Raw genomic sequence first — 54314 nt, 5'->3', positions numbered from 1 at the left:
AACTGGACCACCCGTCTCGTCCTTCGGCAAAAGATCGACCGCCTGCTCTTCGTCGGCAACCGCGCGCCGGTCGCCTATTACAGCACCAGCCCGATCGGCAACGAAGCCGCCTCCACCATCTGGTCGGTCGATCTCGACACCGGCAAGCGCCGCCGTATCGCCGACCTGCCGGGTGGCCGCATCGCGTCGATCAACGCCGACGACACGCTGCTCGCCGGCCATCGCGAACTCGCCCCGCCGCCCGCCGCCATCGCCGCGCAGGGCAATCGCGATCCCAAAACCGGCTCCCCCACCTATGCCGCCAACGGCCCCGACGGAAAGCCCCTGCCCTTCGCGCAAGCCAAGGAACAATGGATGGCAAAGCGCTTGGCCGCCGGCGTGCCGATGGAAATCTTCACCATCGACATCCGCACCGGCGAGCGAAAGACCGTGACCCGGTCCAGCGACTGGCTCAACCATGTCCTTTTCTCGCCGTCCGACCCGACGCTGCTGATGTATTGCCATGAAGGGCCGTGGCAGAAGGTCGATCGCATCTGGACCATCCGCACCGACGGCAGCCAGAAGACGAAAGTCCATCGGCGCAGCTTCCAGGGTGAAATTGCCGGCCATGAATATTGGGCGCCCGACGGCCGCACCATCTGGTACGACCTGATCCAGCCGATGGGCGTGCGCTGGCTCGCCAGCCTCGACGTGGTGAGCGGCAAGCGCCTCTGGTACCGGCTGGGCGCAGGGCAAGGCAGCTATCATTTCAGCTCCTCGCCGGACAACCGCCTCTTCTCTGGCGACGGCAATGACGATGGCAAATATATCAGCCTGTTCCGCCCCCGCCCCGACACCAACCCGCGCGTGCCCGACACGCTGGACGGCGACCGGCTGATCGCGGCCGGCGATCTGGAAACCCGGCGCCTCGCCGACCTGTCGAAACAGGATTACACGCTCGAACCCAACCAGCATTTCACGCCCGACGGCAAATGGCTGGTCTATCGCGCCAATGTGGAGGGGAAACCTGCCATCTACGCCGTGGAAGTGGCGAAGGCGCAGTAAGACATCGCAATGGCGAAAAATGGCGCGTTAAGCACTGGCCGCCGATATCTCGCTCAATGCCTTGAACTGCTCCATCATCTGGTCCCAGCCCGGATGGAATCCCATTGCCTCGTGCCGCGCCTTGGCCTCCGCGTCCCAATGGCGCGCGGTCGCGGTAAAGCGCGTGCCCTCGCCCTCATCCTCGAACCGCCACACAGCCGTGACGAACGCTGCCTGGGGTATCCATCCCGACGCATAGGCGTCCGTCGTCACCGCCAGTTCGTTGGGTACCACCTCCAGGAACACGCCCTCCATCGGTCCCGTCTCTTCGCCGTTCGGCCCGAACATCTGCACGGCACTGCGCCCGCCGGGGCGAAGATCCTGTTCGATCACTTCGGCGCGCCAGGGCTTGGGGCAGAACCATTCTTCCTTCAGGTCCACCCACACCTTCCAGCAGATCGCGCGCGGCGCGGCGATATGGCAGGTGACGGACAGTTCATGCTCGGCGCTGCTCACATCGTTTCTCCTTCGAAGGCCGCCTGCATCGCGGCGGTATCCAGCTTCCGCATCGTCATCATCACCCCCATCATGCGGGCGATGCCGGCTTTGTCGTCCGTCTTGTAATTGTCCATGATCTGCCGCGTCACCAACTGCCAGGACAGGCCATATTTGTCCGTGACCCACCCGCACGGTCCATCCTTGCCGCCGTCGGCGGTCAGCGCGTCGAAATGCCGGTCCAGTTCCGCCTGATCCTCGCACGCCACCGCCAGCGATATCGCCTCGTCAAAGGTGAATTGCGGCCCGCCGTTCAGCGCCTGATAACTTTGCCCGAACAGGGTGAATTCGACCAGCAGCACGCTCCCGCCCGCCAGCGGCGAAGGCGAGGGATTTTCCTGCGGATAATAGCTGATATGGTCGATCGACCCGCCGAACACCGACACGTAGAAACGCGCAGCCTCCTCGGCCTGACCATCGAACCACAGGCATGGGGATATCTTGCTCATGACGCGGCCTCCTTGCCGCCCACCAGCGCGAACATCGCACCCTGCGGGTCGCTCGCCTGGATGATCCAGCCGCCGCCGGGCACCTCCATCGGTCCGTTCAGCACCGTGCCGCCGCCCGCCGTCACCCGCTCGACCGCCTCGTCGATATTGCCGACGACGAAATAGAAGAGCCAGGCCGGTCGCGGCATTTCCCTGGGGCATGGCATGATGCCGCCGGTCATATCCTGAAAATCGCGCCCGCCGGTCTGCGACACCAACTGATAACTGCCCATCTCGCCCATATCCATGGCGTCGCCGGTCGTCCAACCGAATTGCCCGGTGTAGAAGGCCAGATCCTTGTCGAAGTCCCCTGCATACAGCTCGTGCCAGCCGACATGGCCGGGCGCCATGGGCGCCGCCGCCTCCATCTCCCCGTCGCTCGCCCCCTTGAGCAGCATGAACAGCGCGCCGCCCGGATCGGCCATCACCGCAAAGCGCCCGACGCCCGGAATATCCTCGGCCGGCCGCATCAGCTTGCCGCCCGCAGCGCTCAGCCGCCGCGCATCGGCATCGACATCGGCCGATCCCATATAGCCGCCCCACCATGGGGTCATGCCGCAATCCTTGGCTTCGGCCGGGATCGCCATGACTCCGCCGACCGCACCCGCGCTGCCGGATACGACATGATAGGGATCGTCGGTCCGCTCGCCCCCGAAAGGCTGCGCGGTCCACCCCAGCACATCGCCATAAAAAGCCAGCGCCGCCTGCGGCTCGCTGGTCATCAATTCATACCAGAAGAATTTGCCGGTAAAGTCCGTCATCGTCTTTCTCCTGCAACAGAATCAGGATTCACGGGCTCCTGCGCAGGCAGCAGCCCAGGGTCGAACGCGCTGCCCCGCATCCTGGCCCCCGGCGTTCGCACGCGCACGGCGCCCTATTTTCGCGCGTCCAGCAGCACCTCGAACCCGCCATAGATCAGCCGCGCACCGGCAAACGGCATGTCCTCGCCCGCCTTGGGCTGCATGCGTTCATCCTTCATGACTTTCTCCGCGCCTGCGTCGCGGGTCGCCTTGTCGGGCCATTCGATCCAGGAAAAGACGACCTCCTCATCCTCCTCGGCAATCACGGCGGTGCGGAAATCGTTGGTCTTGCCGATCTTGATGTCGCTGCCCCAACATTCGACGATGCGCAGCGCGCCATGCTCGATGAAGATCGGCGCGGCATAGGCCGCGACCTCGCGATAGCGTTCCTTGTTGCCCTTGGGCACCGGGATCACGAAACCGTCCATATAGGCCATTTTCTCTCTCCTCTTCGTCGCGCGCGTCGTGCAACCCGAAGAATAGCCGACGCGCACGTCCTTATCTGCACGGCTTATATCAGATGACGCGAAAAGAAGAACGGCCCGTCCGAGAGCGGCTACGCCTGCGCCGACAGCTTCATCAGTACCAGCCCGGACAGGATCAACCCCGCCGCGATCAGCCGCGCGACGCTGATCCCCTCGCCCAGAAAGGCGACGCCCACGGCAAAGGCGCCCAGCGCCCCGATCCCGGTCCAGATCATATAGGCCGTGCCCAGCGGCAAGCTGCGCATCGCCAGTGACAGCAGCCCGAAACTCGCGACCATTGCGCCCAAAGTGATGAGGCTGGGCACCAGCCGGCTGAACCCGTGCGACTGTTTCATCGCAAAGGCCCAGACGATTTCCAGCACGCCGGCAATAAAGAGATAGATCCAGGCCATCACGGCTCTCCCTCCCAAAAGAGAGCCGGGCCGTCCCGGACTTCAAGCCCGCAGGGCGGGGGAGGACGTGGCCTCGCTTGTCGAGGATGGACATAGGCGAGCGGCGCGACAAGGGCAAGCCGCCCGACCCCTGCTCCTGCTTCCGCGGAAGCACCAAGGCTCAATGCGCCCCGTTCAGCATCCCGAACACCTGCGCAAACTCGCCGCGCTTCGTCGCCTCGCTCAGGAACTTCACGCGCTCGACATGGATTTCCGCAGGCGTCGGCTGCTGCCGCAACAGGCCCATCGTCTCGGCGATGAAGTCGGCCAGCGGCATCATCTGCTCATTCTCGGCATGACCAGGCATCAGGTCGGTCTGCACGCCGGGCGGCACGATCTCCACCACCTCCACGCTCGTCGCCTCCAACTGTTCGCGCATCGCCAGCGACCAGCCATGGATCGCCGCCTTGGTCGCGCTATAGGTCGGGGTCGCTGCCAGCGGCACGAACGCCAGCCCCGACGACACGGTCAGGATCGTCGACGCCGCCTGCGCCTCCAGGTGCGGCAGCAGCGCATGGGCCAGGCGGATGGGACCAAGCAGGTTGGTCGCCACCGTGGCTTCCGCGATGGCCAGGTCGATCTTCTCCTCCGCCACCATGATCCCGGCATTGAGCAGCACGGCATTGAGCGCCGGGAAATCCGCAACCAGCTTTTCCGCAAAAGCCTTGATCGCCGCCGGATCTTCCATGTCCAGCGTCATCGCCGCCATGCCCGGATGATCGGCCACGACCGCGTCCAGCGCGGCTTGCCGCCGCCCGGCGATGATGACCTGATTGCCGGCCATATGAAATTCATGCGCCAGCGCCGCGCCGATGCCCGATCCGCCGCCGGTGATGAGGATGCTATTGCCTGTGGATTGCATGGTGGGTTCCTTTCGATTGGCTTGAACGGCAATTTAGGCTTATGCTCTCTTTTGGAAAGTAGGCACCGCAAAGTGCTGTAGTTACCCAAAGGTGAGAAATGGCAAATCCGCTCCAGACCCGCTTCACCGCCGCCGATATTGCCCAGGCCGAACAATATCTGGCGCATGAACCGCCCACCGACATCGACCCGCGAATCGAGCGACTCGTCAACGACCTGATCGGCCGCATCGCCGACAAATGGACGCTGCTGGTGTTGGAATTGCTGGAGGAAAAGGGCACGCTGCGCTTCACCGAAATAAGCCGGCAGGTGGAGGGGATCAGCCAGAAGATGCTGACCCAGACGCTGCGCCAGATGGAGCGCGACGGGTTGCTTACCCGCACGGTCCATGCCGTGGTGCCGCCGCGCGTGGATTACGCGCTGACCCCGCTCGGCAACAGCCTCAGCGCCGCCTTTTGCGGCGTCTGGATCTGGGCCGAGCGCAATCTGGAAACGGTCGAGGCCGCCCGCGCCACCTTCGACGCGCGGGATTAGCACAAGGCGATCTTATGCCCCCGCGTTCCCCGGCGCAGGCCGGGGAACGCTTCATATGCGCGCCTTGCTCTTACTCGCCCGTCGTCGGCACCGGCTGCACGATCAGCTTGGGCGCGCTATTGTCGGGCAGCGTGCGCGCCGGTGCCGGCGGCCCCGACGGCGTCACCCCTGAAGGCGCAGAGGGCGCCACCGGCGACGACGCAGGCGCAGCCCCTGCCGACGACGGCATCGCCCCTGTCGAAGGCGCCGTACCCGCCGCAGGGGCAGGCGACGTCGCCTCGATCGAACTTTTATATGTCGGCGTCCACCCCTTGGGCGGCGCTTCGCCCGGCGGCACCGGCGGCGGCGGCAGAGGGGTGGGCGACACGACGACCGTCACCGTCGCGCCAAACCGCGACTGCCATTCGGCCAGCCGCCGCAGATAGTCCGCATAGGCGGCGTAAAATTCCTGGAACGGCTTTTCCAGCTCGGCCAGCAATGCCGGCGCCTCGACCAGCAGTTGCGAGGAGGGCATGGCGATGATCTTCTGCCCCACCGTCACGGCGACCGGGCAGAAATTCTTGATGACCGGGGGCAGCGCGAAGAAATTATAGACGACCGTGTTCAACCGTTCGCGCGACGCCATGCCCGAACTGCCATAGGCCACGCTGTAATTGCGATCGACCGCCGCATTGGCGCTGTTCAGCGTGTCCTTATGCAGCGCCAATATCTGGTTATATTGCAGCCGCGCAGTCGATCCATATTTGTCGCAATTGAGCGCCGCGACATTCAGCGCCATGCGGATATGCCACAGCGCGGTATTGGACGTGACGCCGCGGTTGGCCGTCAGATATTTGCCGTCCGCATCCTTTTCCGGGATGCTCATCCCTTCGGCCGCGTTCGATGGCGGCACCGGGCGAATGGTCGGCACGACGGGCGGCGGCGGCGCGGGCGGCGGCGGTGGCGGCGGGGTCGAACAGGCCGCCAGCACCGCCAGCGAGACAAGGGAAAGACGGCCGATAAGGCGCGAAGACAACATCAAATTCTCCGGCAGGACGATAGGCACCGGTCATGCCGGTCGTAAGTTAGGGGGGAATATGCCTAACCCGCGACTCACCGCAACCCTTTAAGCGACTCGCCGTTCCAGCGCCTCGGCAGCCTGCGCCATCAACTGTGCGATGATGTCGGCGACCGGCTCTTCCTTCGTCACCATGCCGACCGACTGTCCCGCCATCAACGATCCGCCCTCGACATCGCCGTCGATCACCGCCTTGCGCAGCGCGCCGGCCCAATAATGTTCGATCTGGAGCTGCGCTTCCATCATGTCCACCGCGCCGCTGTCCAGCAGGTTGGCGACTTCGCGCTGCTTGGCGGTGAAGGCTTCGGTCCCCGCATTCTTGAGCGCGCGCACCGGGATCACCGGCAGGCGCGGGTCGATCTGCACGCTGGCGATCGCGTCGCGCGCCGACGCGCGGAAGAACGCCTTCTTGAAATTGGGGTGCGCGATGCTCTCGCTCGCGCAGGCAAAGCGGGTGCCCAGCTGTACGCCCGCCGCGCCCATTTCCAGATAGGCGGCGATCGCCTCGCCCCGGCCGATGCCGCCCGCGACGAAGACGGGCACCTGTTCAGCCATTTCCGGCAAGATTTCCTGCGCCAGCACGCTGGTCGCCACGGGGCCGATATGGCCGCCCGCTTCCATGCCTTCCACCACCAGCGCATCGACGCCCGACCGCACCAGCTTCTTGGCCAGCGCCAATGCCGGAGCGAAGCAGATCAGCTTGGCGCCCTTCTGCTTGATCGCCTCGATGCTGCCCTTGGGCGGCAGGCCGCCCGCCAGCACGATATGCGACACATCATGTTTCGCGCACACGTCGATCAGGTCGAACAGCAGCGGGTGCATGGTGATCAGGTTCACGCCGAACGGCTTGTCCGTCAGCGCCTTGGTCGCGACGATCTCCGCGTCCAGCAGTTCGGGCGTCATCGCCCCGCACGCAATCACGCCGAACCCGCCGGCGTTGGACATCGCCGCCACCAGATTGCGTTCACTGACCCAGCTCATCGCCCCGCACAGGATCGCGCTCTGGCTGCCGAAAAATTCGGTGCCGCGAGCCATGAGGGAAATGAGCTTGGCGTGGGTCATATATAATCCGTTCAAAACCAAAAAAGCCCCTCCCTTTCAAGGGAGGGGTTGGGGTGGGTGCGCCGCACAGCGGCGCCCCAGGCTATCGACCAAAGGGCAGGCTCGCTTCGCTCGCACCTACCCCTAGCCCCTCCCTGGAAGGGAGGGGAATAGAAAATTTATGCGATCGGCGCGTCCAGACCATAGGCCGTATGCAGCACGCGCACCGCCAGTTCCGTCTCATCCTCGTCGATCAGCACCGAAACCTTGATTTCGCTCGTCGAAATCGCCTCGATATTGATGCCGCGCTCGGCCAGCGTCTTGAACATCGTGGCGGCGACCCCGGCATGGCTGCGCATGCCCACGCCCACGACGCTGATCTTGGCGACTTCGGTGTCGGTGATGATCCGGCGAAAGCCGATCTCGTCCTTGCGCGCTTCCAATATGTCGACGCTGCGGGCCAGGTCGGCGCGCGGCACGGTGAAGGTGACGTCCGTCTCTTCCGTGTCCTTGCTGTCATTCTGGATGATCATGTCGACATTGATCGCGGCATCGGCCAGCGGGCCAAAGATGCTGGCGACCGCACCCGGCTTGTCGGGCACGCGCGTCACGATGATCTTCGCCTCGTTCTTGTCATGGGCGATGCCGGTGATGAGCTGACGTTCCATCTTGTCTTCCTTGAGCTTGGCTTCCAGTTCCGCGTCGCTGACGATCAGCGTGCCGGGCAGATCGGTCTGGGTGGGATCATCGAAGGAGGAAAGCACCTGCACGACCACGCCTTCCTTCATGGCGAGGCCGACCGAGCGCGTCTGGAGCACCTTGGCCCCGACCGAGGCCAGCTCCAGCATTTCCTCATAGGTGACGAGGTTCAGCTTGCGCGCGCGCGCCACGATGCGCGGGTCGGTGGTATAGACGCCATCGACGTCGGTGTAGATGTCGCAGCGATCGGCCTTGATCGCGGCGGCAACCGCGACCGCCGACGTGTCGGACCCGCCCCGGCCCAGCGTCGACACGCGGCCATCGGCCATCATGCCTTGAAAACCGGGGATCACCGCCACGGTGCCCGACCGCATCGACGCCAGCAGGTCCAGCGTATCGATGTCGCTCACCCGCGCCTTGGCATGCGCCTCGACCGTGCGGATCGGCAACTGCCAGCCCAGCCAGCTGCGCGCATCGACGCCCAGCGCCTTCAGCGTCATCGCCAGCAATCCGCTGGTGACCTGCTCGCCGGCCGCGACCACGACATCATATTCCGCCGGATCGTAGAGGGCGGACGCTTCCTTGCAGAAACCCACAAGCCGGTCCGTCTCGCCCGCCATGGCGGATACGACGACGGCGACTTCATGCCCCTGTTCGACGACATGTTTGACGCGCGCCGCCACGTTGCGAATTCGCTCCATCCCCGCCATGGAGGTGCCGCCGAATTTCATCACGATGCGCGCCATTTGCTTGTCGAACCTATTCGCTATTATGAAAGAAAATATCCCAAAAGGGCTAAACGGCGCTCCTATTAGCAGCGCGGGCGCATATGGCAAGCAATCCTGCCATATGGGTCGAGACATCCCGCGCCACTCTTTTGCCTTCAACGGGATAGCCCATTTGCCTCCCGCCCACGGCCTGCTAAAAGCAGTCTCAGGACAATCCAAACACCCCCGGTTCGCCCTGAGCCTGTCGGCCCAAGGCTGGCGAAGCCAACGGCCGTTCTTCCTTTCGGGGGCCGCAGACCCAAGGCGCATCATGACCCAGACCACCGCCACCATCGACCCGAAGGAAGCCGCCCATTTCGGCACCATGGCCGCCGACTGGTGGGATCCAGCCGGTTCCAGCGCGATGCTGCACAAGCTGAACCCCGTGCGCCTGCGCTATATCCGCGCCGCGATCGACCGCCATTGGCCCGGCGACGCGCAGGCCTTCCGTCCCCTGACCGGCAAACGCGCGCTCGACGTCGGCTGCGGCGCGGGCCTGCTCACCGAACCGCTCGCCCGGCTCGGCGCTACCGTCACCGGCCTTGACGCTGCGCCTGAAAATATCGCCGCCGCGCAGGGCCATGCCGCAGGACAGGCGCTGGCCATCGACTATCGCGCCACCCCGGTGGAGGAAATGGCCGATGCCGGCTTCGACCTCGTCACCTCGATGGAAGTCATCGAGCATGTCGCCGACCCCGCCGCCTTCGTACGCGCGCTGGCGGGGAAGCTTGCCCCCGACGGCCTGATGATCCTTTCCACCCCCAACCGCACGCCGCTCTCCCGCCTCGCCATAATCACCATCGGCGAAAGCGTCGGCGGCATCCCGAAGGGCACGCACGACTGGCACAAATTCATCACGCCCGAAGAATTGACCGCGCTGCTGGACCAGGCGGGCCTCGACGTCACCGACAGCATCGGCCTTGGCTTCGACCCCGCCCGCGGCTTCACTTTGTCCGCCAACACCGCGATCAACTATCTGCTCACGGCGAAACACAGATGCTGACCCTTCTCCCCTGATGGGGGGAGAAGCATATGAAGCCTCGGGCCAAAGGGCTTAGGCGAAGCTGGATGGGGGGGGAGGACGCAAGATGACCGACGAAGCCAAAGTCGACGCCTATATCGCCGCCCAGGCCGACTTCGCCCGCCCCATCCTCGCCCATGTCCGCGCGCTCGTCCATGCCGCCTACCCGAACGTCGTCGAAGCCATCAAATGGGGCTTCCCCCATTTCCTCTACCGGGACAAAAATCTCGCCTCGATGGCCGCCTTCAAGGGGCATGCCGCGGTCAACCTCTGGTATAGCGACGCCGAAAAGCCCCGCGACGGCATGGGCCATCTGGGCAAGCTCACCAGCCTGGCCGACCTCCCCTCCGACGAGGATCTGCGCGCCCTGCTCGCCAAAGCCGTCGCCCTGATCGACGCCGGCGCAAAGCCGCCCCGCATGACCGCCCGCCAGCCGCGCGAATCGCTCCCCGTGCCGCCGGCCCTCGCCGCCGGAATCGCCGCCAACCCGTCCGCCGCGGCGACCTGGCCCAGCTTCCCGCCCGGCAAGATCCGCGACTATTGCGAATGGATCATCGACGCGAAGACCGACCCCACCCGCGACCAGCGCATCGCCCAGGCCATCGAATGGATCGCGCAAGGCAAAGGCCGCAACTGGAAATATGAAAAACGCTAGGCCATAAGACAGACTTGGGGCCAGCCGGGTGGCCGCGACCGGTCCCTATCGGCGCTCCCATCGCTTCGCTTTGCAGAAGGCCCGGCACCTCGTAAAGGCCGATCGTCTGAATTTCGAGTCACCATGAATTATCGCCATTCCTTCCATGCCGGCAACAGCGCCGATGTCGTGAAACACAGCCTCCTGATCGCCCTGGTGCGGGCCTTGCAGCACAAGCCGGGCGCGCTGACCATGATCGACACCCATGCCGGCTGCGGGCTGTACGACCTTGGCGGGGACCAGGCGCAACGCACTGGCGAAGCGACGCAGGGCGTCATGCGGGCCTTTGCCGATCCCAACCCCTTGCTGGACGATTACCGTGCCGCCGTGCAAGCGGTGAATGAAGGGGACGAACCGCAGCTTTACCCCGGCTCGCCACGGTTCCTGGCGCAGCTTGCACGCCCGCAGGATCTCCTGATCCTCAATGAAAAGCATCCGCAAGACGCCTACACTCTGCGCGGCGCGATGCGAGGCACCGGCGCGGCCGTGCATGAACGCGACGCCTATGAGCTGTGGCTGGCTATGGTGCCGCCCCGCACGCCACGCGGCGTGGTGGTGGTCGACCCACCATATGAGCAGACGGACGAACGCGCGCGCATCACCGCGACCCTCGCCGCCGCGCACCGCAAATGGGCGCATGGCGTGACGGTGATCTGGTATCCGCTCAAAGACCATGCCACGCACTGGAAGTGGAAGCAGCAGCTGCGCAGGCTTGGCATCCCGAAACTGCTGGTGGTGGAACATTGGCTCTATGATCGCGAACAACCCGGCATCTATAACGGCGCGGGCCTCTTCATCGTGAACCCGCCCTACGCCTTCACCCAGGCACTGCCGCCGCTATTGGAAGCCTTGCGCGCGGCGCTGGCGCCCGACGGGCATCGGGGCGAGATACTGGCGGGTTGGCTGGACGATTGAGGGCGTCCGGCACATCCCGCGACAGGATGGATGAAGTTTCGCGGCTGCCATGCTAATGGCATGACATGTTTCAAGCACCCGGCCGCAGCGGCACTGTCGAGATCGACGGATTCAAATATGATTGGGCTCTCCTGAGCGAGCCGCAATTATCCTCCTTCGATGGCTGGAAGGGCATGACCGTGTCCCTGCGCCAAAGGGACATGCCGCGCGAAGCCGTGCTGGAATTCCCGACGCCCAAGCGCCTGATGAAAGGATTGCCCAAGGGGCGTTTGCACATCAACGATGCGATTGCCTCGCGCGGGGTGCGCGCGGCGTTGTCGGCAGGATGGGACCCTGCGTCGCGCGGCAAGCCCACTGTGTTCATGGTGGATGCCAATGGTGACTAGGGGGACGTAGATCGCGCGCCCTGCCATCGTCGCCCATCCGTTGACCGTCGGCATGGCGTGTCCGACCGCCGCTCGCTCATGCCCCCACCGCCTCCGCGCGCGCGATCAGCGCCTGCGCTTCCTCGACGTGCATCGCCTCGATCATGCGGCCCTCGAACCGTTCCGCCCCGCCGCTCGCCGCCTCGACCAGCCGCCGCGCGTCCGCCAGCGCCTGCGCATCGGGGCCGAACACCTGATTGGCCACCGTCACCTGGCTCGGATGGATCAGCGTCTTGCCGTCAAAGCCCAGCGCATAGCCCTCGGCACATTCCGCCTCCAGCCCGACCTCATCCTCCAGCCGGTTGAACACGCCATCGAACACGGCGATGCCCGCCGCCCGCGCCGCCAGCACCACCGCCTGCATCGCATGGGCCAGGCCCGCCCGCCCGGCCGACGGCGGAATACCCAGATCCTTGCGCAGGTCGTTATTGCCCATGAACAGCGCGGCGCAGCCCTCGCCCCGCGCAATCTCCGCCGCTGCCAGCACGCCCCGCGCGCTTTCGATCATCGCGATCACCGGCTTCTGGCACACGCTGAACACATCCTTGACCTGCTTGGGATGCTCCACCTTGGGCAGCACGATATAGTCCAGCGCCGCCGTCTTGGCCGCGACCATCTCCACCCCGTGCCATGGCGTGCCTTCGACATTGATCCGCACCGCCGCGATCCGGCCGCCAAACCCCTCCGCCAGCGCCGCCACCGCGCCGTCGCGCGCTGCGTCCTTGGCATCGGCCGGCACCGCATCCTCCAGGTCCAATATCACCATGTCGCATGGCAAGGTCCGCGCCTTGGCGATCGCGCGGGCATTGGATGCGGGCAGGAACAGCAGCGAACGGGCATGACGCAGCAACATGATACTCTCCTGGAACGGTTTGCCTTTCCCCGTTAACGAATGGGGCGCATAATCCAAGCGATAACGGGGAGATTTCGATGCTGACGACCTTCGGTCCCCTCGTCCGACCCGCTGCTCAACGACCGCAGCGCCCGGCTGATCGGCCAGAACGTCACGGTGGTCGAAGCCATCACCGCCGGCGAAGGCCGCGTCAAGGTCGGCGACAGCGTCTGGAGCGCCACCGGCCCGGACACCCCGGCCGGCACCCGCATGCGGGTGACGGGCGTGGACGGCACGGTGCTGCGGGTGGAGGGGATTTAAGCGGACTTGCCTCCCTGTCTTCTACTTGATTCCCAAAGCGGTGGTCCCGATGGCGGACGCGCAGGTGAGCGTTGCATGGACATCCGGCGATGACAGAGCGCGTCGATTGGTGATGCTTTTGATAGACCGGGATTTTTCCGGATCGACCGGGAAAATGATATCAGGCAGATTTTATAGGGCGCGACGCGGGGAATGCCTGCTTGGCATGCCTATTGCGGCGCAGGATCAGCGCTGTTTTCCCGGCGAAACGGAGACTTCATGTCTGAAGCTAACTTACCGATCGTTTTTGATACTGAGCAACTGTGCGCGTTCCAAGATATGCACCCTGTTCCTGCGGCCTTCGCCCAAGGCGAGGAAAGCGAAGGATTTGCCCCTCTGGCCTGGTATGATGCCGGGACCGACAAACGACCAGCTGTCAACCGAGTCTTGCTTTCTGGAACTTTCAACCGTTCCCGTCTAATCGCCATGCAGACCGATCCGGCTATCGGTACGCTCGAATTGTGCATCGCTGTCCTCGCCTGGGGTGGCATGCATCGCAATAACCGCGATCATCTCTTCAAGAAGCCGGTAGAAGCGTGGCTTCCCATTGCCCACGCTATCCGGGCCGGACAATTCCTGCGCAGCGATGCCTTTGATGCGTGTGCGACCCTGTGCCATCAAGGCGCGATCACCGGCATGAAACCGGCCTATTTCACCAAACTTATCTATTTCCTTATGCCGCGTAATGGGGCGCCGGTTGGTTACATCATGGATCAATGGCTAGGCTGCTCGATCAATCTGCTATGTGGGCAAGAATTGGTGAAAATGGATCACATGCTGACTTGGCATCAGGAAAAGAAGGGAACGGTTCCCGAACGTCGCCTGACGTCCCATGTCAGTGCCTGGAATGACGGTCGCGACTATGAGCGCTTCTGCAAGGCTATAGAAATGCTCGCAACCACGATGGGCCCCCAATGGAACCCGGAGACAACCGAACTTACCCTCATGTCGGCTGGCGGAAAAAGACCTGGCGCCTGGCGCGCGCATGTGAAGGAACGGCGGCTCGCTACGCTTGCGGGCTAATATTGGGCCGGCATGAGCGATGATGTTCGTCGGCGATGACACACCCCCCTATTCCCTGTCCTACACCCCCACCATCGTGCCACCCTCCCCGGCATGACCCAGCCAGATCTCCTCCATTTCGCTCCCGTCATCCTCGCCCGCCGCGCGCGGGGGTGGACGCACGATGCCCAGATCGCCTTCATCGCCGCGCTGTCCCGCTGCGGCGTGGTGGCGCAGGCGGCGCGCAGCGTTGGCTGTACGCCGCGATCGGCCTATTATCTGCGGGCGCGGCCCGGCGCGGAAAGCTTCGCCGCCGCCTGGGACTGGGCGCTGGAAATGGGGCTGGACGAAAGCCGCGCCCGCGCCGTCGCCCTTGGGCAGGAACGGCTGGAGCGGCCGATCGTCCGGCGCGGGCAGGTCGTCGGCATGCGCAGCGAACCCAATCACCGCCTGCTCTTCGCCGCGCTGCGATCCCATGGCGAACGCCACGCCACCATGCTCCATCGCGAACGGATCGCGCATCGCCGCCTGCTTGCCGACCTGGCCGAACGCGGCCCCTTTTCGCCCGAACAATGGACTCGGCTGCATCCGGTCCTTGTGCAGGCCAGCGGCGGCGGCGGCACCTTAAACAGCGCCGCGCCCTTGTCATAATCTGTCGCCAATAGGAAATAAGATGTCGAAATCTGCGGGAAATATGCGAAGTTAGAGCGTTGCCCAAGCCGGTGGAATCGCCTGTTGGCTCGGAAAACGTGGCAAACCAGAAACTTGGAGCAGCCGGGCCGATGGAAATCGGATCGGAAACTGCTCCAAGGGCAAGAAACCCACCGGAGACTTCCCCCATGCTGACCACCCGCCGCGCGCTGCTCGCAGCCGGCGCTTCCGCCGTCACCTTGTCGGCCCTTCCCGCACGCGCCGCCACCGGCGCGGATGCCGCCGCGCAGGCCCTGTTGGCGGACATGGCCGAAGCGATGCTGGCCGACGCCCCCGAAACCGCGAGCGGCCTTGGCCTCGACACCGGTGCCCGGCTCCCGCTCAAAAGCCGCCTCGGCAACAAGACGCCGGCCGGCCAGGCGCAGATCGCCGCCCATGTGCAGGACCGCCTCGCCCGGCTGCGCGCCATCGACCTCGCCCCGCTTTCGCCCGCGACCCGCACCGACGTCGAAGTCGCGCTGACGGCGCATGAAACCGCGGCGGAAGGCTTCACCTTCCCCTTCGGCGACATGGCGATCATGAACAGCAACTGGTCCTATCGCAACAGCCCCTATGCCGTGGCGCAAAATACCGGCAGCTTCGTGGAAACCCCCGATTTCCTCGACAGCAATCATGGCATCAAAAGCAGCGCTGACGCCGACGCCTATCTGGCCCGCCTGCAACTCTATGCCGCGAACCTGAACGGCGAGACGGAGCGCCTGAAGCATGATGCCGGCCTCGGCGTGATCGCCCCCGCCTTCCTGCTCGACAAGACGCTCAAGCAAATGGCCATGGTCCAGGCCCAGCCGATCGACAACCAGGTCCCCGTCGCCTCCATCGCCCGCCGCACGAAGGACATGCCCGGCGACTATGCCGCAAAGGCCGCGCAGATCGTCCGCGACGCCGTCACCCCCGCGCTTGCCGCCCAGGTCGCCGAACTGCAACGCCAGCGCGCCAGGGCAACGATGGACGCGGGCGTCTGGAAATTCCGCGACGGCGACGCTTATTATGCCTGGGCGCTGAAAGCCGGCACCACCACCACCCTGTCGCCCGACGACGTCCACAAGCTCGGCCTCGCCCAGCTTGCTGCGCTGCAATCGGAAATGGACGGCTTGCTCAGGAAACTGGGCATGACCAAGGGCACGGTCGGCGAACGCATGACCGCCATGGGCAAGGACCCGCGCTATCTCTTCCCCAATGACGACACCGGCCGCCAGCAGATCCTCAGCTTCATCGACGGCCGCCTCGCCGACATCCGCACCCGCCTGCCCCGCGCCTTCGCCACCCTCGTCCCCGCCAAGCTGATCGTGAAGCGCGTGCCGGTGGAGATCGAGGCGGGCGCGCCCGGCGCCTATGCCGGCGCCGGCTCCATCGACGGCAGCGTGCCGGGCAACTATTATATCAACCTGCGCGACACCAGCATCTGGCCGCGCTACTCGCTACCGACCCTTTGCTATCATGAGGGGATTCCGGGCCATATCTGGCAGGGCGAATATACCTACAAGCTGCCGCTGATCCGCTCCCTCCTCGCCTTCAACGCCTATAGCGAGGGCTGGGCGCTCTATGCCGAACAGCTGGGCGACGAGCTGGGCGCCTATGACGGCGACATAGCCGGGCGGCTGGGCTATCTGCAATCCATCGCCTATCGCTGCTGCCGTCTGGTGGTCGACACCGGCCTCCATGCCAAGCGCTGGACCCGCGATCATGCCATCCACTGGTTCGCCACCACCAACGGCTCCAGCGTGGAAGATGTGCAGGGCGAAGTGGACCGCTACTGCGCCTGGCCGGGGCAAGCCTGCGGCTACAAGGTCGGCCATGGCGAAATCGTCCGCCTGCGCGGCATGGCGCAAAAGGCGCTGGGCGAAAAATTCGACTTCCGCCTGTTCAACGACGCCGTGGTCAAGGGCGGCGGCGTGCCGATGACCGTGCTGGGAAAGAACATCGACGCCTGGGTGGCGGACCGCAAGGGGGCGTAATATCCTGCGCCGGGGAACAAGTCGTTCCAAACAAAAAAGGCCGGAGGATCGCTCCCCCGGCCTTTCCTATTCTCATGACCGTCAGCCCTCAGCCAACGAAAGCCCGCTCGATCACGAACTGCCCCGGCGCCGCGTTCGATCCTTCGGTAAAGCCCTGCTCCTCGAAATAGGCGCCGAACTGCTTGATCATCTCCATGCTGCCGCACATCATGATCCGGTCGGTTTCGGGGTCGAACTTGGCCGCGCCCGGAATCCCCTCGAACAGCGCGCCGCTCTCGACCAGCTTGTCGATCCGCGCGGTGTGGCCGTCGAACGGCTCGCGGGTCACGGTCGGCACATAATGGAACTGATTGGGCGCCTGTTCCGACACCAGCGGGTCGTCTCCCCACTTGCCTTCCATCTCGTCGCGGAAGGCCAGGTCGCTCACCCGGCGCACCGAATGGACCACCACGACCTGCTCGTAAAACTCGTACACGTCCGGGTCGCGCGGCAGGCTCAGGAACGGCGCGAGGCCGGTACCGGTCGACAGCATGAACAGCCGCTTGCCCGGCAACAGCGCGTCGGTCACCAGCGTACCCGTAGGCTTGCGGCCGAGGTAGATCTGGTCGCCCGGCTCGATCTTCTGGAGCTTGCTGGTCAGCGGACCGTCCTGCACCTTGATCGACAGAAACTCGATTTCCTCGTCCCAGGCGGGGCTCGCGATCGAGTAGGCGCGCAGCAGCGGCTTGCCATTGTCACCCTTCAGGCCGATCATGATGAACTCGCCCGACCGGAAGCGGAAGCTGGCCGGCCGCGTGATGCGGAAGCTGAACAGATGCTCGTTCCAATGCTTCACCGACAGCACGGTTTCCACGGAAAGCGCGCCGGTGGGTTCCAGAACCGGCTTTTCGATCGTCTCGTCGGTCAACAGTCCATCCTTGCAGTCTATGAAGCATCGCACCGGCGATGCCCTTTTGCGGATCGTTCGCAATAAAGTCGAAGTCCGCGAATGGCCCGTCCGCATGGCGAAGGCAAGGCCAAAAAAACTTGTGGTCCCGATAGAGCGCCCTTTGCTCTGACCTAAAGGGTTCCATTAGGGCCGGTCGACATTCAGATGATGACGCGGCGAAAATGGTGATGCTTGGCGACCCGGAGCGCAGCGTACTAAAAGTACGTGAGCACAGGAAGCGTCAAGGATCGCCATTCGCAGCCCGTCAGGGCTGAATGTCGATCGGTCCTACCCGAACAGCCCCTTGGCGATCCCGCCCAGTTCATTGAGCGGATTGCCGTCGCCATCCTTGTCGAAAAAGCCGCCCAGCTGGCCCAATATCGCTTCCGGTCCGCCGAACGTGCCCAGCAATGCCTGCAACTTGTCGGCCGACACGCCATGTTCCGCCGCCGTTTCGGCCAGCGCGGTCACGCTCGTCTCGCCCGACCCGATCTTGGCGCTGATCTCGCTGAACAGGCCCTGCATCTGATCCGGGGTCAGGCCGATCTGCCCTGCGATCGCTTCCAGCCCGCCGAATTTACCGATCAGATCGTCGAACATGCCCATAACTCCCGCGTAAAAGGTTGGCCTGCATGATAGCAGCTTGCGTCCTCGATCCAAAGCAAAAGGGCCGGGGGATCACGCCCCCGGCCCTTGCCTAAGCTTGGCCCGATGGATCAGGCGGCGACCAGTGCAGCCCCGCGCACGCCGTCGTCGACATGGTCCACGAACTGCGCGAAATTGTCCACGAACGCCTTCACCAGCGTGGCGGCGGTCGCGTCATAGGCCTGCTTGTCCGCCCACATGGCGCGCGGGTCCAGGATGGTCGGCTCCACGCCATTGACCGCCACCGGCACGTCGAAGCCGAAGTTCGGATCGGTACGGAACTCCGCCTCGTTCAGGCTGCCGTCCAGCGCGGCGTTGAGCAGCGCGCGCGTCACCTTGATCGGCATGCGCTTGATCCCCGGCATCGTCGCCTTGCCGCCCGCCCATCCGGTATTGACCAGCCAGCAGGTGACGCCGCCCTTGTTGATCCGCTCCTTGAGCAAATTGCCATAGACGCTGGGATGGCGCGGCATGAACGGCGCGCCGAAGCAGGTGGAGAAGGTCGCGGTCGGCTCGGTCACGCCGATCTCCGTGCCCGCGACGCGCGCGGTGTAACCGGACAGGAAGTGATACATCGCCTGTTCCGGCGTCAACCGCGCGATCGGCGGCAGCACGCCATAAGCGTCGGCGGTCAGGAAGATGATATTCTTCGGGACCGGACCCAGATTCTTCTCCGACGTGTTCGGAATGAAATCGATCGGGTAGGAACCCCGGCTGTTTTCGGCCAGTGCGTTGTCGTCCAGATCGATCTCGCGAGTCTCCTCGTCGATCACGACATTTTCCAGCACCGTGCCGAACCGCTTGGTCGTGGCGAAGATTTCCGGCTCGGCCTCGGCCGACAGATTGATCATCTTGGCATAGCAGCCGCCCTCGAAATTGAAGACGGCGGTATCCGACCAGCCATGTTCGTCGTCGCCGATCAGCGTGCGGCTGGCGTCCGCCGACAGCGTCGTCTTGCCGGTGCCCGACAGGCCGAAGAAGACCGCCGTGTCGCCATTCGCGCCGATATTGGCCGAACAGTGCATCGGCATCACACCCTTTACCGGCAACAGATAGTTGAGGATGCCGAACACCGACTTCTTCATTTCGCCGGCATAGCTGGTGCCGCCGATCAGGATCAGCTTCTCGGTGAAGTTGACCGCGATCACCGTTTCGCTGCGGCAACCATGGCGGGCCGGGTCGGCCTTGAAGGTGGGCAGGTCGATAATGGTATATTCGGGCGCGAAGTCCGTCAGTTCCTCCGCGCTCGGCCGCACCAGCAGCGTGCGGATGAACAGATTGTGCCAGGCGCGCTCGTTGATGACGCGCACCTTGACGCGATGTTCGGGCTGCGATCCGCCGAACAGGTCGGCGATATAGAGCGTGCTTTTCTCGCCCAGCGCGTGCAAGAAATCTTCCTTCAGCGCGGCGAAATGGTCGGGCGTCATGGGCACGTTGGTCTTGCCCCACCAGACGGTGTCCTGCGTCTCGGCATCCTGCACGATGAACTTGTCGCTCGCCGACCGGCCGGTATGCTTGCCGGTCTTCACGACCAGCGGACCGTCCTTGGAAAGAATGCCTTCGCCGTTGCGCACCGCCGCTTCGACCAGCGGCGCCGTGCCCAGGTTCCAGAACTCGGTGGCATGGGTGGTGATGCCCTGGTCGGCCAGGGTGATTGAGGATTTGGCCTGCACGCCTTTGCTCCTGATATGGTTTCCCTACCGCTTCGCTGCTTGCAAATGCGGTCGATCCGCCCCTTGAGCGCCGCTTGTGTGAACACGGCGTCTCTTGCTGCTGACAGGCATTGGCATAGGGCTTTGCGCACACAGCGTCAAATCCCGGAAATACCCATATGTCCCGAATTTCGACGCTTGCGCCGCAGCATCGACCGGCCATGTTCGCCCAGCCCCTTCCTTGCGACATGGCGCACCTTCGTCTAACGCTGGCGCCATATCCCCCTTTCTCACGATCACGGGACACTGCATGACTGCAACCATCGCCCTGGTGGATGACGACAAGAATATCCTGACATCGGTGTCGATCGCGCTTCAGACCGAAGGCTTTCTGACGCGCATCTATTCCGATCCCGAAGGCGCGCTGAAGGCATTGCTGGACAATCCCGCCGACCTTGCCGTCTTCGATATCAAGATGCCCCGCATGGACGGGATCGAACTGCTGCGCCGCCTGCGCGAAAAGAGCCAGATGCCGGTCATCTTCCTGACGTCCAAGGCAGACGAGCTGGACGAGGCGCTGGGCCTGGCCATGGGCGCGGACGACTATATCGCAAAGCCCTTCTCGCAACGGCTGCTCCTCGCCCGCATCCGCGCCATCCTGCGCCGCGCCGAAGTCAGCAAGACACCCGACGCCCCGGACCAGCCTGTGGCCGACCCGATCATCCGTGGCCGGCTGGAAATGGACCCGGCGCGGCATCGGGTGAAATGGAACGGACAGGACGTGACCCTGACCGTCACCGAATTTCTGATCCTGGAAACGCTTGCGCAGCGCCCCGGCGTGGTCAAGAACCGCAACCAGTTGATGGACGCCGCCTATCAGGACGACGTCTATGTCGACGACCGCACGATCGACAGCCATATCAAGCGGCTGCGGCGCAAATTCCGCGAGGTGGATTCCGACTTCAATGCAATCGACACCCTCTATGGCGCCGGCTACCGATTCTCCGAAGAATGACTGCGTACCGCTGTCGGTGCGCTGGTCGGGGCGACTGAGCCTCACGCCGCGCATATTGGCGGTCAACGTCTTCGCCCTCGCCTTGCTGGCGGGCGGCTTCTTCTATCTCGACAGCTATCGCACCCGCATCATCGACGATCGGCTGGAACAGTCCGCGCGCGAATTGAAGCTGCTCGCCATCGGCCTGGAAAATGCCCCGGCCGACCGGCACAATGCGCTGATCGCCGCCTATTCGCGCCAGACCGGCGACCGGGTGCGCCGCTATGCGCCGGGCGGCGGCCTGATCGCCGACAGCTTCACCATGGATGCGCCGCGCTATCGCCTTCGCTCCCCCGCCGAAGAGGAATGGCAGCGCCATGTCGCGCGTTTCCTCGACAAGGTCGTGGACAAGATCGTGTCCGCCGACCGACCGCCCGATTTCGAAGAGCCCACGGTCGATCGCGCCGATGCCTGGCCGGAAGTCGCCGTCGCGCGCAAGTCAGGCCGGCCGCAGGCGCTCAACCGCTATGCCCCCGACCGCACCTTCATGATCTCCGCCGCCGTCCCGGTGCGCGACGGCACCAGCCTGCTCGCGACTGAAAACGCCCGCGACATCACCCGTACCGTGCGCGCCGAACGATTGCGTTTGGGCATGGTGCTCGCCGTTGCGGTGCTCGCCTCGGTCCTGCTCTCGCTCTTCCTTGCCCGCACCATCGTCCGCCCGTTGCAGGGCCTCGCCCGCGCCGCCGTCCGCGTCCGCCTTGGCCGCGCCCGCGAAGTGACGGTGCCGCGCCTGCCCGAACGGCGCGACGAGATCGGCATGCTCGCCCGCGCCCTGTCCGACATGAGCCTGGCCCTGCGCCAGCGGATCGACGCGACCGACGCCTTCGCCGCCGACGTATCCCATGAACTCAAGAACCCGATCGCCTCGCTCCGCTCCGCCCTCGACGCGCTCGATCGGGTGGATCGCCCGGACCTGCGCGAACAGTTGATGGCCATCGCGCAGGACGATGTCCGCCGCCTCGACCGCCTCGTCACCGACATTGCCGAAGCCTCGCGCGTCGATGCCGAACTCTCCCGCACCCGGTTCGAGCCGATCGACCTTGGCCTGCTCATCGAAAAGATGGTCATCGCCCGCGAAGCACGCGGCGTGCCGCGCAGCGTCCGCCTCGCCTTCGCCCGCCCGCGCAAGGATGTCGCGGTGGTGCTGGGGGAAGAAGGCCGGCTGATCCGCGTGCTCGACAACCTCATCGACAACGCCATCTCCTTCTCGCCCGAAGGCGGGCTGGTCCGGATCATCGCCACCGTCGCCGACGACCAGGTGCTGGTCAGCGTCGAGGATGAAGGCCCCGGCGTCCCGCCTTCGGAGCGCGAACATATCTTCCGTCGCTTCCACAGCGTCCGGCCGGAAGGGGAAACGTTCGGCAAACATTCGGGCCTGGGCCTGGCCATCGCCCGTTCTATCGTGGAGGGGCATCAGGGCAAGATCGCGATCGGCGACCGCGAAGATGCGCAGAACGGCGCCCGCTTCGTCGTCCGCCTGCCCATGGCGGTGGAGCGCGATCCCGGCATCGTGTCGGAATAGGACGCAGGGTCGCCCGCCAAAGGCATAGCCATCCCCGTCAACTCAGGGTAGAAGGATCGCCAAGGGGTTATGGCGCGCGCACTTTCATCAGAGACGCTGCATGCAACGAGCGTGGCCATTGATGGCCGCGTCGTGATGCTGCGCGGGCCAAGCGGCAGCGGCAAGTCCGACCTTGCCCTGCGCCTGATCGATCGTGGCGCCACGCTGGTCAGCGACGACTATACCCTGGTCAAGCGCATCGACGGCCGGCTGGTCGCCACCGCGCCGGATACGATCCGGGGCAAGATGGAGGTGCGCGGGATGGGGATCGTCGCCATGGCCACCCTGTCCGACGCGCCGGTCGCCCTGATCGCCGACCTGTTCGATCCGGTCGATCGCATGCCGCTGGAGCCGGTCCACCGCACCGTCGCCGGCATCGCCGTGCCGGTGGTAAAGATTTCCCCGTTCGAAGCCTCCGCCCCGATCAAGGTCGAACTGGCGCTGCGGGCGCTGGGGCTGGACGCAGCATGACCCAGCCCAAGACGATCCTCCTGCTGTCGGGCCTGTCCGGCGCCGGCAAGACCACTGCGCTCAAGACGCTGGAGGATATGGGATGGGAGGTGGTCGACAACCTGCCCCTCGTGCTGCTCGACCGGTTGCTCGACACCCCCCTGCCCGCCGGACATGCCGGCGTCGACGAACGCCCGCTGGCGCTGGGCATCGACGCGCGCACCCGCGATTTCGACGCCAATGCCATCGTCCAGCGGATCAAGGCGATGCGCGAACGCCATGGCCATGACATCGAAACCCTGTTCCTCGACTGTTCGGGTACCGAACTGGAGCGCCGCTTTGCCGAGACGCGCCGCCGCCATCCCCTCGCGCTCGACCGCCCGGCTGCCGACGGCATCGCCCGCGAACGCGAACTGACCGAACCGCTGCGTCGCTGGGCGACGCAGGTCATCGACACCACCGGCTTCACCAGCAATTCGCTGCAACAGGAAATCCGCGACCGCTTCTCGCTCGAACGGCTGTCGGACCCGGTGCTGACCATCTTGTCCTTCGGCTTTTCGCGCGGGGTACCGCGCAACGCCGACCTGATGTTCGACATGCGCTTCCTGCGCAACCCGCACTGGGATGCGACCCTGCGCCCGATGACCGGCCTTGATGCGCCAGTCGCGACCTATATCGCCCAAGACCCGGCCTATAAGGAAGCGGTGGGCAAGATCGAGGATCTGCTCACCACCCTCCTGCCCCGCTATTCGGAGGGCGGGAAAGCCTATATCACCGTCGCGTTCGGCTGTACGGGGGGCAAGCACCGCTCCGTCCATGTGGCGGAACGTGTCGCGAAATACTTGCAAGAGGCCGGCTTTTCGCCCACCATCTTGCACCGCAATATTGAATCGACGCCCCAGGATGGTCTGGAGAAGCGTCGTCCGGGAGGCCCGAAAGCATAATCATGACAAAGGTGGGCCGCGAAAGCAGATGATCGGACTCGTACTCGTCACCCATGGGTCGCTGGCGACCGAATTCGTCGTGGCCATGGAACATGTGGTCGGGCCTCAGCAGCAGATCGAAACGATCTGCATCGGGCCGGAAGACGACATGGAATTGCGCCGCGCGGACATCGCGACGGCTGTCGCCCGCGTCAACAGCGGATCGGGCGTGATCCTGCTGACCGACCTGTTCGGCGGCACGCCCTCCAACCTTGCCATCTCCCTGCTCAAGGCGGGCGAGATAGAGGTGATCGCGGGCATCAACCTGCCCATGCTCATCCGTCTGGAAAGCGCGCGCAAGGTGATGGACGTGCGCGCTGCGGTTGCCGCCGCGCGCGAAGCCGGGCAGAAATATATCAGCGTAGCGTCGGAACTGTTGGGCAGCACCACATGAATGAAATCAGCCAGGAAGTCCGCATCAGCAACAAGCGCGGTCTCCACGCCCGCGCCAGCGCCAAATTCGTGACCCTGGCCAGCGGCCTGCCTGCCGACATCATCGTCAGCAAGGACGGCAATCATGTCACCGGCACGTCCATCATGGGCCTGATGATGCTGGGCGCCGCCATGGGCGACAGCATCGTCATCAAGGCCTCCGGCCCCGAAGCCGTCGATTCCCTGGGCAAGCTCGTCGGCCTGGTCGAAGATAAATTCGGCGAGGAATAACCCCACCCAATAACCGTCATCCCAGCAAAGGCTGGGATCTCAGGCCGCCTTGCGCTTCATCGCATGCGACCCCAGCCTGCGTTGGGGTGACGTATGATGAACAGCCTGTCACCCCTCGACCGCTGCGTCCGCACCGCGCATCCGGGTGAAGATATTCCAGGTCGCGATGAACAGGGCTGCGATCACCGGGCCGATGACGATGCCGTTGAAGCCGAACATCTCCAGCCCGCCCAGCGTCGATATCAGCACCACATAGTCGGGAATGCGCGTCTCGCGTCCCACAAGGATCGGGCGCAGCACATTGTCGACCGATCCGATGACCAGCCCGCCGCACACCACCAGCACAACGCCCTGCCAGATCGCCCCGGTCGCGAACAGATAGATCGCTACCGGCACCCAGACGATGGCCGTGCCAACCGCGGGCAACAGGGAAAAGGCGCCCATCAGCACGCCCCACAACAGCGCGCCCTGAATGCCCAGCGCCCAGAAGACGATGCCGCCGATCAGCCCCTGCACGATCGCCACGACGATACTTCCCTTGATCGTCGCGCGGATGACGATCACGAACTGTTCGATCAGTGCCTGCCGCTGGCTGGCGCGCAGCGGTGCGGCCGCCGCGATGCGTTGCGACAGCATTTCCCCGTCGCGCAGCAGGAAATAGGTGAGGTACAGCATCACGCCCAGCGCCACAAAGAAGCTGAACGCGCTCTGCCCGATCTGGAACGCCTGCGCCGCCAATGTGCGGAAACTGCTGGTAACGCCCTTCGTCACCATGTCCTGCGCCGCATAGAAATTGGTCAGGCCCAGCCGCCGCAGATAGGGCGTGGCCCAATCGGGCAGCGCCGCCAGCACCTGCCCGAACAATCGCACGAAATTAATCTCGCCCGACTGGATCTTGGCGTAGAAATAGGCGCCTTCCTGCAACAGTGCCGCGCCCAGCACGAAAGCGGGGACGATGACCACTCCAAGGATCAGGAACAGGGTGATGAGCGCCGCGCCGTTGCGGTGCGTGGGAATGGCCGACAATATCTGGCGATTGAGCGGCGCGAACAGGATCGCGGCGATCACGCCCCACAAGACGGCGGCAAAAAAAGGCTCGATCACCAGCGCAAAGGCGATCGACACGACCAGCACGACGCCCAGGAAGAAACCGTCCTCGATCTTGGGCGAGACGTGCAGCGGCGGAACCGGCGGCGGGGGCGTTTTGGAATCCATATCGCTGCCTTCGCAAAATTCGCGCCTCAAATCCATCACCGAACGATCATCATAACCTGCCCCCTGTCCTTTTCGCCTTTCCATGGGTAAGGAAGCCGCTTCCTCCGCTCTTTTGGGACCAGCAACGACCGTGGCACGCGAAATCACCGGATTTTCCAACCCGCTGGTGAAGCGCGTCCGATCCCTGCGGGAAAAGAAGCATCGCAAGGCGGAAGGCTTGTTCCTGGCCGAAGGGCTGCGCATCCTGACCGAAGCGCGCGAGGAAGGCGTGCTGCCAGAAATGCTGTTCCACGCCGGATCGACGCACCCGCTGGCGCTGGACCTGATCGACGCGATCGAGGCGGACGGCGGCGACGTCATCGAAACCACGCCCGACATCCTGTCCAAGATCAGCGGCAAGGATAATGCCCAGGCGGTGGTCGGCGTCTATCGCGACCGGCTGACCCCGCTTGCCAGGCTGGATCGCAGCACGGCCGACATCTGGATCGTCGCCCAGTCGCTCCGCGACCCCGGCAATCTTGGCACCATATTGCGCACCGGCGACGCCGTGGGCGCAGGCGGCCTCATCCTGATCGACGATTGCGTCGATCCCTTCTCGGTCGAATCGGTCCGCGCTTCCATGGGGGCGCTCTTCACCCAGTCCATCACCCAGGCGCGCTGGGGCGAATTCATGCACTGGTTGCGCGAAGGCCCCGGTGAACTGATCGGCACCAGCCTGAAAGCCACGCAGGATTATCAGGAACCGCGCTACGCCAGCCCCAGCTTCCTGCTGGTCGGCAACGAAGCGCAGGGCCTGCCGGAGGCTTACGAGGCCGAATGCGACCAGTTGGTGAAGATGCCGATGCTGGGCAAGGCCGACAGCCTGAACGCCGCGGTGGCCACCGCGGTCATGGCCTATGAATTGCTGAACCAGAAACGACGGCGCGGATAAGCAGGGCGTTCCCATCGGTCAAACCGGTTAAAGTAGGGCGGGCGAGAAGAGATGACAGCAACCAACGGGATCGGGGAAATGTGGCGGCACAAGCGGGTGCTCGCGGCCAGCCTGATCGGCACGGCGGTCGAATTTTACGACTTCTACATCTACGCCACCGCCGCCAGCCTTATCTTCCCCTCGCTTTTCTTCCCGGCCTCTTCGCCGACGGCGCAGCTGATGGCCTCCTATGGCAGCCTCGCCCTCGCTTTCTTCGCGCGACCGGTCGGCGCGGCGGTGTTTGGCCACTATGGCGACCGCATCGGGCGGAAGGCCACATTGGTCGCCTCGCTGATGCTGATGGGCGGCTGCACCCTGCTGATCGGCTTCCTGCCGACCTATCAGATGATCGGCTATTGGGCGCCGCTGATCCTGTGCCTGCTGCGCTTCGGTCAGGGCTTTGGTTTGGGCGGCGAATGGGGCGGCGCGGCGCTGCTGGCAGTGGAGAACGCCCCGCCCGGCTGGCGCGCCCGCTTCGGCATGTTCCCGCAACTGGGCGCCCCGGTCGGCTTCATCGCCGCCAACGGCTTGTTCCTGTTACTGGGCGCCTTCCTGACGGATGCGGACTTCTTCGCCTGGGGCTGGCGCCTGCCCTTCATCGGCAGCGCGGTGCTGGTGATCCTGGGCCTCTGGGTGCGCCTCAAGCTTACCGAGACGCCTGAATTTGCCGCCGCGCAAAAGGAAACGCCGCCGCCCGCCGTGCCGCTGGCCACCCTGCTCTCCTCGCATCTGGGCGCGGCGATCGCCGGCACCTTCGCCTGCGCCGCCTGCTTTGCCGTCTATTATATCGCGACCGCCTTTGCGCTCGGCTACGGCACCACCGCTCTCAAGATCGACCGGGAAATCTTCCTCGCCATCCAATTGGGCGCGATCCTGTTCATGGCGGTCAGCATCGTGCTGGCCGGCTGGTGGTCGGACCGCACGACGCCCACCACCGCCCTCGCCTGGGGCTGCGTCGGCACCGTGGCGATGGGTCTGGTCTTCGGCCCGCTGATCGGTACCGGCGCGCTCCTGCCGATCTTCGTGGCGCTCAGCCTCGCGCTGTTCGTCATGGGCTTCATCTACGGACCGCTGGGTGCCTATCTCCCCGCCCTCTTCCCCATCCAGCTGCGCTACACCGGCGCGTCCTTCGCCTTTAACCTTGGCGGGATCATCGGCGGAGCGCTCGCCCCGATCGTCGCAACCTGGCTGATCGGCATGCAGGGCGTGGGCCTTGTCGGCCTCTATATGTCGGCCGCCGCGCTCATCAGCCTCGCCGGCCTGTGGTTCACCAGCCGCAAGGCCAGAAAATGATGGGCAGCCATGGCTCAAAGTTACCTGGCGCAGGCCGGGGTCCAGTTCAGAGCGTAGGAATGGCCCCGGCCTAAGCCGGGACACCCGTCTGACGTATCCGCCTCATGGCATGATGCGCTAGGCCATGACCTTGCGCATCAGCAGCATCGGTACGCCGCTGTCTTCAAATGCGCGCACGCCTTCGAACCCGAAGCTGCGATAGAGCGGTACCCCGGCCATCGTGCCGGACAGTTCCAGCGCGCCGAACCCTTCCGCCCTGGCCGCCGCCTCGCATAGCGACAGGATCATCGTCCCCACGCCTTTGCGCACATGATCGGGATCGGTGTACATCGCCCGCACCTTCGCCGCCTCGGTCGCCGGGTCCAGCGCCCGGTCGTCGCGCCCCGCGCTATGATTGCCGCCATAGGGCGTCGCCCGCCGGCTCCATCCGCCGCAGCCGGCAATCTCGCCCCTGTCCTCGATCACGAAATAGGTGCCGTCGGCAATCAAACGGCTGTCCAGCCCCATGAAGCCATGGCTGGCCGCCACCTGCTCCGGCGTCAGGTAAGCAGCTTGCAATTGTTCGATGGCGCGGCTCATGACGACGCAAAGGGCTCTTTCGTCGGCAACCGTAGCAAGGCGATGGGTCAGCATGCAGGCGTCCGTGCAAGGAAACAGCCGGCCCCGCAAGGGACCGGCTGCAACACAATGGCCAGGCAGGATCAGAATTTGAAGCCAGCCTTTGCGTACCAGAAGCCGCCATTGAAGCCGAAGGGCGATACGTCCGGATAGATATCGCCGGTAAACCGCCCGCCGGTCGACGCATAGACCGGTCCCAACGTGCCCTTGGTATTGGAGAATTTGTCGGGATAGTTGCTGAAGATATTCTGCGCACCGGCACTCAGCGTGAAATTCTCGTTGAGCTCGTAGCTGACTTCCAGATCGAACACGAATTCGCTGCCGAAGGTCTGCGACACCGGGCCATCATCCGTCATGGTATATTTGCCGTACCAGTTCATGCGTCCCAATATGGACAGTGGCCCGGCGGTCCAGTTCTCGGTCAGGATGACGCGGGTCTTGGGCAGGGTCTTTTCCAGCTGCGCCACACGAACGTCCGATACCACCGTGGTATCGCGGGACGTGACCTTGGTCTTGTTCCAGTTGAAGGCCAGGGTGGAATTGAGCACGCCAAGATCGCCGATCGGCATCCGGTAGCTGCCGACGACGTCGATACCCTGCGTGCGGGTGTCGAAGGCGTTGGTCAGGAACTGCACTTCATTGACCGTGGCATAGTTCGCAAGGCCGAGCGACTGGAGCGTGGGACGTTGCGCGTTGTCGATCTCGAAGGTGCCCGACGTGCCGATGCGATCCTTCACCTTGATGTTGTAATAGTCGATCGACAGCGTGGCGCCCGGAGCCGGCGTGAACACGGTGCCCAGCGAGAAGCTTACCGACTCCTCGGGCGTGAGCGGCTTTGCGCCCAGGAAGGCGGCGACCGGGCTGGTCACCGGCAGCGTCATCGATTCGATCGCATTGGGATTGCCGGGATTGAACACGGTCGCAATGCTGCTCGAATTGACCTGGCCGGGCGTCGGCGCGCGGAAGCCCGTCGCCACCGTGCCACGCAGGGCAAGGATGTCCGGCACGACGGCGTAGCGGGCAGAGAACTTGCCCGTCGTCGAATTGCCGAAGTCGGACAGATGCTCGTAACGGCCGGCGATACCGAACGACAGCTGTTCGGTCACGTCGCCTTCGATATCTATATAGAGACCCTTGGAATTGCGGCTGCTCTCACCTGCAATGGCTGGGCCATAGCCGGGGAAGCCGTTGGCGCCCACCGGCAGGGTAACGGACAATTGCGTGCCGTCCGCATTCAGCACCGGCGTCCCGTCCTGATGGAAGACCAGGTTACCGGTATAGGGACCGACGGCGTAGGATGCCGCGTCGCCCAGGCCCAGCTCATATGATTCCCGGAAATATTGCCCGCCAAAGGCGATGGTGATCGGGCTGGCGAAGCCGACTTCCCACGGATAGCTGAAGTCCGCGTTGAACAGCGTTTCTCGCTGTTGCAGCTTGCCCAGATAGAATTCGGTCGGCGACGTGATGCCCAGCGACGGGTTCATCGTGCCGTCCATCGTATATTTCAGCGTCGATTGGCCATAGCTGCCCGACAGGTCGTAATTCAGGCCGAAGCCCATCGTCCCTTTATAGCCGACCGTGCCCGAAATATCGTCGATCTTGCCGAAGAAGATCGGGGTGAAGCCGCCCGAATAGACGCAGCTCCAATTCTGCACCAGCGGATTGGAGCAGGTCGACACCTGCGTATAGTCGCGCGTGGCCGGATCATAACCATTTGGTGCATAGACGTTACCGCCAGCCGCACCGGTCTGGATACCCGGCAGCGTGTTGTCGAAGTCCGTGAAATAGTCGTTGTAGATGCCGTTGCGGCCAAAGCTGTTGCCTTCAATGTCGACCCCGGCAGTGTCCACCGACTGTCGATAGTTGAAGCTCTCTTCTTGGAAGCTGTGGCCATAATTGCCGAAGAAGTAGATGCTGCTGGTGTCGTCCAGGTCGAAATGACCGTTGGCGAAGATGCGGTAGGATTCCATTTTCGGATTGCCGTAACGCTGCGCCAGCGCCGGTACGCCGATGTCGGGCTGCTCTTGTGCCAGCAGATGCGCACCGGCGCGCGTTACGCCACGGCTGGTCTTGCCGGCGTTCACATATTCGCCGCTGATATTGATGACGCCGCTGTCGCCCAGCTTGAAGCCAGCGTTCAGCGCCACCTGATAATCCTCGCCGTCGCCGCGATAATATTGGCCATAACGGGCATAGCCGGAATAGCCGACATCGTCGCGCAGCGTCATGTTGATGACGCCGGCGATTGCGTCGGAGCCATATTGTGCCGATGCGCCGTCGCGCAGCACTTCGACAGCTTTGACCGCGATGGCGGGGATTTGGGCAAGGTCGGCCGAATGGGCGCCGGCCGACTGGGCATTGGCACCGATCTGGACCAGTGCGCTGCGATGCATGCGCTTGCCGTTGACCAGCACCAGCGTCTGGTCAGGCGCCAGCCCGCGCAGGTTGGGCGGACGGACGAAGGAAGAACCGTCACCGATCGCATAGCGCGCGACCGAGAAGGACGGGACCAGATTCTGGATGACCTGGTTCATGTCGGCCGTCCCCTGCTTTTGCAGTTCCTGGCCGGAATAGACATCGATCGGTGTGGGCGATTCCGCAACGGTGCGGTCGGTACGGCGGGTACCGGTGACGATGATGGTTTGCCCAGGCTCCGCTGGCGCAGCCTCCTGTGGTCCAGCGTCCTGCGCGAAGGCAGGAACGGCGTAGAGGAGCGCGGCAGCAATCGCGCCGCGCGAAATCAAACCCTCGATCTTCATCAAAAAGCCCCCTTAATGTCTTTTAGTTGAGGCCTTCCGACATTCCCCTTCCCTTACAATCCAGTGTTTTTTGGCCGCGACCAGCCACTGCCAAAATCGAGGATTTCGGCATCGCAACATTTGGTAACGTCTGGAAATAGAAGGCTGACATAAAAGCATCGCGGGCGAAATTACATTTATGCCGCACTGCAAAATCTTTGTAACGGCATCGGCCTGCGCACTGACATCGGGCAATTCAAATATTTGTAACATAAAGAAAAAGGCGGCACCCACCGGGGGTACCGCCTGTTTCATTTTTACAACTGTCAAGAGACAGCGAAGGATTAGCTTCGCGCCATTGACCTTCGCGCTATTAACCTTCGCGGTTGTCGCGACGCTCGGCAATACGGGCGCGCTTGCCGGTGCGGCCGCGCAGATAGTAGAGCTTCGCACGACGCACGACGCCACGACGGACGACGGTGATCGAATCGAGGTTGGGCGAATAGAGCGGGAATACGCGCTCCACGCCTTCGCCGAACGAAATCTTGCGCACGGTGAAGTTGGAACCCATGCCCTTGTTCGAACGGGCGATGCACACGCCTTCATAATTCTGAACGCGGCTACGCTCGCCTTCGATGACCTTCACGCCGACGCGCAGGGTGTCACCGGGACGGAATTCGGGGATATCCTTGGCGAGAGCGGCGATGTTTTCCGCCTCGATCTGCTGGATGATGTTCATGTAACGTCAGTCCTTGGTCTTTTGCTGCGCACCAGAGGGCGAACGGTCCCGAACGCCGATATGACGTTCCCAAAGGTCCGGCCGCCTTAGCCGTGTATCTGTCTCCGCCTGGTGTTTCCGCCAGGCGGCGATCTTCGCATGATCCCCCGATCGCAACACTTGCGGGATCGCGCGCCCCTCCCATTCCACCGGGCGGGTATAATGCGGATATTCGAGCAGGCCCGTTTCAAAGGACTCCTCGACTCCGCTGGAAGCCGCGCCCATTACACCGGGAAGCAGTCGAACACAAGCATCCAGCAGCAGCAAAGCCGCCATTTCCCCGCCGGACAGGATGATATCGCCCATGCTGACCTGCTCGATCGGGCGCGCGTCGAAGATACGCTCGTCGAACCCCTCGAACCGGCCGCACAGGATCGTCACGCCCGGCCCCGTCGCAAGTGCCCGCACCCGCGCCTGCGTGATGGGCGTGCCGCGCGGCGTCATGGCCAGCACGGGCAGGTCGGGCCGCTTGTCCAGCGCATGGTCGACCGCCTGCGCCAATATGTCCGCGCGCAGCACCATGCCCGCGCCGCCCCCTGCGGGTGTGTCGTCCACGGTGCGGTGACGATCGGCGGCGAAATCGCGGATATGGATCGGTTCGCACGACCATCTGCCGTCCGCCAGCGCCCTGCCCGCCAGCGAAGCCCCCAATGGCCCCGGAAACATGTCGGGATAGAGCGTCAATATCTGCGCGGCAAAGCTCATGCGCGTCGCGTCCGGACCCAGGCGGCCGACACGCCGCCCGCCATGCACAGCGCGCCGCACAACAGCAAGGTGAGGCCACTTGCCCGCATCAGGTCGCCAAAGGGCCGGCCAGGATGCAGCAACGCAGGCACCAGCAACAGCAGCGGAATGGGGCAAATCAGCGCCACGGCGGTCGACAGCTTCGCCCCGCGCGACCAGTCGACGCCGAACAGGCGCCAACCGGCGGCCAGCATTGCGAACAGGTAGATTGCGGTGAGGATTTGCGCCATGGCCCGCGCTTAGGCGAAGCGCGCTGCCCCGTCCAGTTGCGCCTGAGCGCCGGCCCGCCTCAGGGCAGCTTCACCGCCAGTTTCAATTCCTGGATCTGCGCGTCCCGCGTCGGCGCCAGCAGGATCGATCCGCTCACCCGCCCCCGCTCGCAAACCCAGGTGAAACTGCCGGACAGGCCACCGCTCGCCTTGATCGGCGCATCGCTCCGGCAGGCGCCGACCTCCGCTTTCAGCGCCGTCAATGCCCGTCGCCAGCCGTCCAAATCCTTGTCCATCAGGAAATTCATCGCCAGCCGGTCCCGCGCCACGCCCACATCACCCGCCGCATAGATGCGCCCTGCCGCCGCATAGCCCTCCGCCAGCAATGGCGACACCGCCAGCGTCCGCTCGACCAACGCGCCGGCCTTCTGCAAGGCCATGGCCGCGTCCCAGGCCGGACCCGCGCCGCCATTATAGGTGCGGTTGGTGAAGACGAAGATCCCCACGCCATGGTCCGGCATCAGCATGACATGGCTGCCATAGCCCGGATAGCCGCCACCATGCGCCAGCGTCAGGCCCAGGTCGCAATCCTGCGCGATCCGCATGCCAAAACCATAGGCCGCCGCCTGCCGGCAGGCTGTCGGCCCGCTCGTGCCATTGCGCTGCGCGATGGTGACGAAATTGCTCCCCTCCGCCAGCATCCTGACCGAGGCCCGCGACACCGGCCCGTCCTCGGCATCGTCCCGCGCCGGCCAGGCGGACAGCAGGAAGGCGACCCAGCGCGCATAGTCGTTCGCGCTGGTCTGCAACCCGCCCATCGCGCCGAACGCGCCGTCCCGCATCGCCGGCTCCGCCTTCCAGCGGCCATCCTCCCAGCGATAGCCGATCGCCCGCCGTTCGATCGGCCATTCGCTTATCTCATAACCGCTCGACGCCATGCCGAGCGGCGTCAGCAGCGTTCGCTCGACATAGCGGCGATAGGGCTGGCCGGAAACGTTGGCGACGATCCGTCCCAACAGGGCGAAGCCGAAATTGCTATATTCATAATGGCTGCCCGGCGCGCTGCTGAACGGCACACCCTGTTGCAACATGCGCGTAAAGTCCGCCTCCGGCAGCGGCGTCTGCCGATCGCCCCAGGGATTGTCGTCGACCAGCCCCGCACTATGGGTCAGCAGGTCGCGAATGCGGATATGCGGGCTGTCCCTGGTCGGATACGTCCAGCCGCGCATTTCGGGCACATAGGTTTCGGCCAGATCGTCGAGCGACAATTTGCCCTGCTCGCGCAGCGTCAATATCGACAGCGCCGTAAAGGCCTTGGTCATCGATGCGATGCGGAACAGGCTGTCGGGCGTCACCGGGCGTTTCTGCACCAGGTCCTGAACGCCCAAGCCCTTCACATGGACCAGCCGGCCATTGGCCACGATGCCATAGACCAGGCCGGGCGCATGGCTATCCACCTGAAAATCGGCGAACAGCCTGTCGATGGCCGGCAGGGCCGCCTCGATCCTCTTCTCATCGGCCGCCTGCGCCGTCGTGGGCAGCATCGCCACGCACAGCAACCATGAAAAGAAGCGTCCCGTCACTGCGTCCAATCCTCCACTTTCAGGCCGGGGATATCGGCGAAATCCTTTTCATTGCGGGTGACAAAAGGCACATCAAGAGCCACTGCCTGCGCTGCGATCAGTCGATCGAAACTGCCCCGACGAAACGGAAATTCCGCATAGACGCGCGCAGCCGATGCATCGAACGGCAATATCCCCACTTCTTCCACAAAGGCGGCCAGTGCTTCAGGTGGAGGCGGCTTGCCCCTGACCGTGCCATAGGCCAGTTCCGCATAGGTGATCGCCGATATGAACAGACTACCCGCAGGCTGGTCGGCCATGCGCGCCAGCAAAGACGGGTAAATTCCGGTAAAGGCGTAGATACAGCTATTGGTGTCCAGCAGCCGGATCATGCGCCGCTGCTGTCGCGGCCAAGCAGGTGCCAGTCGCGCGGACTGTCATCGAAATCTTCGCGCGGCAACGGTTCCAACCACGGCGCCTTGCCGGCGAATTTGCTCACGTCGATCTTGCGTTCCGACTGAACGGGTTCGAAGGTGAATTTGCCCTTGTCTTCGCGCAGGGTCATTTCCGCCCCTTCCTTCAGGCCAAGCGCGGCAGGCAGCCGCAAGGCCAGGCTGTTGCCCGACTTGAAGACCTTGGCCCGATATTCTTCGCCCATGGCGAACCTCCGTATATACGGAGTGTATATACTATTCTGTGAAAAGCGCGTCAATTACCGCGCTGTGGTCGCCTATCGTTACCGCGTGCATCGGCGCCATGAAGCGCTTGGCCTTCTGGCCCTCGGCTGCCGGTCGCTCCACCTCTATGATGTCGCCCGCACCGAAATTTTCGACCGCGATGATCGTGCCCAGCGCTTCGCCGGTGCTGGCAGAGCAAGGCAGGCCGATCAGGTCGGCATGATAATATTCGCCCTCGGCCAGCGGCGGGAGGGCGGAACGGGGCACGGTCAACGCCGTCCCGCGCAAGGCTTCGGCCGCACCGCGATCGCCGATCTCGGCGAAGCGGGCCACCGCGCCATTGGGACCGGGGCGCAGCGACTTCAACGTCAGCGTGCGCCCCGCCGCATCGAAGCTCTTGAAGCTTTTGAGGCTTTCCGCCCCTTCGCCAAAGAGCTTCAGACGGACATCGCCCGCCACCCCATGCGCACCGATGATCGCGGCCAGAGTGACGGGCTTGTCTGTCATTATGCTCAGCCTTCAGCCGATTCTTCGGCCGGGGCAGCAGCTTCTTCAGCCGGAGCGGCAGCGGCTTCAGCGGCAGCAGCCTTGGCGGCTTCGGCAGCTTCAGCGGCTTCGGCAGCCTTGGCAGCGCGATCTTCGGCGCGATCCTTGGCCTTCTGGCCCGGCTCGGCCTTGTTCGGGTTGTTGCGCACCTTGCGCTCCTTCACGCCGGCGGCGTCCAGGAAGCGGGCGACGCGGTCGGTCGGCTGCGCGCCGGCTTCGACCCAATGCTTGGCACGGTCGATGTCCAGAACGACGCGCTTTTCGTCGCCCTTGGGCAGGACGGGGTTATAGCTGCCGATGCGCTCGATGAACTTGCCGTCACGCGGCGCGCGGCTGTCGGCCACGACGATGCGGTAATAGGGGCGCTTCTTGGAGCCGCCGCGCGACAGACGGATGGAGGTTGCCATGGAACTAAACCTTTCTAACTCAACTGCTTTTTTAAAAGATTGCCATCCCAGCGATAGCTGGCGCCTCTCTTGCCTCTTTTGAGGGGCAGTGAGGCCCCAGCTTTCGCTGGGATGACGGGTTACTTCACTTCTTCATGAAATTCTGAAAGCCGGGCGGCAGCTTGGGCATATTGCCGCCCAATCCGCCAAGGCCGCCCAGCCCCGACAGGTCGGGCGGGCCACCGGCGCCACCATCGGGACCGCCAAGGCCACCCAGGCCGCCCATACCGCCGCCACCGGTGAACATCTTGGCCAGCCCTTTAAGGCCGCCCATCTTGCGGATCTTCTTCATCGCGCTTTCCATTTCCTGATGCATTTTCAGGAGACGGTTGACGTCCTGCACGGTGCGGCCGGCACCCTTGGCGATGCGGATCTTGCGCTTGGCGTTGATCAGGGCGGGCTTCTCCCGCTCCTTGGGCGTCATGGAGCCGATCATCGCGTCCAGATGGATCAGCGTCTTGTCGTTCGCGCCGCTATTGGCCATCGCCTGCTGCGCCTTTTTCAGGCCCGGCAACATGCCTGCCAGCGCGCCAAGCCCGCCCATGCGGCGCATCTGGTTGAGCTGGCTGCGCAGGTCGTTCATGTCGAACTGACCCTTGGCCATCTTCTTGGCCAGCTTGTCGGCCTCTTCCGCGTCGATCGTCTCGGCGGCACGCTCGACCAGCGACACGACGTCGCCCATGCCCAATATGCGCTGTGCGACGCGGGCAGGATGGAAAGGCTCCAGCGCGTCCAGCTTTTCGCCCGTGCCGGCAAACTTGATCGGACGGCCGGTAACGGCGCGCATCGACAGCGCCGCACCACCACGCGCATCGCCGTCCATGCGGGTCAACACCACGCCGGTCAGCGGCACCTGGCTCGTGAAGCTGGTCGCCACGTTCACGGCGTCCTGCCCGGTCAGCGAATCGACCACCAGCAGGATTTCGGCCGGGTTGGCGACGTCGGCCACCGCCTTCATCTCGTCCATCAGCGCCTGATCGACATGCAGGCGCCCTGCGGTGTCGAGCATGACGACGTCGAAGCCCTGAAGCTTCGCCGCCTGCAAGGCGCGCTTGGCGATATCGACCGGCTGCTGCCCGGCGATGATCGGCAGGGTCGCGACGTCGGTCTGCGTACCCAGCACCGCCAGCTGTTCCTGCGCGGCCGGGCGCTGGACGTCGAGCGACGCCATCAGCACCTTCTTGCGCTCTTTTTCCTTCAACCGCTTGGCGATCTTCGCGGTGCTGGTCGTCTTGCCCGACCCCTGGAGGCCGACCATCATGATGACGGCGGGCGGCGCCACGTCGATCATCAGGTCGCTGGTTTCGGACCCCAGCGTCTCGGTGAGCGTGTCGGACACGATCTTGACGACCATCTGGCCGGGCGTGACCGACCGCAGCACATCGCTGCCAACAGCCTTTTCGGTCGCCTGATCGACGAACTGGCGCACGACCGGCAGCGCGACGTCGGCTTCCAGAAGCGCGATTCGCACCTCGCGCATCGCGGCGCGGACATCGTCCTCCGTAAGCGCACCGCGCCCACGCAGCTTGTCGAATACCCCACCGAGACGATCGCTTAGCGAATCGAACATCATCACCTCATTTGGACCGAAAGGCCCGGAAAACTGTGCCTACCCATCAAACGACAAAATCGCCGGCGGGCGAAACCTCGCCGGCCAGCGTCCATCCGATGCCCCATGCGGGCGTCCTGGAGTCGTCAGGGTACGGACGGCGGACCGACCGATTGCAGTGGGGCCTTTAGGCGAAACCGGCACGAAGCGCAAGCGGGCCGCCGAACGGACAGTTCAATGACGATCTTCAAGTCACCGCGAAGGCGGAGGCAGGATATCGCGCATTGCACGGTCTTTGCTCTCTCCTACACCGCACTTCCCTGCTAAACTGGGATGATCCGGGCCAACAGCCGCCCCTACACTTTCCGATAGGATCAACAAAGCGTAACTTTATTTCGCTTTCTGCGGGAAATGTGCGAAGTTAAGGCAATACCGAGGGGGAGCCAATAAATATGAGCTGGACACGCCGCAAGCCAATGGAGGCGATGACGCCCAGGGAGGCCGGGCATCAGATGGCGCGCACCCTGTCCTGGCCGCACCTGTTGGCGCTGGGCGTCGGCGCGATCGTTGGCACCGGCATCCTGACGCTGATCGGCGTCGGCGCGGATCGGGCCGGTCCCGCCGTCCTGCTCTCCTTCGCCATTGCCGGGGCCATCTGCGCCTGCGCGGCGCTCGCCTATGCCGAACTCTCCACGATGATGCCGGCGGCGGGCAGCGCCTACAGCTATTCCTATGTGGTACTGGGCGAAGGCATCGCCTGGATCGTGGGCTGGTCGCTCATTCTGGAATATAGTCTGGTCGTATCGACCGTGGCGGTCGGCTGGTCGGGCTATGCCGCGCCGCTGCTCACGCCGCTGGGCTTCCCGGCCGCCTTGACCCAGGGGCCTGAACTGGGCGGCCTCGTCAACCTGCCCGCCATCTTCATCATCGCGGTGGTCGCCGGGCTGCTGATGTTCGGCACGCGCGAAAGCGCGCGGCTGAACACCATATTGGTCCTCATCAAGATCGTGACCCTGAGCCTCTTCGTCGCCTACGCCCTGCCCGCTTTCGACGCCGCCAATCTCGAACCCTTCATGCCCTTCGGCTTTGCCAAGCATATGGGGCCGGACGGCGTCGAACGCGGCGTGATGGCCGCCGCCGCGATCATCTTCTTCGCCTTCTACGGTTTCGACGCCATTTCGACCGCAGCGGAAGAAGCGAAGAACCCCGACCGCGACCTGGCCATCGGCATCGTCGGATCGCTGATCGTCTGCACCCTCATCTATGTCCTCGTCGCAGCCGCCGCGATCGGCGCCCTGCCCTTCACCCGCTTTGCCGACAGTCCGGAGCCGCTGGCGCTGATCCTGCGCGAAATGGGACAGGGCGGCATCGCCCGCATCGTCGCCATCGCCGCCGTCATCGCGCTGCCGACCGTGCTGCTGGGCTTCCTCTATGGCCAGAGCCGCATCTTCCTGGTCATGGCCCGCGACGGCTTCCTGCCGCAGGGCCTCGCCAAAATCTCGAAGCGCGGCACGCCTGCCCGCATCACCATCGTCACCGCGATCCTGGTGTCGATCATCGCCGGCGTCCTGCCGATCGACGAGATCGCCGCGCTGGCCAATGCCGGCACGCTGATCGCCTTCACCGCCGTGGGCCTGTGCCTCCTCGTCCTGCGCAAGCGCGCGCCGGACCTGCGCCGCCCCTTCCGCACGCCCGCCGCCTGGTTCGTCGGCATCGGCGCCATCGCGGGCTGCGCCTATCTCTTCCTCAGCCTGCCGATGAAGACAATCATCGCCTGCGCCATCTGGAACGCCATCGGCCTGCTGGTCTATTTCCTCTATGGGCAAAGACGAGCCGACGCTGTGCGTTAAAGCATTTCGAAGTCAGCTGTCGCGGCGGACGGCTCGCACAATGCGGAAACCCAAAGCGCCGAACCACTGGCCTTTTCCATGCGCGCGCACTACATGGCCGCGCATGGGACGCTTTTCGAAAATGCATGGCCTCGGCAATGATTTCGTCGTGATCGACGCGCGGGAAAGCGCCGTCGCCATGACGGAGGCCCGCGCTCGCGCCATTGCCGATCGCCATGCCGGGATCGGCTGCGACCAGTTGATCCTGATCGGCGCAAGCGACGATTCCGACGTGTCGATGCAGATCTTCAACGCCGACGGCAGCGAAGTGGAGGCCTGCGGCAACGCAACGCGCTGCGTGCCCCTGTTCGTCGGCCGCGACGTGCTGATCCGCACCAGGGCCGGCCTGCTCGATGCCAAATCCGTCGATGGCGGCGCCAGCGTCGATATGGGGCAGCCCCGTTTCGACTGGGATGCGATCCCGCTCGCCTATCCCATGGATACGCTGACCTTGGGCGCCAGCTGGGAAGACCTCCCCGCCCCTGCCGCCGTCAATGTCGGCAACCCGCACGTCATCTTCTTCGTCGATGATCTGGACGCCGTGGACTTCGCTCGCCTTGGCGCGCTGATCGAGCATGATCCGCTGTTCCCCGCCCGCGTGAACGTCAATTTCGCGCAGGTCGTGGGCGACAATCACATCCGCCTCATCGTGTGGGAACGCGGCGCCGGCCTGACGCGGGCTTGCGGCACCGGCGCCTGCGCCACCGCCGTCGCCGCGATCCGCCGGAAATTGATGGCCGGGCCCGTTACCGTCAGCCTGCCCGGTGGCGACCTGACGATCGAATGGGCGCCCGGCGGCACGATCCGCATGACCGGCCCCGCCACCCATGTCTTCGACGGCGAGGCCGACTGGTCGCGTTTCTGAGCCTATGGCCGGCCCCGACATCATCACCATGGGCTGTCGCCTGAACATCGCGGAGAGCGAGGCGATCCGCGACATGGCCAGCGGTCAGGACGACCTGATCGTCGTCAACAGCTGCGCCGTGACCGCCGAGGCCGTGCGCCAGACCCGCCAGGCGATCCGCCGCGCCAGGCGGGAACGGCCCGGCGCGCGCATCCTCGTCACCGGCTGCGCGGCCCAGACCGAACCACAGACCTTCGCCGCCATGGCCGAAGTCGACGGCGTGATCGGCAACCGGGAGAAGATGGAGGCGAGCGCTTTCGCACCCGTGGCGCAGAAGGTCCGCGTCTCCGACATCATGGCCGTGCGCGACACTGCGCCGCACATGGCATCCGCGTTCGCAGACCATGCCCGCGCCTTTCTGGAAGTGCAGAATGGCTGCGATCATCGCTGCACCTTCTGCATCATTCCCTATGGCCGGGGGAACAGTCGCTCCGTCCCCGCCGGCGCAGTGATCGACAAGGCGAAAGAACTGGTCGACGCAGGCTATAAGGAAATCGTGCTGACCGGCGTGGACGTCACCAGCTACGGCCCCGACCTGCCGGGCAGCCCATCGCTCGGCCTGCTGATCGAGCGCATATTGAAGGGCGTGCCCGACCTTCCCCGCCTGCGCCTGTCCTCGATCGACAGCGTGGAGATCGACGAGCGGCTGTTCGACCTGATTGCCCACGAACCGCGCATGATGCCGCACCTGCATCTATCGCTCCAGGCCGGCGACGACATGATCCTCAAGCGCATGAAGCGTCGCCACGGCCGCGCCGACGCCATCGCCATCGTACAGCGAGTCAAGGCCGCGCGTCCCGACATCAGCATCGGCGCAGACATCATCGCCGGCTTCCCGACCGAGGATGAGGCGATGTTCGCGGGTAGCCTGGCCCTGATCGACGAATGCGACATCGTCCACGGCCATATCTTCCCTTATTCGCCCCGCACCGGCACGCCTGCCGCCCGCATGCCGCAGGTCGATCGTGCCACGATCAAGGCCCGCGCCGCCCGCCTGCGCGACGCCTGCGCCGCCCGCCGCGACGACTGGCTGCGCAGCCTGATCGGGACCACCCAATCCGTGCTGGTCGAACGCAGCGGCCTGCATGGCCATGCCGAAAATTTCGCGCCGGTGCGCTTCACATCGGCTAAGCCCCCCTCGTCCATCGTTCGCGCCACCATCACGGCGCTTGAGAATGGCGCCCTGATCGCGCAAGAGGCAGCATAATGACAGATACCGGCACCAGCTGGCGCGACCGCCTTTTCGGCGGACTGAAGCGCACGTCCGACAAGCTCGGCGACAACCTCACCGGCCTTTTCTCCAAGGCCGCGCTCGACGCGCAGACCCTCGACGAGATCGAGGAAGCGCTGATCATGTCCGACCTTGGCCCCGCCATGGCCGGGCGCGTGCGCGACCGCCTGGCCGAAGGGCGCTTCAACAAGGAATTGACCGAGGAATATCTGCGCGAAATCATCGCGGAGGAAATCGAGAAGACGCTGGCCCCCGTCGCCCGCCCGCTGGAGATCGAAGCCTTTCCGCGCCCGCAGGTCATTCTGGTGATCGGCGTCAACGGGTCGGGCAAGACCACCACCATTGCCAAGCTGGCCAATAATTTCCTGGAACAGGATTATGGCGTGATGCTGGCGGCGGGCGACACGTTCCGCGCCGCGGCCATCGGCCAGCTGAAGGTGTGGGCCGAACGCCTTGGCATCCCCATCGTCGCGGGCAAGGAAGGCGGCGACGCGGCCGGCATCGTATTCGACGCCGTGAAACAGGCGACCGAAACCGGCATCGACGTGCTGATCGTGGACACCGCCGGCCGGCTCCAAAACAAGACCGAACTGATGGATGAACTGGCCAAGGTGCGCCGTGTGCTGGGCCGATTGAACCCGGCCGCCCCGCACGACGTTGTGCTGGTTCTGGATGCCACCACGGGACAAAATGCGTTGAACCAGATCGAAGTCTTCAAGGAAACCGCGCAGGTGACGGGGCTGGTGATGACCAAGCTGGACGGCACCGCGCGCGGCGGCGTGCTGGTCGCTGCGGCCGAGAAATTCCGCCTGCCCATCCACGCCATCGGCGTGGGCGAAAAGATCGAGGATCTGCGCCCCTTCGATCCGGGCGACATGGCACGCGCCATCGCGGGGACGGCGTATGCCCGCTGACATCAGGCCGGCGGCAAAGCCCACGCATAACGGGACGCTCAGCCTTGCACTCGATTTCGGGCCGCTACTGGTCTTCTTCCTGACCTATAAGGGTGCAGGCTGGATCTGGGGGGCCGGCAATCCCATCACCGCCATGACCTTCGGCACCGCCGCCTTCATGATCTCCATCGTGGTCGCGGTCATCATATCGAAGGTGAAGCTGGGCCGCGTATCGCCCATGCTGTGGCTGTCGGCGCTGCTGATCCTCTTCTTTGGCGGCCTGACCATCTATTTCCACGATCAAAGCTTCATTCAGATCAAGCCGACGATCATCTACACCTTCTTCGCCTTCATGCTGTTCGCCGGCCTGCTGCGCGGCAAGCCGCTGCTGAAATATCTGCTTCAGGCTGCCTATGACGGGCTGACGCATGAAGGCTGGCTGAAATTGTCGCGCAACTGGGCGCTGTTCTTCGTCGCCATGGCGGTCGCGAACGAAGTGATGCGTCGGTCCATGACGTTCGACACCTGGCTCGCCGTCAAAGTGTGGGGCGTGACTATCGTGTCGGTCGTTTTCGCCGCCGCGAACATCCCGATGCTGATGCGCCATGGCCTGACGCTCGGCGATAATCTGGACAGCGACGAAGTGGGCGAAACCACCCCGCCGCAGGGCTGAACCGGACCATCAAATCCCCCTGGAATCATCCGATTTCTGCAATCGTTTCGCAATAGGCACATATTGGTTTTCTTGGGCGTTGGGTGCGCATATGGGAAGCGACGGAGGCGTCCACGCCCCGCATGGACCATATGATCGAACGGCTGCGCCCTCGTCTTGCGCGGCCGCCCCATAACGAATCTGAGGAGTTCCGCCATGGCCTTTGTTCTGCCTGACCTTCCCTACGCCAAGGACGCCTTCGGCGATATCCTGTCGGTCGAAACCTTCGACTTCCACCATGGCAAGCATCACAATGCCTATGTCGTGAAGGCCAATGAACTGGTCGCCGCCGACGCCTCGCTTCAGGGCAAGTCGCTCGTCGAACTGATCAAGACCGCCAAGGGCGGGCTGTTCAACCAGGTCGGCCAGATCTGGAACCATACCTTCTACTGGAACTCCCTGTCGCCGGTTAAGACTGCGCCGACCGGCCAACTCCTCGCCAAGATCGAGGAAGCCTTCGGTTCGGTGGACGCGCTGATCGAAAAGCTGAAGGCCGAAGCCGTCGGCCATTTCGCCAGCGGCTGGGCCGCGCTGATCCTGAAGGACGGCAAGCTGGAAGTGACCAGCTATCATGACGCCGACACCCCGGTCGCGCATGAAGGCCATGCGCCGCTGCTGATCCTCGATGTGTGGGAACATGCCTACTATATCGACTATCGCAACCTGCGCCCGGCCTATGCCGAAAAGCTGCTGAAGGAAGCGATCAACTGGGATTTCGCAGCGCAGAATCTGGACGGCGAAGGCGCCAGCCGCGCCGACCAGCCGGCCTGATAGAATGAAGGGGCCGGCTACCGATGGTGGCCGGCCCCTTTTTTTCCTTTACTCCTCGACGGACACAGCAGTCGCGATCAGGCCGCTGCCAGTTGCGTGACGAACTGGTCTGCCGCCCGCTGCAATATCTGCGCCGTATGCGACAGGCTGGACGCTGCGCTCGACACCCGACCGGACAGGCTTTCCGTGTCGCGCGCCACATCGGCCACGCCGCCCATCTGGCGCGTCATGCTGGCGGCATCCTGCGCCGTATCCCGCGCAGATTGCCCGATCGCGCTGGTCGCGTCCCGCTGATCGGCCACGGCGCGCTGAATTTCATCGGCTGCGCCTGCCAATTGCTCCACTACGCCCGCCACTTCGGATAGTGCCTCCCGTGCCACGCCGGCGCCTTCCCGCGCAGACCAGGCAAGGGCGTGAATCTCGCCCGTCGCGTTGGCGGCCTGTCCCGCCAGTTGCTTGACCTCGCCCGCCACGACCGCAAAGCCCCGACCGACATCGCCAGCCCGCGCCGCCTCGATAGTGGCGTTGAGCGCCAACAGATTAGTCCGTGCCGCAATCTCGGTAATGGAGTTGGCGAAGCTGGTGATGGAGGTCGTGCGTCCTTCCAGGTCATGCACCGCCTGATGACCTGTGGTCGATACACGCTGCGCTTCGCCACCCAATACAGCCTGCTGATGCGATGCCGACGCGATCGCCGCGATCGATTCCGACAGTTGACCGATGCGCTGCGCCAGCATCGCCGCATTGGCAGAGGATTGCTCGGCAATCGCCACGGTTTCTTCCGTTCCGGCGCTGGCGCGCTGGGCCAGCTGGTTGAGCTGTCGCGCAGATTCGTCCAGTTCCTGCGCCGCAGCACCGACCGACCCGACGATCTCCGACACCGAACGGCGGAAATCCTGCACCAGCGCCACGGTCGCCGAACGCCGTTCGTCGGCCATGCGGGCCTTCTCGACCTCCTGCTGACTGCGTAACTGCGCCGCGCGGCCGTCCATGTCCCGACTGGCTGCCATCGCCGCCTCGGCGGCGGCACGCCCCTTTTCCGCTTCCTGCGCCAGTTCGCCGGCTTGCACCACATGGCCGTCCAGCGCCAGCAGCATCGCCCGCAAGCGGATCGTCAGGTAACAAAGCACGGCAGCCTGCAACACGACTGCGATGGCATGGATCGCCACGCGGCCGACATTCGCCTGGTCCGGAAAGACCCAGGCGGGCAGCAGCAGGCTCAGGATCAGGTGATGTACCGCCGTCAGCGACGCTGCCAGCATGATCGGCCGCCAGTCATACAGCAGCGCCAGGCCAGCCAGCGCCACGAAGAAGAACATATGGCCGTCCATCTGCCAGCCATGGCCGGACAGAAGATAGAGGCCGATCGCCGGCTGCACGGCCGCCAGAGTGCCCACGGCCAGCCGCGTCTCCAGATCCTCGCGCTGGCGCATCACCTGTATGGTGGGCAGCACATTGACGAGCGCGGACAGCAACAGGGCGCGACCGCCATGCTGCACGCCCAGAAACAGGCCTCCCAGACCGATCGCCACCGTCCACCACCAATTGGCGAACAGCAAAATGCGCAGGCCCTGCAACCGCAACCTGTCCAGACTGGTCATGGCATTCATCAAACAGGCTCCCCACAACCACCCATTTGCGCGGACAAGGCGACGATGCCCCGTTGCAATAACGCAGGCGCCAGTTGATCCCGCTCGCCCTCGACCAGCAATGAACCCGGCCATGGCCCCTTGGCGACCAGCAGCGCGCCTCGCGCCACAGCGATGGGGGCGACGGCCGCTTTCGCTTCGTCGGTCAGGGGCAATAACAGCATCCGTCCGCTGGCAGGCGGAACGGCATAAAGGCCAAGCAAGCCGAAAAGGATCAGGGCGCATTGCGCGGCCAGAGGCAGGCCACGTCGAAAGGATGCAAAGAGAGGCATTGCCTCCATTTAGGCGGGATTGGTAAGAATAATATTAAGGATGGGGCTTCCCGTTCAGGCCCAACGCCTCGCTCAGTTCATCCAGGTCCGCCCCCGGCCGCACCAGCAGCCAGTCCCGGCTTGCGGCGCCATCGACCACCGTTACCGCGCCCCTTGGGCAAACGCCCAGGCAATTGACCTCCACGATGCCGGCCGCCGCCTTGCGGCCCTTCTTCAACGCCAGATGCCTGCGCAAGGCCTTGGCCAGCCGCTCATCGCCGCCCGGCCCGAAGCCGCCGTCCAGCTTCTTGGAACATTTGCGGCAGATCAGTGCCACATTGGACCAGTTGGACCGGACCTGATCCTTCAATCCGCTGCTCCCCGCGGCTTCCAGGTCCGCCGCTCCTCCGCCGCGCGCAACACTTCATAGGCCGCCTGGATCGCCTGGAACCGGACGGCGGCGTCGCTGTCGCCCGGCTTCACGTCGGGATGATATTCCTTGGCCAGCCGGCGCCAGCTTTTCTTGACCGCGTCGAAACCGGCATCATCCTCCAGTTCCAGTGCCTTGAGTGCATGCAATTCGTCGCGCGACCGGCTGCCATCGCCCGGCCCACCCCAGCTGTGATAGGCGCTGGACTGATAGCCGCCGGCGTCCCGCCGCTCGGCCTTTTCCCGCGACGCCCGTTCTTCGTCGTCCAGACCCTGAAAATAATCCCAGTTGCGGTTATATTCGCCCGCATGTTCGGGGCAGAAATACCAGCGTTCCGGACTATTGGGGGATTTGGGTGCGGGGCAATCGCCCGGCTGGTCGCAACCATAGCGGTCGCACATGCGCACGCGCTGCGCCTCACGCGCGGCCCCATATGCACGCCAGCGGGGAAAGCCCCAGTCATTGGATCGGCTGTTTCGTGCCATTGCCCCGAATTAGGGAAGGTGCGGGCGGAAAGCCAGCCCGGCCGCCGATTTTACGGCGGAAAATGCCAGAGGGCCTGTAAGCCGGGTTCTGTCCACCCCGATCAAGGGGATAGGCGACCATTCCTCTAGGGACCGGATTGCTCCGGTCCTCAAGCAACCAACCCGGACGATCTCGGTCGAAACTGACCTAGCAGTCGAAACTGCGCGCCGTCCCTATTCGGTCTTGCTCCCGGTGGGGTTTACCGTGCCGCCTTGCGTTGCCGCAGACGCGGTGCGCTCTTACCGCACCCTTTCAATTTCGCGCGGTCGAAACCCAAATGCCCTAAGACAAAACGCGACCTGCTTTCTGTTGCACTGTCCCTTGGATCACTCCAGCCGGTCGTTAACCGGCACCGTCATTTCGTGGAGCCCGGACTTTCCTCGCCGTGGCAGTTACCCGCCACGCCGCGGCCGCCCGGCCCTCTGGCGGAATGGGCCTTAGACCGATTTTCCGGTCCCGTCATCCCGCTTATTCGTCCCCGCGGGGTTTGGGCAGCAGCAAGGCCAGCAGGATGGCCCGACATTCGCCGCAAATGACCCCGTCGATCAGTTCCGGCCGGAAACGGCGCTGGAAAGCGACAACCGCCGCCTTGGGATCGGCAATGTCATAGCCGAAGCGTTCGAGCGCCAGCATGAACCCGCTGTCCGTCCATTGCGGGTCCATCAGATTCTTCGTCGGGCGCGGCAGCGCCAGCCGCAGTCGCGCCAATTGCGCCCAGGGGAACAGCTCGCCGGGGTCTTGCTTGCGCGCCGGCGCAACGTCGCTGTGGCCCACGATATTGCCGCGCGTGATCTTGTGCCGCTGCACGATGGCATGCACCAGCGGGATCAGCGATCCCATCTGCGCTTCGGGAAAAGGGCGATAGCCCCATTCATGACCCGGATTGACGATCTCTATGCCGATGCTCGCCGAATTAATGTCGTCCACGCCGCGCCAATGCGATCGCCCCGCATGCCAGGCACGCCTGGCTTCATCGACCATGCGAATGACCTGGCCATCTTCGGTCACGACATAATGGGCCGACACTTTCGATTCCGGATTGGCCAGCCAGTCTATGGCGCTCGCTGCGTCCGGCATGCCGGTATAGTGCAGCACCAGCATCGTGATCGGCAGGCTGCGGTCGTCGAAATTGGGCGACGGCGTATCGATCATGGGCATGTCGGTCATCGAAAAAGGCCAGTCACTTGCAGCGGCTCGGTCATCGCACCCTTCCGGTCCGCCCCTCTGGCAGTCTGCATGGGATCATGGCCGAGACGGACGCGGCAATCAAGCAGGGTTAACGCGGATGAAGGCGCTTCATCCGGCCCGGCGTATCGGCCCACCAGCATATTGCGGCGTCAGCGGCTTGGGCGAGTAGCCGCCGCGAAAATCGGGATGGGACAGAAAATCATCGCCCTGTCCGATCACCGTCTCGCCCGCACCCAACAGCAGCACGGATGCGGCATGGCTGTGCCGGGCCAGCAGCCGCAGCACGGCAGCGCGCCGATCGGGCGTGAAATAGAGCAGGACATTGCGGCACAGTAGCAGGTCATATTCGCCGGACGGCGCGCGCGGATCGAACAAATTGTCGCAGCGGAAATCGATCATCCGGCGCAGTTCTGAACTGGCCCGCCAATCCTCTCCATGCGGCTCGAACCATTTGATGAGGTCGCCGACGGCCAGACCGCGCTGCACATCCATCTGCGAGAAGATGCCGGAACGCGCCTGCTCGATCGCGGCAGTGGAAATGTCGGTCGCCAATATCTCGATCCGCCAGCCCTGCCAACGCGCACCATCGTTGAGCAGCCGGATCGCGAGCGAATAGACCTCCTGCCCGGTCGAACAGCCTGCGCTCCAGATACGCAGCGTACGATCCTGCTTCTCCTCCTGGATGCGAGGCAGGATCTGACGATGAATCATATCGAAAATTTGGAGATCGCGAAAAAAGCTGCTTTCGTTATTGAGCAATGCGTTGACCACATCTTCGTCCAGTCGCGGATCGCGCTTGCGCAGCAATTGCGCAGCCAGATCGTCGATCGTCTGCAATCCGTGCGTGCGCAGGACGGGGCGCAATGCCGTTTCCATCCGCCAGGCGCGGCCTTCCGACAGCACCTGTCCGGTGCGCGCTTCCAGCAATCCGGACAGGATGCGCGCGGCACCCTGAAAGGCAGTGGGTTCGGCGGGTGGCAGCGACATCAGGCGGCAATCTTTCCGCGGCGCGCGACGAAATTCATGATCGCCAGCGGCTCCATCACGGCACAGGTCAGCCCTGCGCCGGCAACGGATCCCGGCATGCCCCACACGACGCTGCTCGCCTCGTCCTGCGCCACGATCCAGCCGCCCGCCGCGACGATCTCACGCGCGCCCAGCGTGCCGTCCCTGCCCATGCCGGTCAGCACGATACCCGCAGCGCCGGCTCCATAGACCTCAGCCATGCTGGCGAACATGGGGTCAACGCCCGGCAGGTTGCCCGCCGGCGTACGCTCTGGATTGAGCAGGATAACGACCCGGCCGTGCAGGCTGCGGCGCAACTGAATATTAGCGTCGCCCGGCGCGACATAGACGGTGTCGGGCGCCAGCAGGTCGCCGGTTTCCGCAACCTTCACCTTCAGGCTGGTCATGCGTGACAATTGCTGGGCGAAATAGACGGTAAAACTGGCCGGAAGATGCTGGGTGAGGAGCACCGGCACGCCCAATGGCGCCGCCAATCCCTCAAATAATTGGCCGAGCGCATGAATGCCGCCGGTCGACGCGCCGATGCCGATGCAGGCAAGCGGCGCGCCGGCCGCTTCGACTATCCCCGGCCGCGTCACGCGCGGCAATGGGGTCGCGACCGCGCGATCACCGAACAGCCGGTTCAATCGGCCGATCAGCGCTTCGGGAAATTGCTCGCCGAAACTGCCGCTACCCGGTTTGGACAATATGTCACTGGCGCCCAGCGCCAGCGCCTCGATCGCGGCGGCGCTCCCTTCCTCACACTTGCCCGACAGGATCGCGACCTTGACGGATGGGTTGGCGCGCAAAATCTGGGGCAACGCGGCCAAGCCGCTTTGTCCCGGCAGTTCGATGTCCAACAGCACCAGATCGACCACATGATCGGCCAGATAACCCAGCGCATGTTCGGCGCTATTCGTCTTTTGAACGACGCTATATCCCGTATCGGCATGGAGGATGCGTTCGATAACCGTCCGCACGACGACCGAATCGTCAACGACCAGCGTCCGTATGACGGGTCGTGCGTCACCATGACTGGTCATTATCGGCATCATCGCGGTCATCACGGGGCTTTCTGCGCGGAAGAATCAACGGAAAATCGACGGCACTCCTGGATCGGCGGATATGACGCCCGCTAGATCACTCCGACGATCGCCAGCTTGCTTTCCAATGTCTCCCGATCGAACGGCTTCATGACATATTCGTCGGCGCCGGCCTCGACCGCGGCCTTGATATGGCTGATGCCATTTTCGGTGGTGCAGAAAATGATCTTGGGCCGCGCGGCCATCTTCGCGGTCGAGAGCGCTTGCAGAAATTCCATCCCGCTCATGACCGGCATATTCCAGTCGAGAAGTACGACGTCGGGGGGCGATGCCTCGCACTGGGTCAGTGCATCCTGACCGTCCACCGCCTCGCTGACGGTCAGGTCGAGCGATTCGAGTATATGGCGGGCAACCTTGCGGATCACCTTCGAGTCGTCGACGACCAAACAATTCTTCATGAAGCGTCCCTTAGTTTTTTGCGTCCCGTTTCGTCGGGCTTAACCAGCAAAGGCGAGGATTTGGTAAACAAGCATTCGGAAATCAGGCGGCTTGCGCGAGCGCGCCACCTTCAATGAAGGCAGCTAGCGACACGAGCAGCCAGGGATGCCCTTCATGCTCGACCAGCGCGCGGGCATAGGGAGCCCAGGCTGCATCGAGCTGACCGCGCAAAGGCAACGCGCCTTCCGGCACGCGGCAAATATCCGACACGCCATCGACCATCAGGCCATAGCTATGGCCACTGATGTTCGCGATGATTGCCAGGCTGCGCTTTTCGGCCGGCGTCGCCACGCCGCGAATCAGGGCGCCAACATCGATAATCGTCAGCACGCGGCTGCGAAGGGCGGAAAGACCGGCGATATGCGCGCCCATGCCAGGCACGGGCGACACGTCAGCCAGGCGGACGACCGCCTCCACCTCACCGGTTTCGACGGCGATCCGGGTGCCTGCCAGCGTCGCGAGCAGATAAAGCTGATCCATAAACCTTGTCCTTATCCTCGCCGGCCGGCGATTGCCGCCATCAGCGCGTCCTGGTCATAACGATAGATGCTGCCATCCTGCGGCCCGGTGGGCCGGGGCGAGGCGCGCAGATGGACGACACGGCATCCCATGATCTCCGCCGCCTGCGCCGCATCCGCTTCGGTACACAACACCACATCTTCGGGATCGACCTGTGCATCGCCGGGCAGGCCCAACAGCACTTCGTGCCCCGCCTGCCGCAGCAGCGGCGCCAATATCTCGCGCGTCCAGCCGTCATTGCTGTCGGCCAGCAGGCAGCGTCCCCGTACCCGCTCGACCATCGCCTCTTCGGGCAGGGCGGCGAACAGGGCGAAGGGGTTGATGACCTCCAGATGTTCGCCCTCGATCACGGCGACACCGCTCAGCATGCCGTGCATCGCCACCATGTCGGGCACGGCCGGCATTTGGACGATGTCCAGCACCGCCGCCACCGGGTAACAGGCCTCCCGCCGATCGTCGCGCAGGCGCAGGGCTGACACCTTGTCGCGATCGAACTGGGACAGGCCGTTGGCGACCGGCACCAGGCGGCCATCCAGCCGGACGAAGGCGCGACCACCGGACCGGCCGAACAGGCTGGCGTCGATATCCTCGACCCGCTCGATCAGCGACAATTTCAGCAGGCGGCGTTCGCCCGATAATTCCTCGAACCGCAACGCGGCCACCATTTCGACACCGGTTTGCGCGTCCGCCTGTTCTTCCTGCTGCCGCGCCGCCCTGTCGTCGATGATGTTGGGCAGTTGCGCCGCATTGGCCAGGCCCGCCGCGTCCAGCAGCAGCATCGGCTTGCCATTGTCGGGCAAAGTCATGCCGGCATAGACGCCCGTCGCCATCACCAGCGGCGAAGCGGGGCGGATCACCAGTTCTTCATGATTGTCGACCGCCGACACGCCCATGGCAAAGGGCACGCCGGTCGCAGACCGCACCACCATGATGGCGCGCGGTCCCTGCTGCGCAGGCTTGGCCATGCCCAGCACATCCTCCAGATCGACCATCGAATGACGGACCGCGCGGATCGTCGCAATCTTCGCACCGCCCACTTCGCTGACATGCAGCGTTTCGTTATTGTCGTGCAGGATTTCGACCACCGCCGCGCGGGGTATGGCGAAATGCTGCCCGCCGGCACGCACGATGAGGCCAGGGATGATGGTCAGCGTCAGTGGCACGCGCAAGGTGATGCACAGACCCTGTCCCGGCTGATTGTCGAGCGCGATGACGCCCCCGATCCGCTCCACATTGGCGCGGACCACGTCCATGCCGACGCCACGGCCGGAAATCGCGGTCACCTTGTTCGCGGTCGAAAGGCCGGCATGGAAGATCAGGTCCAGCCTGTCCTGTTCGGACATGCGGGCGGCGGCATCGGGCGTCAGCCGCCCGGCGGCAATCGCCTTGTCCACCAGACGCGCCGTGTCGATGCCCGCGCCGTCGTCGGCGATGGCGATCACGATCTGGTTGCCAGACTGGCGCGCCTCCAGCCGCAGCCGGCCGATCTCCGGCTTGCCGGCTGCGCGGCGCTTTTCGGGCGTTTCGATGCCATGGTCGATGCTGTTGCGCACGATATGGGTGAGCGGATCGACGACCATCTCCACCATTTCGCGGTCCATCTCGACATCCCCGCCCTCCAGGCTGAGGTCGATCCGTTTGCCCAGTTCCCGGCCCAGGTCGCGCACCATGCGCGGGATCGCGGCGAACAGGCGATCGACACGCTGCATCCGGGTCTTGGAAATCACGTCGCGCATGTCGGCGACGCAGGTCGACAACCGCTCGAACACATTGTCCAGTTCGGGGTCGGCCGACCGCTCGCGCAATTTGCGCGACAATTCGTTGCGGGCCAGCACCATGTCCGACACGCCGTTCATCAATTGGTCGATCAGGCTGAGCGGCAGGCGAATGGTGCGCGGCCCCGCCTGCGCACCGGCGGATCGCGCCACCGCAACGGGCGCGACCTCGACCACCACTTGTTCAGGCTCATCTCCCCGTGCGCTCAGCGCACCGATCAGGAAGTCGTCATTCTCGCTGGGCAATGCGGCACCGATCGCCACCGCCTCGGTCAGTTCACCGATCCGGTCCATGATGCCCAGTACGGCGCTGACTGTCGCAGGGTCAGGACGGCGATTGCCGGCGCGAATCTCCGACAGCACATCTTCTGCCGCATGGCTCAATCGCTCGAAGCGCGGCAGGTTGAGGAAGCCGCAACTGCCCTTCACCGTATGAAAGAAGCGGAAGATGGCATCGAGCCGGTCCCCGTCCGAAGGGTCAGCCTCCCAGGCGACGACTTCGCCCGCTAGAGCCTCCAGCGTCTCCTGAGTCTCGGATATGAATTCCTGTAGTAGTTCGTCCATGCCTCAAGGCCCCAAGATGCGCGCGATGGCACCATTGCGGCGACGTAGTTAAAGGGCCGTTAAAGCTGAGCCGAACAGTAGCTCCAGGCAAAGAAAAAGGGCACCGCAGATAACCGCGGCGCCCTTTCATACGCTTGGCCTATGGCCGATATTTACTGATGCTTCTCGACGGCATCGCCAGCCTTTTCGCCCGCTTCGCGGGTCGCGTCAGCCTTGTTTTCCAGGACATCGGCGGCATTTTCAGCCGCATTTTCAGCATTACCCGACAGGTTGTCGGCCATCGCTTCCATATTGTCGGCCTGATTGTCGAGCGCGTCCGCCTGATTCTCGTAAGCGTTCTCGACCTTGTTTTCCTTGGCGGAATCGCAAGCGGAAAGTGCGACAAGGCTGGCAAGACCCAGGACTGCGACGAAAGTTTTCACGGCGTTATCTCCTGTTGCGCCCCCTCTAGGGCATATATCATTCGGCACCGGGTCGTGGCGGCATATGCCACCGCAAACCCTGACGCCGATCAACCGGCCGTACGC

The 54314-nt window shown here is 64.3% G+C and carries 59 protein-coding genes, 1 other RNA gene and 1 pseudogene (1 of these 61 only partly in view); 24 read left to right on the top strand and 37 right to left on the bottom strand.

The window, feature by feature from the left end; all coding sequences use genetic code 11:
* Positions 1–1044 carry the 3' portion of an oligogalacturonate lyase family protein gene (locus AC07UX_RS01235; RefSeq protein ID WP_495190215.1) on the top strand. 234 nt of this gene lie to the left of the window's left edge, so 1044 of the gene's 1278 nt are visible here — the last part of the coding sequence; its start codon lies beyond the left edge, outside the window; the stop codon is at positions 1042–1044.
* A gap of 27 nt (positions 1045–1071) precedes the next feature.
* On the opposite strand, the gene AC07UX_RS01230 is transcribed toward AC07UX_RS01235, so the two are convergent.
* From AC07UX_RS01230 to AC07UX_RS01205, 6 genes are all read right to left on the bottom strand, one after another.
* Entirely contained in the window at positions 1072–1539 is a 468-nt protein-coding gene (locus AC07UX_RS01230; protein ID WP_495190214.1) for an SRPBCC domain-containing protein, read from the bottom strand.
* On the bottom strand, positions 1536–2027 hold the full coding sequence (locus AC07UX_RS01225) for a VOC family protein (protein ID WP_495190213.1): 492 nt from the start codon (positions 2025–2027) through the stop codon (positions 1536–1538). The genes AC07UX_RS01230 and AC07UX_RS01225 overlap by 4 nt, the downstream gene beginning before the upstream one ends.
* On the bottom strand, positions 2024–2827 hold the full coding sequence (locus AC07UX_RS01220) for a VOC family protein (protein WP_495190212.1): 804 nt from the start codon (positions 2825–2827) through the stop codon (positions 2024–2026). Before AC07UX_RS01220 ends, AC07UX_RS01225 begins: the two co-directional genes overlap by 4 nt.
* A 113-nt stretch (positions 2828–2940) precedes the next feature.
* Positions 2941–3303: a DUF1428 domain-containing protein gene (locus tag AC07UX_RS01215; protein WP_495190211.1), complete on the bottom strand. Its 363-nt coding sequence runs from the start codon at positions 3301–3303 to the stop codon at positions 2941–2943.
* A gap of 119 nt (positions 3304–3422) precedes the next feature.
* Complete coding sequence (locus AC07UX_RS01210; RefSeq protein ID WP_495190210.1) at positions 3423–3743, bottom strand: DMT family transporter; 321 nt, start codon at positions 3741–3743, stop codon at positions 3423–3425.
* Between the two features lie 160 nt (positions 3744–3903).
* Positions 3904–4644, bottom strand: coding sequence for an SDR family oxidoreductase (locus tag AC07UX_RS01205; protein WP_495190209.1), 741 nt, complete (start codon positions 4642–4644; stop codon positions 3904–3906).
* Between the two features lie 98 nt (positions 4645–4742).
* Between AC07UX_RS01205 and AC07UX_RS01200 the strand changes: the two genes are divergently transcribed.
* Positions 4743–5177 (top strand): winged helix-turn-helix transcriptional regulator, encoded by a 435-nt coding sequence (locus tag AC07UX_RS01200; protein WP_495190208.1) that lies wholly within the window; start codon positions 4743–4745, stop codon positions 5175–5177.
* 70 nt (positions 5178–5247) lie between these two features.
* On the opposite strand, the gene AC07UX_RS01195 is transcribed toward AC07UX_RS01200, so the two are convergent.
* From AC07UX_RS01195 to AC07UX_RS01185, 3 genes are all read right to left on the bottom strand, one after another.
* Positions 5248–6195, bottom strand: a complete 948-nt coding sequence (locus AC07UX_RS01195) for a hypothetical protein (RefSeq protein WP_495190207.1) — start codon at positions 6193–6195, stop codon at positions 5248–5250.
* An 87-nt stretch (positions 6196–6282) separates the two neighbouring features.
* Positions 6283–7296: an NAD(P)H-dependent flavin oxidoreductase gene (locus AC07UX_RS01190; protein WP_495190206.1), complete on the bottom strand. Its 1014-nt coding sequence runs from the start codon at positions 7294–7296 to the stop codon at positions 6283–6285.
* A gap of 158 nt (positions 7297–7454) precedes the next feature.
* Positions 7455–8720, bottom strand: coding sequence for an aspartate kinase (locus AC07UX_RS01185; protein WP_495190205.1), 1266 nt, complete (start codon positions 8718–8720; stop codon positions 7455–7457).
* A 292-nt stretch (positions 8721–9012) separates the two neighbouring features.
* On the opposite strand from AC07UX_RS01185, the gene ubiG reads away from it, so the two are divergent.
* The 4 genes from ubiG to AC07UX_RS01165 all read left to right on the top strand — a co-directional run bounded on the left by ubiG (position 9013) and on the right by AC07UX_RS01165 (position 11757).
* The gene (ubiG, locus tag AC07UX_RS01180; RefSeq protein WP_495190204.1) at positions 9013–9744 is read left to right on the top strand and encodes a bifunctional 2-polyprenyl-6-hydroxyphenol methylase/3-demethylubiquinol 3-O-methyltransferase UbiG; all 732 of its coding nucleotides are present in this window, start codon (positions 9013–9015) and stop codon (positions 9742–9744) included.
* Positions 9745–9829: 85 nt separating this feature from the next.
* Positions 9830–10417: a YdeI/OmpD-associated family protein gene (locus AC07UX_RS01175; RefSeq protein ID WP_495190203.1), complete on the top strand. Its 588-nt coding sequence runs from the start codon at positions 9830–9832 to the stop codon at positions 10415–10417.
* Positions 10418–10540: 123 nt separating this feature from the next.
* Positions 10541–11371: a 23S rRNA (adenine(2030)-N(6))-methyltransferase RlmJ gene (locus AC07UX_RS01170; protein ID WP_495190202.1), complete on the top strand. Its 831-nt coding sequence runs from the start codon at positions 10541–10543 to the stop codon at positions 11369–11371.
* Between the two features lie 65 nt (positions 11372–11436).
* The gene (locus tag AC07UX_RS01165) at positions 11437–11757 is read left to right on the top strand and encodes a hypothetical protein (RefSeq protein ID WP_495190201.1); all 321 of its coding nucleotides are present in this window, start codon (positions 11437–11439) and stop codon (positions 11755–11757) included.
* A 76-nt stretch (positions 11758–11833) separates the two neighbouring features.
* Here AC07UX_RS01165 and AC07UX_RS01160 read toward each other — a convergent pair whose 3' ends face one another.
* Complete coding sequence (locus AC07UX_RS01160) at positions 11834–12649, bottom strand: HpcH/HpaI aldolase/citrate lyase family protein (RefSeq protein WP_495190200.1); 816 nt, start codon at positions 12647–12649, stop codon at positions 11834–11836.
* A gap of 93 nt (positions 12650–12742) precedes the next feature.
* Between AC07UX_RS01160 and AC07UX_RS01155 the strand changes: the two are divergent.
* The 4 genes and pseudogenes from AC07UX_RS01155 to AC07UX_RS01140 all read left to right on the top strand — a co-directional run.
* Positions 12743–12949: pseudogene (locus tag AC07UX_RS01155) on the top strand (NfeD family protein); the annotation flags it as partial.
* Positions 12950–13207: 258 nt separating this feature from the next.
* Complete coding sequence (locus AC07UX_RS01150) at positions 13208–14011, top strand: 8-oxoguanine DNA glycosylase OGG fold protein (protein WP_495190199.1); 804 nt, start codon at positions 13208–13210, stop codon at positions 14009–14011.
* A 93-nt stretch (positions 14012–14104) separates the two neighbouring features.
* Positions 14105–14641: a hypothetical protein gene (locus AC07UX_RS01145; protein WP_495190198.1), complete on the top strand. Its 537-nt coding sequence runs from the start codon at positions 14105–14107 to the stop codon at positions 14639–14641.
* Between the two features lie 188 nt (positions 14642–14829).
* A complete protein-coding gene (locus AC07UX_RS01140) occupies positions 14830–16656 on the top strand; it encodes a DUF885 domain-containing protein (RefSeq protein WP_495190197.1) in 1827 nt (608 codons plus the stop codon).
* An 88-nt stretch (positions 16657–16744) separates the two neighbouring features.
* On the opposite strand, the gene AC07UX_RS01135 is transcribed toward AC07UX_RS01140, so the two are convergent.
* From AC07UX_RS01135 to AC07UX_RS01125, 3 genes are all read right to left on the bottom strand, one after another.
* On the bottom strand, positions 16745–17563 hold the full coding sequence (locus AC07UX_RS01135; protein ID WP_495190196.1) for a ferredoxin--NADP reductase: 819 nt from the start codon (positions 17561–17563) through the stop codon (positions 16745–16747).
* A gap of 309 nt (positions 17564–17872) precedes the next feature.
* Complete coding sequence (locus tag AC07UX_RS01130) at positions 17873–18190, bottom strand: hypothetical protein (protein WP_495190195.1); 318 nt, start codon at positions 18188–18190, stop codon at positions 17873–17875.
* Between the two features lie 110 nt (positions 18191–18300).
* Positions 18301–19902, bottom strand: a complete 1602-nt coding sequence (locus AC07UX_RS01125; protein ID WP_495190194.1) for a phosphoenolpyruvate carboxykinase — start codon at positions 19900–19902, stop codon at positions 18301–18303.
* A gap of 289 nt (positions 19903–20191) precedes the next feature.
* Between AC07UX_RS01125 and AC07UX_RS01120 the strand changes: the two genes are divergently transcribed.
* From AC07UX_RS01120 to AC07UX_RS01095, 6 genes are all read left to right on the top strand, one after another.
* The gene (locus AC07UX_RS01120) at positions 20192–20896 is read left to right on the top strand and encodes a response regulator transcription factor (RefSeq protein WP_120249251.1); all 705 of its coding nucleotides are present in this window, start codon (positions 20192–20194) and stop codon (positions 20894–20896) included.
* The gene (locus tag AC07UX_RS01115; RefSeq protein ID WP_495190193.1) at positions 20865–22460 is read left to right on the top strand and encodes a sensor histidine kinase; all 1596 of its coding nucleotides are present in this window, start codon (positions 20865–20867) and stop codon (positions 22458–22460) included. Before AC07UX_RS01120 ends, AC07UX_RS01115 begins: the two co-directional genes overlap by 32 nt.
* 69 nt (positions 22461–22529) lie before the next feature.
* A complete protein-coding gene (locus AC07UX_RS01110) occupies positions 22530–22970 on the top strand; it encodes an HPr kinase/phosphorylase (protein WP_495190192.1) in 441 nt (146 codons plus the stop codon).
* Complete coding sequence (gene rapZ, locus AC07UX_RS01105; RefSeq protein ID WP_495190191.1) at positions 22967–23893, top strand: RNase adapter RapZ; 927 nt, start codon at positions 22967–22969, stop codon at positions 23891–23893. The genes AC07UX_RS01110 and rapZ overlap by 4 nt, the downstream gene beginning before the upstream one ends.
* Positions 23894–23921: 28 nt before the next feature.
* Positions 23922–24326, top strand: coding sequence for a PTS sugar transporter subunit IIA (locus tag AC07UX_RS01100; protein ID WP_056683923.1), 405 nt, complete (start codon positions 23922–23924; stop codon positions 24324–24326).
* Positions 24323–24595, top strand: coding sequence for an HPr family phosphocarrier protein (locus AC07UX_RS01095; RefSeq protein WP_495190190.1), 273 nt, complete (start codon positions 24323–24325; stop codon positions 24593–24595). The genes AC07UX_RS01100 and AC07UX_RS01095 overlap by 4 nt, the downstream gene beginning before the upstream one ends.
* Before the next feature lie 108 nt (positions 24596–24703).
* Here AC07UX_RS01095 and AC07UX_RS01090 read toward each other — a convergent pair whose 3' ends face one another.
* A complete protein-coding gene (locus AC07UX_RS01090; protein ID WP_495190189.1) occupies positions 24704–25810 on the bottom strand; it encodes an AI-2E family transporter in 1107 nt (368 codons plus the stop codon).
* A 130-nt stretch (positions 25811–25940) separates the two neighbouring features.
* Between AC07UX_RS01090 and AC07UX_RS01085 the strand changes: the two genes are divergently transcribed.
* Together AC07UX_RS01085 and AC07UX_RS01080 are read left to right on the top strand one after the other, a co-directional pair.
* Entirely contained in the window at positions 25941–26741 is an 801-nt protein-coding gene (locus tag AC07UX_RS01085) for a TrmH family RNA methyltransferase (RefSeq protein ID WP_495191746.1), read from the top strand.
* Positions 26742–26792: 51 nt separating this feature from the next.
* A complete protein-coding gene (locus AC07UX_RS01080; RefSeq protein ID WP_495190188.1) occupies positions 26793–28073 on the top strand; it encodes an MFS transporter in 1281 nt (426 codons plus the stop codon).
* Between the two features lie 117 nt (positions 28074–28190).
* On the opposite strand, the gene AC07UX_RS01075 is transcribed toward AC07UX_RS01080, so the two are convergent.
* From AC07UX_RS01075 to ffh, 11 genes are all read right to left on the bottom strand, one after another.
* Positions 28191–28706: a GNAT family N-acetyltransferase gene (locus AC07UX_RS01075; RefSeq protein WP_495190187.1), complete on the bottom strand. Its 516-nt coding sequence runs from the start codon at positions 28704–28706 to the stop codon at positions 28191–28193.
* A gap of 68 nt (positions 28707–28774) precedes the next feature.
* A complete protein-coding gene (locus AC07UX_RS01070; protein WP_495190186.1) occupies positions 28775–31450 on the bottom strand; it encodes a TonB-dependent receptor plug domain-containing protein in 2676 nt (891 codons plus the stop codon).
* Between the two features lie 352 nt (positions 31451–31802).
* Positions 31803–32168 carry a 50S ribosomal protein L19 gene (rplS, locus tag AC07UX_RS01065; RefSeq protein ID WP_150411837.1) on the bottom strand — a complete coding sequence of 122 codons (366 nt, stop codon included), beginning with the start codon at positions 32166–32168 and terminating at the stop codon, positions 31803–31805.
* A gap of 6 nt (positions 32169–32174) precedes the next feature.
* Positions 32175–32912, bottom strand: coding sequence for a tRNA (guanosine(37)-N1)-methyltransferase TrmD (gene trmD / locus AC07UX_RS01060; protein WP_495190185.1), 738 nt, complete (start codon positions 32910–32912; stop codon positions 32175–32177).
* Positions 32909–33181, bottom strand: coding sequence for a hypothetical protein (locus tag AC07UX_RS01055; protein WP_495190184.1), 273 nt, complete (start codon positions 33179–33181; stop codon positions 32909–32911). Before AC07UX_RS01055 ends, trmD begins: the two co-directional genes overlap by 4 nt.
* A gap of 59 nt (positions 33182–33240) precedes the next feature.
* Positions 33241–34704 (bottom strand): serine hydrolase domain-containing protein, encoded by a 1464-nt coding sequence (locus AC07UX_RS01050; RefSeq protein WP_495191745.1) that lies wholly within the window; start codon positions 34702–34704, stop codon positions 33241–33243.
* Positions 34705–34739: 35 nt separating this feature from the next.
* Positions 34740–35114, bottom strand: a complete 375-nt coding sequence (locus AC07UX_RS01045; RefSeq protein WP_495190183.1) for a type II toxin-antitoxin system VapC family toxin — start codon at positions 35112–35114, stop codon at positions 34740–34742.
* The gene (locus AC07UX_RS01040) at positions 35111–35380 is read right to left on the bottom strand and encodes an AbrB/MazE/SpoVT family DNA-binding domain-containing protein (RefSeq protein WP_495190182.1); all 270 of its coding nucleotides are present in this window, start codon (positions 35378–35380) and stop codon (positions 35111–35113) included. Before AC07UX_RS01040 ends, AC07UX_RS01045 begins: the two co-directional genes overlap by 4 nt.
* Before the next feature lie 31 nt (positions 35381–35411).
* Positions 35412–35906, bottom strand: a complete 495-nt coding sequence (gene rimM, locus AC07UX_RS01035; protein ID WP_495190181.1) for a ribosome maturation factor RimM — start codon at positions 35904–35906, stop codon at positions 35412–35414.
* Between the two features lie 5 nt (positions 35907–35911).
* Entirely contained in the window at positions 35912–36352 is a 441-nt protein-coding gene (gene rpsP, locus AC07UX_RS01030) for a 30S ribosomal protein S16 (protein ID WP_495190180.1), read from the bottom strand.
* A gap of 124 nt (positions 36353–36476) precedes the next feature.
* Complete coding sequence (gene ffh / locus AC07UX_RS01025) at positions 36477–37964, bottom strand: signal recognition particle protein (protein ID WP_495190179.1); 1488 nt, start codon at positions 37962–37964, stop codon at positions 36477–36479.
* A gap of 428 nt (positions 37965–38392) precedes the next feature.
* Here ffh and AC07UX_RS01020 point away from each other — a divergent pair, with 428 nt between their 5' ends.
* The 6 genes from AC07UX_RS01020 (at position 38393) to AC07UX_RS00995 (ending at position 44340) form a co-directional block, all read left to right on the top strand.
* Positions 38393–39790 carry an amino acid permease gene (locus AC07UX_RS01020; protein ID WP_495190178.1) on the top strand — a complete coding sequence of 466 codons (1398 nt, stop codon included), beginning with the start codon at positions 38393–38395 and terminating at the stop codon, positions 39788–39790.
* Between the two features lie 103 nt (positions 39791–39893).
* Entirely contained in the window at positions 39894–40694 is an 801-nt protein-coding gene (dapF, locus tag AC07UX_RS01015) for a diaminopimelate epimerase (protein ID WP_495190177.1), read from the top strand.
* Positions 40695–40698: 4 nt separating this feature from the next.
* A complete protein-coding gene (gene mtaB / locus AC07UX_RS01010) occupies positions 40699–41940 on the top strand; it encodes a tRNA (N(6)-L-threonylcarbamoyladenosine(37)-C(2))-methylthiotransferase MtaB (RefSeq protein WP_495190176.1) in 1242 nt (413 codons plus the stop codon).
* Positions 41940–42878 (top strand): signal recognition particle-docking protein FtsY, encoded by a 939-nt coding sequence (ftsY, locus tag AC07UX_RS01005; protein WP_495190175.1) that lies wholly within the window; start codon positions 41940–41942, stop codon positions 42876–42878. The genes mtaB and ftsY overlap by 1 nt, the downstream gene beginning before the upstream one ends.
* On the top strand, positions 42868–43530 hold the full coding sequence (ispZ, locus tag AC07UX_RS01000; protein ID WP_495190174.1) for a septation protein IspZ: 663 nt from the start codon (positions 42868–42870) through the stop codon (positions 43528–43530). Before ftsY ends, ispZ begins: the two co-directional genes overlap by 11 nt.
* 195 nt (positions 43531–43725) lie before the next feature.
* On the top strand, positions 43726–44340 hold the full coding sequence (locus AC07UX_RS00995; RefSeq protein WP_495190173.1) for a superoxide dismutase: 615 nt from the start codon (positions 43726–43728) through the stop codon (positions 44338–44340).
* Positions 44341–44417: 77 nt separating this feature from the next.
* Here AC07UX_RS00995 and AC07UX_RS00990 read toward each other — a convergent pair whose 3' ends face one another.
* From AC07UX_RS00990 to AC07UX_RS00935, 12 genes are all read right to left on the bottom strand, one after another.
* Positions 44418–45950, bottom strand: a complete 1533-nt coding sequence (locus AC07UX_RS00990; protein WP_495190172.1) for a methyl-accepting chemotaxis protein — start codon at positions 45948–45950, stop codon at positions 44418–44420.
* A complete protein-coding gene (locus tag AC07UX_RS00985; RefSeq protein WP_495190171.1) occupies positions 45950–46261 on the bottom strand; it encodes a hypothetical protein in 312 nt (103 codons plus the stop codon). Before AC07UX_RS00985 ends, AC07UX_RS00990 begins: the two co-directional genes overlap by 1 nt.
* A 34-nt stretch (positions 46262–46295) precedes the next feature.
* The gene (locus tag AC07UX_RS00980) at positions 46296–46634 is read right to left on the bottom strand and encodes a (2Fe-2S) ferredoxin domain-containing protein (protein ID WP_495191744.1); all 339 of its coding nucleotides are present in this window, start codon (positions 46632–46634) and stop codon (positions 46296–46298) included.
* Complete coding sequence (locus AC07UX_RS00975; RefSeq protein ID WP_495190170.1) at positions 46607–47155, bottom strand: J domain-containing protein; 549 nt, start codon at positions 47153–47155, stop codon at positions 46607–46609. Before AC07UX_RS00975 ends, AC07UX_RS00980 begins: the two co-directional genes overlap by 28 nt.
* A 61-nt stretch (positions 47156–47216) precedes the next feature.
* An RNA gene (gene rnpB, locus AC07UX_RS00970) (RNase P RNA component class A) lies at positions 47217–47621 on the bottom strand.
* Between the two features lie 42 nt (positions 47622–47663).
* Positions 47664–48362 carry an N-acetylmuramoyl-L-alanine amidase gene (locus AC07UX_RS00965; RefSeq protein ID WP_495190169.1) on the bottom strand — a complete coding sequence of 233 codons (699 nt, stop codon included), beginning with the start codon at positions 48360–48362 and terminating at the stop codon, positions 47664–47666.
* Positions 48363–48491: 129 nt separating this feature from the next.
* Positions 48492–49370, bottom strand: coding sequence for a CheR family methyltransferase (locus tag AC07UX_RS00960; RefSeq protein WP_495190168.1), 879 nt, complete (start codon positions 49368–49370; stop codon positions 48492–48494).
* Positions 49370–50452: a chemotaxis protein CheB gene (locus tag AC07UX_RS00955; RefSeq protein ID WP_495190167.1), complete on the bottom strand. Its 1083-nt coding sequence runs from the start codon at positions 50450–50452 to the stop codon at positions 49370–49372. Before AC07UX_RS00955 ends, AC07UX_RS00960 begins: the two co-directional genes overlap by 1 nt.
* Before the next feature lie 71 nt (positions 50453–50523).
* The gene (locus AC07UX_RS00950) at positions 50524–50889 is read right to left on the bottom strand and encodes a response regulator (RefSeq protein WP_120249421.1); all 366 of its coding nucleotides are present in this window, start codon (positions 50887–50889) and stop codon (positions 50524–50526) included.
* A gap of 82 nt (positions 50890–50971) precedes the next feature.
* Positions 50972–51409, bottom strand: a complete 438-nt coding sequence (locus AC07UX_RS00945) for a chemotaxis protein CheW (RefSeq protein ID WP_495190166.1) — start codon at positions 51407–51409, stop codon at positions 50972–50974.
* An 11-nt stretch (positions 51410–51420) separates the two neighbouring features.
* Positions 51421–53787 carry a chemotaxis protein CheA gene (locus AC07UX_RS00940; protein WP_495190165.1) on the bottom strand — a complete coding sequence of 789 codons (2367 nt, stop codon included), beginning with the start codon at positions 53785–53787 and terminating at the stop codon, positions 51421–51423.
* A 152-nt stretch (positions 53788–53939) separates the two neighbouring features.
* Complete coding sequence (locus AC07UX_RS00935; protein ID WP_495190164.1) at positions 53940–54209, bottom strand: hypothetical protein; 270 nt, start codon at positions 54207–54209, stop codon at positions 53940–53942.
* Positions 54210–54314 lie beyond the last annotated feature (105 nt).

It is taken from the genome of Sphingobium sp. GW821-FHT02B05 (assembly GCF_059421905.1).
Note: the sequence above shows the minus strand (reverse complement) of the source record. Positions and strands in the feature narration are given on the sequence as shown.

What these genes read in the sequence shown, in the direction of transcription:
- AC07UX_RS01055 (WP_495190184.1), bottom strand. Translation starts at nt 33,181, where the DNA reads ATGGCGCAAATCCTCACCGCAATCTACCTGTTCGCAATGCTGGCCGCC.
- mtaB (WP_495190176.1), top strand. Translation starts at nt 40,699, where the DNA reads ATGGCCGGCCCCGACATCATCACCATGGGCTGTCGCCTGAACATCGCG.
- AC07UX_RS01130 (WP_495190195.1), bottom strand. Translation starts at nt 18,190, where the DNA reads ATGGGCATGTTCGACGATCTGATCGGTAAATTCGGCGGGCTGGAAGCG.
- AC07UX_RS01100 (WP_056683923.1), top strand. Translation starts at nt 23,922, where the DNA reads ATGATCGGACTCGTACTCGTCACCCATGGGTCGCTGGCGACCGAATTC.
- AC07UX_RS01165 (WP_495190201.1), top strand. Translation starts at nt 11,437, where the DNA reads ATGTTTCAAGCACCCGGCCGCAGCGGCACTGTCGAGATCGACGGATTC.
- AC07UX_RS01020 (WP_495190178.1), top strand. Translation starts at nt 38,393, where the DNA reads ATGAGCTGGACACGCCGCAAGCCAATGGAGGCGATGACGCCCAGGGAG.
- rimM (WP_495190181.1), bottom strand. Translation starts at nt 35,906, where the DNA reads ATGACAGACAAGCCCGTCACTCTGGCCGCGATCATCGGTGCGCATGGG.
- AC07UX_RS01225 (WP_495190213.1), bottom strand. Translation starts at nt 2,027, where the DNA reads ATGAGCAAGATATCCCCATGCCTGTGGTTCGATGGTCAGGCCGAGGAG.
- AC07UX_RS01140 (WP_495190197.1), top strand. Translation starts at nt 14,830, where the DNA reads ATGCTGACCACCCGCCGCGCGCTGCTCGCAGCCGGCGCTTCCGCCGTC.
- AC07UX_RS01080 (WP_495190188.1), top strand. Translation starts at nt 26,793, where the DNA reads ATGACAGCAACCAACGGGATCGGGGAAATGTGGCGGCACAAGCGGGTG.
- AC07UX_RS01075 (WP_495190187.1), bottom strand. Translation starts at nt 28,706, where the DNA reads ATGCTGACCCATCGCCTTGCTACGGTTGCCGACGAAAGAGCCCTTTGC.
- ubiG (WP_495190204.1), top strand. Translation starts at nt 9,013, where the DNA reads ATGACCCAGACCACCGCCACCATCGACCCGAAGGAAGCCGCCCATTTC.
- AC07UX_RS01095 (WP_495190190.1), top strand. Translation starts at nt 24,323, where the DNA reads ATGAATGAAATCAGCCAGGAAGTCCGCATCAGCAACAAGCGCGGTCTC.
- AC07UX_RS01110 (WP_495190192.1), top strand. Translation starts at nt 22,530, where the DNA reads ATGGCGCGCGCACTTTCATCAGAGACGCTGCATGCAACGAGCGTGGCC.
- AC07UX_RS01185 (WP_495190205.1), bottom strand. Translation starts at nt 8,720, where the DNA reads ATGGCGCGCATCGTGATGAAATTCGGCGGCACCTCCATGGCGGGGATG.
- AC07UX_RS01050 (WP_495191745.1), bottom strand. Translation starts at nt 34,704, where the DNA reads ATGCTGCCCACGACGGCGCAGGCGGCCGATGAGAAGAGGATCGAGGCG.
- AC07UX_RS00975 (WP_495190170.1), bottom strand. Translation starts at nt 47,155, where the DNA reads ATGGCACGAAACAGCCGATCCAATGACTGGGGCTTTCCCCGCTGGCGT.
- rplS (WP_150411837.1), bottom strand. Translation starts at nt 32,168, where the DNA reads ATGAACATCATCCAGCAGATCGAGGCGGAAAACATCGCCGCTCTCGCC.
- AC07UX_RS01070 (WP_495190186.1), bottom strand. Translation starts at nt 31,450, where the DNA reads ATGAAGATCGAGGGTTTGATTTCGCGCGGCGCGATTGCTGCCGCGCTC.
- AC07UX_RS00955 (WP_495190167.1), bottom strand. Translation starts at nt 50,452, where the DNA reads ATGACCGCGATGATGCCGATAATGACCAGTCATGGTGACGCACGACCC.
- AC07UX_RS01115 (WP_495190193.1), top strand. Translation starts at nt 20,865, where the DNA reads ATGGCGCCGGCTACCGATTCTCCGAAGAATGACTGCGTACCGCTGTCG.
- AC07UX_RS01200 (WP_495190208.1), top strand. Translation starts at nt 4,743, where the DNA reads ATGGCAAATCCGCTCCAGACCCGCTTCACCGCCGCCGATATTGCCCAG.
- AC07UX_RS01150 (WP_495190199.1), top strand. Translation starts at nt 13,208, where the DNA reads ATGTCTGAAGCTAACTTACCGATCGTTTTTGATACTGAGCAACTGTGC.
- AC07UX_RS01205 (WP_495190209.1), bottom strand. Translation starts at nt 4,644, where the DNA reads ATGCAATCCACAGGCAATAGCATCCTCATCACCGGCGGCGGATCGGGC.
- AC07UX_RS01190 (WP_495190206.1), bottom strand. Translation starts at nt 7,296, where the DNA reads ATGACCCACGCCAAGCTCATTTCCCTCATGGCTCGCGGCACCGAATTT.
- AC07UX_RS00965 (WP_495190169.1), bottom strand. Translation starts at nt 48,362, where the DNA reads ATGACCGACATGCCCATGATCGATACGCCGTCGCCCAATTTCGACGAC.
- AC07UX_RS01145 (WP_495190198.1), top strand. Translation starts at nt 14,105, where the DNA reads ATGACCCAGCCAGATCTCCTCCATTTCGCTCCCGTCATCCTCGCCCGC.
- AC07UX_RS00950 (WP_120249421.1), bottom strand. Translation starts at nt 50,889, where the DNA reads ATGAAGAATTGTTTGGTCGTCGACGACTCGAAGGTGATCCGCAAGGTT.
- AC07UX_RS00990 (WP_495190172.1), bottom strand. Translation starts at nt 45,950, where the DNA reads ATGAATGCCATGACCAGTCTGGACAGGTTGCGGTTGCAGGGCCTGCGC.
- AC07UX_RS00945 (WP_495190166.1), bottom strand. Translation starts at nt 51,409, where the DNA reads ATGGATCAGCTTTATCTGCTCGCGACGCTGGCAGGCACCCGGATCGCC.
- rapZ (WP_495190191.1), top strand. Translation starts at nt 22,967, where the DNA reads ATGACCCAGCCCAAGACGATCCTCCTGCTGTCGGGCCTGTCCGGCGCC.
- AC07UX_RS01045 (WP_495190183.1), bottom strand. Translation starts at nt 35,114, where the DNA reads ATGATCCGGCTGCTGGACACCAATAGCTGTATCTACGCCTTTACCGGA.
- AC07UX_RS01195 (WP_495190207.1), bottom strand. Translation starts at nt 6,195, where the DNA reads ATGTTGTCTTCGCGCCTTATCGGCCGTCTTTCCCTTGTCTCGCTGGCG.
- AC07UX_RS01175 (WP_495190203.1), top strand. Translation starts at nt 9,830, where the DNA reads ATGACCGACGAAGCCAAAGTCGACGCCTATATCGCCGCCCAGGCCGAC.
- AC07UX_RS00985 (WP_495190171.1), bottom strand. Translation starts at nt 46,261, where the DNA reads ATGCCTCTCTTTGCATCCTTTCGACGTGGCCTGCCTCTGGCCGCGCAA.
- AC07UX_RS00960 (WP_495190168.1), bottom strand. Translation starts at nt 49,370, where the DNA reads ATGTCGCTGCCACCCGCCGAACCCACTGCCTTTCAGGGTGCCGCGCGC.
- ispZ (WP_495190174.1), top strand. Translation starts at nt 42,868, where the DNA reads ATGCCCGCTGACATCAGGCCGGCGGCAAAGCCCACGCATAACGGGACG.
- trmD (WP_495190185.1), bottom strand. Translation starts at nt 32,912, where the DNA reads ATGAGCTTTGCCGCGCAGATATTGACGCTCTATCCCGACATGTTTCCG.
- dapF (WP_495190177.1), top strand. Translation starts at nt 39,894, where the DNA reads ATGGGACGCTTTTCGAAAATGCATGGCCTCGGCAATGATTTCGTCGTG.
- AC07UX_RS00995 (WP_495190173.1), top strand. Translation starts at nt 43,726, where the DNA reads ATGGCCTTTGTTCTGCCTGACCTTCCCTACGCCAAGGACGCCTTCGGC.
- AC07UX_RS01215 (WP_495190211.1), bottom strand. Translation starts at nt 3,303, where the DNA reads ATGGCCTATATGGACGGTTTCGTGATCCCGGTGCCCAAGGGCAACAAG.
- AC07UX_RS00940 (WP_495190165.1), bottom strand. Translation starts at nt 53,787, where the DNA reads ATGGACGAACTACTACAGGAATTCATATCCGAGACTCAGGAGACGCTG.
- AC07UX_RS01220 (WP_495190212.1), bottom strand. Translation starts at nt 2,827, where the DNA reads ATGACGGACTTTACCGGCAAATTCTTCTGGTATGAATTGATGACCAGC.
- AC07UX_RS01040 (WP_495190182.1), bottom strand. Translation starts at nt 35,380, where the DNA reads ATGGGCGAAGAATATCGGGCCAAGGTCTTCAAGTCGGGCAACAGCCTG.
- AC07UX_RS01090 (WP_495190189.1), bottom strand. Translation starts at nt 25,810, where the DNA reads ATGGATTCCAAAACGCCCCCGCCGCCGGTTCCGCCGCTGCACGTCTCG.
- AC07UX_RS01160 (WP_495190200.1), bottom strand. Translation starts at nt 12,649, where the DNA reads ATGTTGCTGCGTCATGCCCGTTCGCTGCTGTTCCTGCCCGCATCCAAT.
- AC07UX_RS01210 (WP_495190210.1), bottom strand. Translation starts at nt 3,743, where the DNA reads ATGGCCTGGATCTATCTCTTTATTGCCGGCGTGCTGGAAATCGTCTGG.
- ftsY (WP_495190175.1), top strand. Translation starts at nt 41,940, where the DNA reads ATGACAGATACCGGCACCAGCTGGCGCGACCGCCTTTTCGGCGGACTG.
- rpsP (WP_495190180.1), bottom strand. Translation starts at nt 36,352, where the DNA reads ATGGCAACCTCCATCCGTCTGTCGCGCGGCGGCTCCAAGAAGCGCCCC.
- AC07UX_RS01170 (WP_495190202.1), top strand. Translation starts at nt 10,541, where the DNA reads ATGAATTATCGCCATTCCTTCCATGCCGGCAACAGCGCCGATGTCGTG.
- AC07UX_RS01120 (WP_120249251.1), top strand. Translation starts at nt 20,192, where the DNA reads ATGACTGCAACCATCGCCCTGGTGGATGACGACAAGAATATCCTGACA.
- ffh (WP_495190179.1), bottom strand. Translation starts at nt 37,964, where the DNA reads ATGATGTTCGATTCGCTAAGCGATCGTCTCGGTGGGGTATTCGACAAG.